Origin of the sequence: Streptomyces mobaraensis NBRC 13819 = DSM 40847 (assembly GCF_017916255.1) — a bacterium.
In the GTDB taxonomy this organism is placed as follows: Bacteria; Actinomycetota; Actinomycetes; order Streptomycetales; family Streptomycetaceae; genus Streptomyces; species Streptomyces mobaraensis.
Genome location: NZ_CP072827.1, coordinates 1,310,399 through 1,367,309 on the forward strand (window position 1 = coordinate 1,310,399; position 56,911 = coordinate 1,367,309).

At 73.2% G+C, this 56,911-nt stretch carries 47 protein-coding genes, 8 tRNA genes and 1 pseudogene (2 of these 56 cut by a window edge); 17 read left to right on the plus strand and 39 right to left on the minus strand.

The window, feature by feature from the left end:
* Window positions 1–15, plus strand: the 3' portion of a protein-coding gene (locus J7W19_RS05025) for a DUF2470 domain-containing protein (RefSeq protein WP_004942366.1). The gene continues 687 nt to the left of window position 1, outside the view; only the last 15 of its 702 coding nucleotides appear in the window; its start codon lies beyond the left edge, outside the window; the stop codon is at window positions 13–15.
* Between the two features lie 200 nt (window positions 16–215).
* Here the strand turns inward: J7W19_RS05025 and J7W19_RS05030 are convergent, their stop codons facing one another.
* The 4 genes from J7W19_RS05030 to J7W19_RS05045 form a co-directional block, all read right to left on the minus strand.
* Window positions 216–1,565 (minus strand): replication-associated recombination protein A, encoded by a 1,350-nt coding sequence (locus J7W19_RS05030; protein WP_004942364.1) that lies wholly within the window; start codon window positions 1,563–1,565, stop codon window positions 216–218.
* 113 nt (window positions 1,566–1,678) lie between these two features.
* Complete coding sequence (locus J7W19_RS05035; RefSeq protein WP_004942362.1) at window positions 1,679–2,338, minus strand: vitamin K epoxide reductase family protein; 660 nt, start codon at window positions 2,336–2,338, stop codon at window positions 1,679–1,681.
* Window positions 2,339–2,396: 58 nt separating this feature from the next.
* Window positions 2,397–3,659 (minus strand): histidine--tRNA ligase, encoded by a 1,263-nt coding sequence (gene hisS / locus J7W19_RS05040; RefSeq protein ID WP_004942360.1) that lies wholly within the window; start codon window positions 3,657–3,659, stop codon window positions 2,397–2,399.
* A gap of 10 nt (window positions 3,660–3,669) precedes the next feature.
* Window positions 3,670–4,389 carry an MBL fold metallo-hydrolase gene (locus J7W19_RS05045; protein WP_004942359.1) on the minus strand — a complete coding sequence of 240 codons (720 nt, stop codon included), beginning with the start codon at window positions 4,387–4,389 and terminating at the stop codon, window positions 3,670–3,672.
* Between the two features lie 191 nt (window positions 4,390–4,580).
* On the opposite strand from J7W19_RS05045, the gene J7W19_RS05050 reads away from it, so the two are divergent.
* Entirely contained in the window at window positions 4,581–5,456 is an 876-nt protein-coding gene (locus J7W19_RS05050; RefSeq protein ID WP_004942357.1) for a peptidylprolyl isomerase, read from the plus strand.
* A 242-nt stretch (window positions 5,457–5,698) separates the two neighbouring features.
* The gene (locus J7W19_RS05055; RefSeq protein ID WP_004942354.1) at window positions 5,699–6,928 is read left to right on the plus strand and encodes a DUF349 domain-containing protein; all 1,230 of its coding nucleotides are present in this window, start codon (window positions 5,699–5,701) and stop codon (window positions 6,926–6,928) included.
* Between the two features lie 63 nt (window positions 6,929–6,991).
* Here the strand turns inward: J7W19_RS05055 and J7W19_RS05060 are convergent, their stop codons facing one another.
* The 12 genes from J7W19_RS05060 to J7W19_RS05115 form a co-directional block, all read right to left on the minus strand.
* On the minus strand, window positions 6,992–9,526 hold the full coding sequence (locus J7W19_RS05060) for a RelA/SpoT family protein (protein ID WP_004942351.1): 2,535 nt from the start codon (window positions 9,524–9,526) through the stop codon (window positions 6,992–6,994).
* A 166-nt stretch (window positions 9,527–9,692) separates the two neighbouring features.
* Window positions 9,693–10,259, minus strand: coding sequence for an adenine phosphoribosyltransferase (locus J7W19_RS05065; protein WP_004942348.1), 567 nt, complete (start codon window positions 10,257–10,259; stop codon window positions 9,693–9,695).
* The gene (gene secF, locus J7W19_RS05070) at window positions 10,256–11,377 is read right to left on the minus strand and encodes a protein translocase subunit SecF (protein WP_004942346.1); all 1,122 of its coding nucleotides are present in this window, start codon (window positions 11,375–11,377) and stop codon (window positions 10,256–10,258) included. Before secF ends, J7W19_RS05065 begins: the two co-directional genes overlap by 4 nt.
* A gap of 1 nt (window position 11,378) precedes the next feature.
* A complete protein-coding gene (gene secD / locus J7W19_RS05075; RefSeq protein ID WP_004942345.1) occupies window positions 11,379–13,181 on the minus strand; it encodes a protein translocase subunit SecD in 1,803 nt (600 codons plus the stop codon).
* A 147-nt stretch (window positions 13,182–13,328) separates the two neighbouring features.
* Window positions 13,329–13,874, minus strand: coding sequence for a preprotein translocase subunit YajC (gene yajC, locus J7W19_RS05080; protein WP_004942343.1), 546 nt, complete (start codon window positions 13,872–13,874; stop codon window positions 13,329–13,331).
* A gap of 164 nt (window positions 13,875–14,038) precedes the next feature.
* A complete protein-coding gene (ruvB, locus tag J7W19_RS05085) occupies window positions 14,039–15,118 on the minus strand; it encodes a Holliday junction branch migration DNA helicase RuvB (RefSeq protein WP_004942341.1) in 1,080 nt (359 codons plus the stop codon).
* A 121-nt stretch (window positions 15,119–15,239) separates the two neighbouring features.
* Window positions 15,240–15,851 (minus strand): Holliday junction branch migration protein RuvA, encoded by a 612-nt coding sequence (ruvA, locus tag J7W19_RS05090; protein WP_004942339.1) that lies wholly within the window; start codon window positions 15,849–15,851, stop codon window positions 15,240–15,242.
* Window positions 15,848–16,399, minus strand: coding sequence for a crossover junction endodeoxyribonuclease RuvC (gene ruvC / locus J7W19_RS05095; RefSeq protein WP_004942337.1), 552 nt, complete (start codon window positions 16,397–16,399; stop codon window positions 15,848–15,850). The genes ruvA and ruvC overlap by 4 nt, the downstream gene beginning before the upstream one ends.
* Before the next feature lie 244 nt (window positions 16,400–16,643).
* Complete coding sequence (locus J7W19_RS05100; RefSeq protein WP_004942336.1) at window positions 16,644–17,396, minus strand: YebC/PmpR family DNA-binding transcriptional regulator; 753 nt, start codon at window positions 17,394–17,396, stop codon at window positions 16,644–16,646.
* 59 nt (window positions 17,397–17,455) lie between these two features.
* Window positions 17,456–18,049 (minus strand): pyridoxal 5'-phosphate synthase glutaminase subunit PdxT, encoded by a 594-nt coding sequence (pdxT, locus tag J7W19_RS05105; RefSeq protein WP_004942333.1) that lies wholly within the window; start codon window positions 18,047–18,049, stop codon window positions 17,456–17,458.
* 80 nt (window positions 18,050–18,129) lie between these two features.
* A complete protein-coding gene (gene pdxS / locus J7W19_RS05110; protein ID WP_004942331.1) occupies window positions 18,130–19,038 on the minus strand; it encodes a pyridoxal 5'-phosphate synthase lyase subunit PdxS in 909 nt (302 codons plus the stop codon).
* A 153-nt stretch (window positions 19,039–19,191) separates the two neighbouring features.
* Window positions 19,192–19,746, minus strand: coding sequence for a LemA family protein (locus J7W19_RS05115; RefSeq protein WP_004942330.1), 555 nt, complete (start codon window positions 19,744–19,746; stop codon window positions 19,192–19,194).
* Window positions 19,747–19,978: 232 nt separating this feature from the next.
* Between J7W19_RS05115 and J7W19_RS05120 the strand changes: the two genes are divergently transcribed.
* Window positions 19,979–20,677 carry a VC0807 family protein gene (locus J7W19_RS05120; protein WP_004942327.1) on the plus strand — a complete coding sequence of 233 codons (699 nt, stop codon included), beginning with the start codon at window positions 19,979–19,981 and terminating at the stop codon, window positions 20,675–20,677.
* A 355-nt stretch (window positions 20,678–21,032) separates the two neighbouring features.
* Here the strand turns inward: J7W19_RS05120 and J7W19_RS05125 are convergent, their stop codons facing one another.
* The 3 genes and pseudogenes from J7W19_RS05125 to pgsA all read right to left on the minus strand — a co-directional run bounded on the left by J7W19_RS05125 (window position 21,033) and on the right by pgsA (window position 24,339).
* Window positions 21,033–22,367, minus strand: coding sequence for a glycosyltransferase family 4 protein (locus tag J7W19_RS05125; protein ID WP_004942325.1), 1,335 nt, complete (start codon window positions 22,365–22,367; stop codon window positions 21,033–21,035).
* A gap of 347 nt (window positions 22,368–22,714) precedes the next feature.
* Window positions 22,715–23,677: pseudogene (locus J7W19_RS05130) on the minus strand (phosphatidylinositol mannoside acyltransferase); the annotation flags it as partial.
* On the minus strand, window positions 23,674–24,339 hold the full coding sequence (gene pgsA / locus J7W19_RS05135; RefSeq protein WP_004942321.1) for a phosphatidylinositol phosphate synthase: 666 nt from the start codon (window positions 24,337–24,339) through the stop codon (window positions 23,674–23,676). The pseudogene J7W19_RS05130 and the gene pgsA, both read right to left, overlap by 4 nt.
* 348 nt (window positions 24,340–24,687) lie before the next feature.
* Here pgsA and J7W19_RS05140 point away from each other — a divergent pair, with 348 nt between their 5' ends.
* Window positions 24,688–26,901, plus strand: coding sequence for an elongation factor G-like protein EF-G2 (locus tag J7W19_RS05140; RefSeq protein WP_004942320.1), 2,214 nt, complete (start codon window positions 24,688–24,690; stop codon window positions 26,899–26,901).
* Between the two features lie 183 nt (window positions 26,902–27,084).
* Window positions 27,085–28,734, plus strand: coding sequence for a hypothetical protein (locus J7W19_RS05145; RefSeq protein WP_004942317.1), 1,650 nt, complete (start codon window positions 27,085–27,087; stop codon window positions 28,732–28,734).
* Window positions 28,735–28,750: 16 nt separating this feature from the next.
* Here J7W19_RS05145 and J7W19_RS05150 read toward each other — a convergent pair whose 3' ends face one another.
* The 6 genes from J7W19_RS05150 to J7W19_RS05175 all read right to left on the minus strand — a co-directional run bounded on the left by J7W19_RS05150 (window position 28,751) and on the right by J7W19_RS05175 (window position 35,369).
* The gene (locus tag J7W19_RS05150; RefSeq protein ID WP_193582035.1) at window positions 28,751–30,007 is read right to left on the minus strand and encodes a YncE family protein; all 1,257 of its coding nucleotides are present in this window, start codon (window positions 30,005–30,007) and stop codon (window positions 28,751–28,753) included.
* Window positions 30,007–30,804: a polysaccharide deacetylase family protein gene (locus J7W19_RS05155; protein ID WP_004942314.1), complete on the minus strand. Its 798-nt coding sequence runs from the start codon at window positions 30,802–30,804 to the stop codon at window positions 30,007–30,009. Before J7W19_RS05155 ends, J7W19_RS05150 begins: the two co-directional genes overlap by 1 nt.
* 96 nt (window positions 30,805–30,900) lie before the next feature.
* Window positions 30,901–31,461, minus strand: a complete 561-nt coding sequence (locus tag J7W19_RS05160; protein WP_004942312.1) for an HIT family protein — start codon at window positions 31,459–31,461, stop codon at window positions 30,901–30,903.
* A gap of 68 nt (window positions 31,462–31,529) precedes the next feature.
* Complete coding sequence (thrS, locus tag J7W19_RS05165) at window positions 31,530–33,509, minus strand: threonine--tRNA ligase (protein ID WP_004942310.1); 1,980 nt, start codon at window positions 33,507–33,509, stop codon at window positions 31,530–31,532.
* A gap of 82 nt (window positions 33,510–33,591) precedes the next feature.
* Window positions 33,592–34,767 (minus strand): hypothetical protein, encoded by a 1,176-nt coding sequence (locus J7W19_RS05170; protein ID WP_004942307.1) that lies wholly within the window; start codon window positions 34,765–34,767, stop codon window positions 33,592–33,594.
* Window positions 34,767–35,369, minus strand: coding sequence for a DUF4365 domain-containing protein (locus tag J7W19_RS05175; protein WP_004942305.1), 603 nt, complete (start codon window positions 35,367–35,369; stop codon window positions 34,767–34,769). The genes J7W19_RS05170 and J7W19_RS05175 overlap by 1 nt, the downstream gene beginning before the upstream one ends.
* Window positions 35,370–35,535: 166 nt before the next feature.
* On the opposite strand from J7W19_RS05175, the gene J7W19_RS05180 reads away from it, so the two are divergent.
* Window positions 35,536–36,261 carry an exonuclease domain-containing protein gene (locus tag J7W19_RS05180; protein ID WP_004942303.1) on the plus strand — a complete coding sequence of 242 codons (726 nt, stop codon included), beginning with the start codon at window positions 35,536–35,538 and terminating at the stop codon, window positions 36,259–36,261.
* 42 nt (window positions 36,262–36,303) lie between these two features.
* Here J7W19_RS05180 and J7W19_RS05185 read toward each other — a convergent pair.
* Window positions 36,304–36,375, minus strand: a tRNA-Val gene (locus tag J7W19_RS05185).
* Between the two features lie 346 nt (window positions 36,376–36,721).
* Window positions 36,722–36,793: transfer RNA gene (locus J7W19_RS05190), tRNA-Val, on the minus strand.
* 289 nt (window positions 36,794–37,082) lie between these two features.
* On the opposite strand from J7W19_RS05190, the gene J7W19_RS05195 reads away from it, so the two are divergent.
* Complete coding sequence (locus J7W19_RS05195; protein WP_004942301.1) at window positions 37,083–37,496, plus strand: SsgA family sporulation/cell division regulator; 414 nt, start codon at window positions 37,083–37,085, stop codon at window positions 37,494–37,496.
* Between the two features lie 234 nt (window positions 37,497–37,730).
* On the plus strand, window positions 37,731–38,300 hold the full coding sequence (locus J7W19_RS05200) for a CGNR zinc finger domain-containing protein (protein WP_004942299.1): 570 nt from the start codon (window positions 37,731–37,733) through the stop codon (window positions 38,298–38,300).
* 16 nt (window positions 38,301–38,316) lie between these two features.
* On the opposite strand, the gene J7W19_RS05205 is transcribed toward J7W19_RS05200, so the two are convergent.
* Window positions 38,317–38,514: a hypothetical protein gene (locus J7W19_RS05205; protein WP_004942298.1), complete on the minus strand. Its 198-nt coding sequence runs from the start codon at window positions 38,512–38,514 to the stop codon at window positions 38,317–38,319.
* A gap of 59 nt (window positions 38,515–38,573) precedes the next feature.
* Window positions 38,574–39,002, minus strand: coding sequence for a hypothetical protein (locus tag J7W19_RS05210; protein ID WP_004942295.1), 429 nt, complete (start codon window positions 39,000–39,002; stop codon window positions 38,574–38,576).
* A 180-nt stretch (window positions 39,003–39,182) separates the two neighbouring features.
* Between J7W19_RS05210 and J7W19_RS05215 the strand changes: the two genes are divergently transcribed.
* Window positions 39,183–39,701: a DsbA family protein gene (locus tag J7W19_RS05215; protein WP_004942293.1), complete on the plus strand. Its 519-nt coding sequence runs from the start codon at window positions 39,183–39,185 to the stop codon at window positions 39,699–39,701.
* Window positions 39,702–39,732: 31 nt separating this feature from the next.
* Here J7W19_RS05215 and J7W19_RS05220 read toward each other — a convergent pair whose 3' ends face one another.
* The 3 genes from J7W19_RS05220 to J7W19_RS05230 form a co-directional block, all read right to left on the minus strand.
* Complete coding sequence (locus tag J7W19_RS05220; RefSeq protein WP_004942290.1) at window positions 39,733–40,551, minus strand: GNAT family N-acetyltransferase; 819 nt, start codon at window positions 40,549–40,551, stop codon at window positions 39,733–39,735.
* A 61-nt stretch (window positions 40,552–40,612) separates the two neighbouring features.
* Window positions 40,613–41,434, minus strand: a complete 822-nt coding sequence (locus J7W19_RS05225) for an aminotransferase class IV (RefSeq protein WP_004942288.1) — start codon at window positions 41,432–41,434, stop codon at window positions 40,613–40,615.
* Window positions 41,431–42,513 carry a chorismate-binding protein gene (locus J7W19_RS05230; protein WP_040888959.1) on the minus strand — a complete coding sequence of 361 codons (1,083 nt, stop codon included), beginning with the start codon at window positions 42,511–42,513 and terminating at the stop codon, window positions 41,431–41,433. Before J7W19_RS05230 ends, J7W19_RS05225 begins: the two co-directional genes overlap by 4 nt.
* A 172-nt stretch (window positions 42,514–42,685) precedes the next feature.
* On the opposite strand from J7W19_RS05230, the gene J7W19_RS05235 reads away from it, so the two are divergent.
* The 6 genes from J7W19_RS05235 to J7W19_RS05260 all read left to right on the plus strand — a co-directional run bounded on the left by J7W19_RS05235 (window position 42,686) and on the right by J7W19_RS05260 (window position 43,220).
* Window positions 42,686–42,758 (plus strand) — tRNA-Gly (locus J7W19_RS05235).
* Between the two features lie 33 nt (window positions 42,759–42,791).
* Window positions 42,792–42,865: transfer RNA gene (locus J7W19_RS05240), tRNA-Cys, on the plus strand.
* Between the two features lies 1 nt (window position 42,866).
* Window positions 42,867–42,941 (plus strand) — tRNA-Val (locus tag J7W19_RS05245).
* 20 nt (window positions 42,942–42,961) lie between these two features.
* Window positions 42,962–43,033, plus strand: a tRNA-Val gene (locus J7W19_RS05250).
* A gap of 17 nt (window positions 43,034–43,050) precedes the next feature.
* Window positions 43,051–43,125: transfer RNA gene (locus J7W19_RS05255), tRNA-Val, on the plus strand.
* 20 nt (window positions 43,126–43,145) lie between these two features.
* Window positions 43,146–43,220, plus strand: a tRNA-Val gene (locus J7W19_RS05260).
* A 192-nt stretch (window positions 43,221–43,412) separates the two neighbouring features.
* Here J7W19_RS05260 and J7W19_RS05265 read toward each other — a convergent pair.
* Window positions 43,413–43,631, minus strand: a complete 219-nt coding sequence (locus tag J7W19_RS05265) for a hypothetical protein (RefSeq protein WP_004942284.1) — start codon at window positions 43,629–43,631, stop codon at window positions 43,413–43,415.
* Window positions 43,632–44,268: 637 nt separating this feature from the next.
* Here J7W19_RS05265 and J7W19_RS05270 point away from each other — a divergent pair.
* Window positions 44,269–45,552: a protein kinase domain-containing protein gene (locus J7W19_RS05270; RefSeq protein ID WP_004942282.1), complete on the plus strand. Its 1,284-nt coding sequence runs from the start codon at window positions 44,269–44,271 to the stop codon at window positions 45,550–45,552.
* A gap of 124 nt (window positions 45,553–45,676) precedes the next feature.
* Here the strand turns inward: J7W19_RS05270 and J7W19_RS33390 are convergent, their stop codons facing one another.
* The 6 genes from J7W19_RS33390 to cbiE all read right to left on the minus strand — a co-directional run.
* Entirely contained in the window at window positions 45,677–47,338 is a 1,662-nt protein-coding gene (locus J7W19_RS33390) for a nuclear transport factor 2 family protein (protein ID WP_210455279.1), read from the minus strand.
* Between the two features lie 19 nt (window positions 47,339–47,357).
* A complete protein-coding gene (locus J7W19_RS05280; protein WP_004942276.1) occupies window positions 47,358–48,380 on the minus strand; it encodes a terpene synthase family protein in 1,023 nt (340 codons plus the stop codon).
* Window positions 48,381–48,566: 186 nt separating this feature from the next.
* Entirely contained in the window at window positions 48,567–49,391 is an 825-nt protein-coding gene (locus J7W19_RS05285; RefSeq protein ID WP_004942275.1) for a TrmH family RNA methyltransferase, read from the minus strand.
* Window positions 49,392–49,512: 121 nt separating this feature from the next.
* Entirely contained in the window at window positions 49,513–50,772 is a 1,260-nt protein-coding gene (cobA, locus tag J7W19_RS05290; protein WP_004942273.1) for a uroporphyrinogen-III C-methyltransferase, read from the minus strand.
* A 189-nt stretch (window positions 50,773–50,961) separates the two neighbouring features.
* The gene (gene cobT / locus J7W19_RS32745; protein WP_411848826.1) at window positions 50,962–53,277 is read right to left on the minus strand and encodes a nicotinate-nucleotide--dimethylbenzimidazole phosphoribosyltransferase; all 2,316 of its coding nucleotides are present in this window, start codon (window positions 53,275–53,277) and stop codon (window positions 50,962–50,964) included.
* A 3,593-nt stretch (window positions 53,278–56,870) separates the two neighbouring features.
* On the minus strand, window positions 56,871–56,911 hold the 3' portion of the coding sequence (gene cbiE / locus J7W19_RS05300; RefSeq protein ID WP_004942269.1) for a precorrin-6y C5,15-methyltransferase (decarboxylating) subunit CbiE. Its footprint extends 1,207 nt past the window's final position; 41 of the gene's 1,248 nt are visible here — the last part of the coding sequence; the start codon falls outside the window, past its right edge; it ends in the stop codon at window positions 56,871–56,873.

Below are 56,911 nucleotides of genomic sequence, written 5' to 3' on the forward strand. Positions count from 1 at the left end.
GCGGCGGGGGAATGAGGGGGGATGCCCCTGTCCCGCCCCTTCCCGTTTCTTGCGGGGGCGAGCCCCCGCACCCCCGAAGCGCGCTGCGCGCGCTGTCCTCAAACGCCGGACGGGCTATAGCCAGCCCGTCCGGCGCTTGAGGACGAGCGGCGGAGCCGCGACAAGCGGGGTCTGGGGCGCAGCCCCAGGAAACGGAGAAAGGGCGGGACCGGGGCTCACTCCCCCCGCAAACGCTCCCGCACCCGCTCCACCACCTCCGCGTACCGCGCCTCCCCTCCATGCCGAGTCGGCGAGTAATACCGCCGACCATGCACCGCGTCAGGCGCGTACTGCTGAGCCGCGATACCACCCGGCAGATCGTGGGGATACTGATACCCCTCCCCATGCCCCAGCTTCGCCGCCCCCTTGTAATGCCCGTCCCGCAGATGCGCGGGCACCGGCCCGGCGAGCCCCGCCCGCACATCGGCCAGCGCCGCGTCGATGGCGAGATAAGCCGCGTTCGACTTGGGCGCCAGGGCGAGCGCGATGGCCACCTGCGAGAGAGTGATCCGCGCCTCGGGGAAGCCGATCATGGCGACGGCCTGCGCCCCGGCGACCGCCGTCTGCAGCGCGGAAGGATCCGCGAGCCCGATGTCCTCGCTGGCGGAGATCATCAGCCGCCGCGCGATGAACCGCGGGTCCTCCCCCGCCTCGATCATTCGCGCGAGGTAGTGCAGCGTGGCGTCCACGTCCGACCCCCGGATGGACTTGATCAGCGCACTCGCGACGTCGTAATGCTGATCGCCGTCGCGGTCGTACTTCACCGCAGCCCGGTCGACCGTCTCCTCCAACGTCGACAGGGTGATCTCGCTCTCGCCCTTGTCGAGCGCAGCCCCCGCCGCCGCCTCCAGGGCGGTCAGCGCCCGCCGCGCGTCGCCGCCGGCGATCCGCAGCAGGTGCTCTTCCGCGTCGTCCGGGAGCGTCACCGCGCCGCCGAGCCCGCGCTCGTCCGCTACAGCGCGGTGCAGCAGCCCGCGCAGGTCGTCGTCGGTGAGCGCCTGGAGGGTGAGCAGCAGGGAGCGGGAGAGCAGCGGGGAGATGATCGAGAAGTAGGGGTTCTCGGTGGTGGCGGCGATGAGGGTGACCCAGCGGTTCTCCACGGCGGGCAGCAGGGAGTCCTGCTGGGCCTTGCTGAAGCGGTGGATCTCGTCGAGGAAGAGGACGGTCTCTTTGCCGTAGCCGCCGGAGGCCCGGCGGGCGCCGTCGATGACGGCCCGGACCTCCTTGACGCCGGCGGTGATCGCGGACAGCTCGACGAAGCGCTTGTTGGTGGCCTGGCTGACGACGTACGCGAGGGTCGTCTTGCCGATGCCGGGCGGCCCCCAGAGGATCACCGACGAGGGCCCGGCCGGACCGCCGCTCGCCTCGCCGACCAGCCGGCGCAGCGGCGATCCCGGCTTCAGCAGATGGCCCTGTCCGACGACCTCGTCGAGGGTGCGGGGGCGCATGCGGACGGCCAGGGGACTGCTCGACGGGTCTTTCTCCCGGCGGTCCTCTTCTGCGGCGGTGAACAGGTCGGGTTCCACGCCCAAAACCCTATGCCACCCCTCCCCCAGCTACCGCTGGGAGGTACCCCCAGACAACGCCGCCGGACGGTCGTCGTCCGGCGGCGTTACGGCAGGTCAGCAGAGAGGCGGGCTCAGGACTGGCCCGTCCAGAACGACCACCAGTTCGTCAGGATCGCCAGCCCGATGAGGCCGATCCACAGCACCGGCACCACCCAGTGGAACTCCAGCACCGCGCTCCGCACCGCGTTCGGCAGCGGGATGAAGCGGTGGCGGATGTTCTGCACGGTGACGTAGCAGAACATCACGATGGTGGCGACCCAGGCGAGGCAGCACCAGAGGCAGAGCGAACCGATGACGTACAGCGACTGGTACTGCAGCCAGGTGCAGAAGCCGACGCCGAAGAGGGTGCCGGCCTGCATGCCCATCCAGTACCAGCGCGGGAAGCGGGCGCCGGACAGCACGGCCAGGCCGATCGCGATGATCGCGCCGTAGCAGACCAGGCCGAGCATCGGGTTGGGGAACCCGAAGACGTGGGCCTGGTCGCTCTCCATGATGTTGCCGCAGGAGACGATCGGGTTGAGGCTGCACCCGGGGGTGAAGGTCTTCCCGACCGCCTTGGCCTCGAGGATCTTGTTCTTGTCGAGGGTGATGACCCAGGCGGCCAGCAGCCCCATGGCACCGGTGATGACGAGCAGCAGCCCGAAGGCACGGCTGCCGCCCACCGCACCGGTGGCGGGCCCGTCCCGCTCCGCGCCGTCGGTGTCGGAGCGGTCCAGAGCCGAGGTCGTCATAGCGCCATAGATCCCATCAGTCGTCCGATGCGCCCATTCTGCACCAGGCGGCGGCCGATCAGCCCTGCCTGTCCCGGAGTTCACTCACGACGGTGCCGATCGGGACAGCGGTCTGCTCGCCGCTGCCCAGGTCCTTGAGCTGGACGACGCCCTCGGCCAGGTCCCGTTCGCCCGCCACCAGGGCGTACCGGGCGCCGGAGCGGTCGGCCGATTTCATGGCGTTCTTGAGGCCCTTCCCGCCGAACGCGAAGTCGGCGGCGATGCCGGCCCGGCGCAGTTCGGTGACGACGCCGAAGAGGACCCGGCGGGCCTCGTCGCCCAGCGGCACCGCGTAGACCTCGGTGGCGGCGGGGAGTTCGAGCTCGATGCCCTCGGCCTCCAGCGCCAGCACCGTGCGGTCCACGCCCAGCGCCCAGCCGACGGACGGCAGGGCCGGGCCGCCGATCATCTCGGACAGGCCGTCGTACCGGCCGCCGCCGCCGACCGCGGACTGCGCGCCGAGGCCGTCGTGGACGAACTCGAAGGTGGTACGCGTGTAGTAGTCCAGGCCGCGCACCAGCTTCTCGTCGTCCTCGAACGCGACGCCCGCCGCGGTCAGCAGCGCGCGCACCTGCTCGTGGTACTCCTTGCACGCCTCGCAGAGGTGGTCGCGGAGCATGGGGGCGCCGACGAGCTGCTTCTGGACGGCCTCGCGCTTGTCGTCGAGGACCCGCAGCGGGTTGATCTCGATCCGGCGGCGGGTGTCGTCGTCCAGGTCGAGACCGCGCAGGAAGTCCTGGAGCGCGGCCCGGTAGGCGGGACGGCACTCCTTGTCGCCCAGCGAGTTGAGCAGCAGGCGGAAGTTCTTCAGGCCGAGGGACTTGTACGCGTCGACGGCCAGGATGATCAACTCGGCGTCGAGCGCCGGGTCCTCGGCTCCGATGGCCTCGGCGCCGACCTGCGAGAAGTGGCGGTAACGGCCCTTCTGCGGGCGCTCGTAGCGGTAGTACGAGCCGGAGTACCAGAGCTTGACCGGAAGGTTGCCGCCCTTGTGGAGGTTGCCCTCCAGCGCGGCGCGCAGTACGGAGGCGGTGCCCTCGGGGCGCAGCGCGAGCTGGTCGCCGCCGCGCGTGGTGAGGGTGTACATCTCCTTGGTCACGATGTCGGTGGACTCGCCGACGCCGCGCGCGAACAGCTCGACGTTCTCGAAGCCGGGGGTCTCCACATAGCCGTAGCCGGCCCGCCGCACCGGGGCGGCGATGGCCTCGCGGACGGCGAGGTAGACCGCCGAGTCCGGCGGGGTCAGGTCGTAGGTGCCCTTGGGGGCCTTGAAAGTGCTCACGAAAGCTTCGTCACATTCCTCGTCGCGGAGCCGGGGTGCCGGTTCCGGGGCCGTGCTGCGCCTGGGCCACTTCCCGCAGGTACGGGTTGGTGGCGCGCTCGCGGCCGATGCTGGTCTGGGGGCCGTGGCCGGAGAGGACCACGGTCGAGTCGTCGAGGGGCAGGCACACGCGGGCCAGGGACTCGAGTATCTCGGCGTGGTCACCGCCGGGCAGGTCGGTGCGTCCGATGGAGCCGGCGAACAGCAGGTCGCCCGAGAAGAACACCGACGGGATGTCGTTGCTCTCGGGCAGCCGGAAGGTCACCGACCCCTTGGTATGGCCGGGCGCGTGCGCGACGGTGAACTCCAGACCGGCGAGGTCCAGGGTGCTGCCGTCGGCGAGCTCCTTGACGTCGTCCGGTTCCCCCACGGTCAGCTCGCCGAGGAGCTGCGCGCCGATGGAGCGGCCGAGGGCCTTCTCCGGGTCGCTCATCATGTAGCGGTCGGCGGGGTGGATCCAGGCGGGGACGTCGTGGGCGCCGCACACCGGGACGACCGAGGCGACGTGGTCGATGTGGCCGTGGGTGAGGACGACCGCGACGGGCTTGAGCCGATGCTTCCTGAGTGCGTCCTCGACTCCCTGGGCGGCCTGGTGGCCCGGGTCGATGATCACGCACTCCTCACCGGCGGCGGGGGCGACCAGATAACAATTGGTCCCCCAGGCCCCGGCGGGGAACCCGGCAATCAGCACATTCGTCCTTAAATGTCGGCCTGCGTTGGCGTGGCAGGGATCCGGCAGGCGTGCCCGGCCGGTGCGCCGGTCACGTTTATGCCGGTTCAGAGCCTACCGGCGGCACCTCCGCCGCCGCGAACCCGTATACGGTACGGGCACGCTCGCAACAGGCGTTCCGACGGATCGATACGGCACGAGGAGACGACCCGGTGGTCACTAACGAGCAGCGGCGGCGGCAGCTCGCACGGGAGAAGTTCGAGCGGCAGCAGCAGCGCCGCGAGGCGCAGCGGCGCAAGGCCCGCAACCGGAACGCGTTGATCGCGGCCGGTCTCGCCGTGCTGATCGCCGCGGGCGGCACGGCGGCGGCCACGGGCGCGCTGGGCGGCGACGACAAGAAGGACGACAAGGCGTCGGCGGACGCGACCCCGAGCGAGCTCCCCACCCCCACAGCGCCTTCACGGGGCCCCGACCCGTGCGCCAAGCCGGCCGCCGGCAGCCCGGCGAAGAAGACGTGGAAGTCGGAACCGGAGATGACGGTCGACACGTCCGCCTCCTACACCATGGCCCTCAAGACCACCTGCGGGAACATCGACCTGAAGCTGGACGCGGCCAAGGCCCCCCACACCGTCAACTCGCTGAATTTCCTGGCGGGTCAGGGGTACTTCGACCACACCAAGTGCCACCGCCTCACCGGTGAGGCCGCGGGCATCTACGTCCTCCAGTGCGGCGACCCGCAGGGCACCGGCGCGGGCGGTCCCGGCTACACGCTCGCCGAGGAGAACCTCAAGAGCGACCTGCTCCAGGAGCCGAAGGACGAGCAGCTCAAGCAGGCGAAGATGAAGATCTACCCGGCCGGGACGATCGCCATGGCCAAGACGCAGCAGCCGCATTCGACGGGCAGCCAGTTCTTCCTCGTCTACAAGGACAGCCCGCTGCAGCCGGACTACACCCCGGTCGGCACGATCGGCGCCGAGGGCCGCAAGACCCTCGACAAGATCGCAGGCGCCGGGATCCAGGGCGGGGCCCCGGACGGACCCCCCAACGCCACCGTCGTGGTGGACAAGGCGACGGTGGTGAAGAGCTGATTCCGCACCCGTGGCCGAACGGCGAAATTCCGGTCGCGGGATACGGACAGCCGGGCCACCGGTCGCCTATGTTGGCGTTGTGTAGGGTGCCTGCTCCGGCGGCTGCGAGGCACCCGAGACAGCACCGATCGGCAGTGAAATGATCAAGCCGCCGGACCGGGCGGGGCGCGGCCCCACCGGGGACAACTGTGGACGATGCGCGCGGGCCGCGAACGGCCCCCGCATCATGTGGAGGAGGCGCTGTGAGCAGCGACCCGTGGGGCCGCGTCGACGAGACGGGGACGGTGTACGTGCGTACCGCCGACGGCGAGAAGGTCGTCGGTTCGTGGCAGGCGGGGAGTCCGGAGGAGGCCCTCGCTTACTTCGAGCGCAAGTACGAGGGCCTGGTCGTCGAGATCGGCCTCCTCGAGCGCCGGGTCAACACCACCGACCTGTCGGCGAAGGACGCGATGACCGCGATCGACCACCTGCGCTCGCAGGTGGACGAGCACCACGCGGTCGGCGATCTGGACGCGCTGCGCGGGCGGTTGGACAAGCTCGTCGAGACGGTCGAGAAGCGCCGCGAGGAGCGCAAGGCGGCCAAGGCCAAGCAGACGGACGAGGCCAGGACGGCCAAGGAGGCGCTGGTCGCCGAGGCCGAGGAGCTGGCCGCGAGCGAGCAGTGGCGCTCCGCCGGCGAGCGGCTGCGGGCCCTGGTGGACACCTGGAAGGGCCTGCCGCGGCTGGACCGCAAGACCGACGACGAGCTGTGGCACCGCTTCTCGCACGCCCGCTCGGCGTTCTCCAAGCGCCGCAAGGCCCACTTCGCCTCGCTGGACGCCCAGCGCGAGGAGGCCCGCAAGGTCAAGGAGAAGCTGGTCGCCGAGGCCGAGGCACTGTCCGGCTCGACGGACTGGGGCGCCACCGCGGCCCGCTACCGCGAGCTGATGGCCGACTGGAAGGCCGCCGGCCGCGCGCAGCGTGAGGCCGAGGACGAGCTGTGGGCCCGGTTCCGGGGCGCGCAGGACGTCTTCTTCCAGGCGCGCGGCGAGGTGTTCGCGGAGCGCGACGCCGAGCAGCAGGCCAACCTGGGGCTCAAGGAGGAGCTGGTCGTCGAGGCGGAGAAGCTGCTGCCGGTGACCGACCTCAAGGCGGCCCGGGCGGCGTTCCGTTCGATCAACGAGCGCTGGGAGGCCATCGGCCATGTGCCGCGGGACGCCCGGCCGAAGATCGAGGGCCGGATGCACGCGGTGGAGCGCGCCATCCAGGAGGCCGAGGAGGCCGAGTGGCGGCGGACCAACCCGGAGGCGCGGGCGCGCGCGGCCGGGCTGACCGGGCAGCTCCAGGACGCGGTCGACAAGCTCCAGGCGCAGATCGACAAGGCGCGCGCGGCGGGCAACGAGGCGAAGGCCGAGAAGCTCGGCAAGGAGCTGGAGGGCCGCAAGGCGCTGCTGGACCAGGCGTTGAAGGGCCTGCAGGAGTTCGGCGGCTGAGCACCCCCGCTTCGTAACGGAAGATGGCTCCGACGATCGTCGGAGCCATCTTCCGTTGTACGGCTACGGCCTGCGCGCCGACGTCACGCGGTACACGTCGTAGACGCCCTCCACGCCGCGCACCGCCTTCAGCACGTGCCCGAGGTGCTTGGGGTCGCCCATCTCGAAGGTGAACCGCGAGGTGGCCACCCGGTCCCGGGACGTCTGCACGGCCGCCGAGAGGATGTTGACGTGCTGGTCCGACAGGACCCGGGTGACGTCCGACAGCAGCCGGGACCGGTCCAGCGCCTCCACCTGGATGGCGACGAGGAAGACGGACGACTGGGTGGGCGCCCACTCGACGTCGATGATCCGCTCCGGCTGCTGCGACAGCGAGTCGACGTTGACGCAGTCCGCGCGGTGGACCGAGATGCCGTTGCCGCGGGTGACGAAGCCGATGATCGGGTCGCCGGGCACGGGCGTACAGCAGCGGGCGAGCTTGACCCACACGTCGTCCACGCCCTTGACGACCACGCCCGGGTCGGCGGACGAACGCCGCTTGGAGCGGCCGCGGATGGGCGCCGACTCCTCGATGTCCTCCGTCGCCGCGTCCTCGCCGCCGAGCGCCTGGACGAGCTTCTGCACCACGCCCTGGGCGGCCACATGGCCCTCGCCGATGGCCGCGTAGAGCGAGGAGATGTCCGGGTAGCGCATCTCGTGCGCGAGGGTGACCAGTGAATCGCCGGTCAGGATGCGCTGGATGGGCAGGTTCTGCTTGCGCATCGCGCGGGCGATGGCGTCCTTGCCCTGCTCGATCGCCTCGTCCCGGCGCTCCTTGGAGAACCAGGCGCGGATCTTGTTGCGCGCGCGGGGGGACTTGACGAAGCCCAGCCAGTCGCGGGAGGGGCCGGCGCCGGGCGCCTTGGAGGTGAAGACCTCGACCAGATCGCCGTTGTCCAGGGTCGATTCGAGCGGCACCAGCCGCCCGTTGACCCGGGCCCCTATGGTGCGGTGGCCGACCTCGGTGTGCACGGCGTAGGCGAAGTCGACCGGCGTGGCCCCGGCGGGCAGCGCTATGACGTCGCCCTTGGGCGTGAAGACGAAGACCTCGTTGCGCGACAGGTCGAAGCGCAGCGACTCCAGGAACTCGCCCGGATCCTCCGTCTCCTTCTGCCAGTCGAGCAACTGCCGGAGCCAGGCCATGTCGTTGACGGTGTCCTGGTTCTTGCCGGCGTTCTTCGGCACGTCCGTACGGATCTTGGAGGCACCGGCGACGGCCTCCTGCTTGTACTTCCAGTGCGCGGCGATGCCGTACTCGGCGCGGCGGTGCATGTCGAACGTCCGGATCTGGAGCTCGACCGGCTTGCCGCTGGGCCCTATGACCGTCGTGTGCAGCGACTGGTACATGTTGAACTTGGGCATCGCGATGTAGTCCTTGAACCGCCCGGGCACCGGGTTCCACCGGGCGTGGACGGTGCCGAGCGCCGCATAGCAGTCGCGGACGGTGTCGACGAGGACGCGGATGCCCACCAGGTCGTAGATCTCGGCGAAGTCCCGGCCCCGCACGATCATCTTCTGGTAGACGCTGTAGTAGTGCTTCGGGCGGCCGGTGACGGTGGCCTTGATGCGGGCGGCGCGCAGGTCGGCCTGGACCTCGTCGGTGACGATCGCCAGGTACTCGTCCCGCTTGGGGGCGCGCTCGGCGACGAGCCGGACGATCTCGTCGTACATCTTGGGGTAGAGGATCGCGAAGGCGAGGTCCTCCAGCTCCCACTTGATGGTGTTCATGCCCAGCCGGTGCGCCAGCGGGGCGTAGATCTCCAGCGTCTCGCGGGCCTTCTTCTCCTGCTTCTCCCGCTTGAGGTAGCGCATGGTGCGCATGTTGTGCAGCCGGTCGGCGAGCTTGATCACCAGGACCCGGGGGTCCTTGGCCATGGCGACGACCATCTTGCGGACGGTCTCGGCCTGGGCGGCCTCGCCGAACTGCACCCGGTCCAGCTTGGTGACGCCGTCGACGAGCAGGGCGACCTGGTCGCCGAAGTCGCGGCGGAGGTCGTCGAGGCCGTACTCGGTGTCCTCGACGGTGTCGTGCAGCAGCCCGGCCATCAGGGTCGCCGGGTCCATGCCCAGCTCGGCCAGGATGGTCGTCACGGCGAGCGGGTGGGTGATGTACGGGTCGCCGCTCTTGCGCTTCTGACCGCGGTGCCAGCGCTCGGCGACCTGGTAGGCGCGCTCGATCTGGCGCAGCGTGGAGGCGTCCGCCTTGGGGTCGTTCCCGCGGACGATGCGGAGCAGCGGCTCCAGCACCGGGTTGTACGGGCTCTGCCGCTGTACGCCCAGCCGGGCGAGGCGGGCGCGGACCCGGCTGGAGGAGGCGGAGCGGGCGCTCGGCGGCGGTGTGGGGCGCGGGCCGGCGCTCTCCTTGACCAGGTCGCCTCCCGGGGCGGCCTGCGGCCGGCCCCGCTTTCCGGGCTCGGGCGCACCCGCGCCCTGCGGGCGGCCCGTGGGCTCGGGCGTGCCCGCGGCAGCCGCGGCGTCCGGTGCGGGCTGGTCGGGCTGTGCCGCTGGGGATGCCCCCGGACGGAGTCTGGGGGAGAGCGGCTGGGCCTTGTCTGGCAAGAGCACTCCTCATGCGGGGTCCGGCCCCCGAGCAGGTCCGGACTGCCATGGTATCGATCCGGACCGTGGAGCCGCCTCCCGCCCGGCGAGGGCGAGGACGCACAGGACGGGCCCCGGGGTTCTCCCCGGGGCCCGATACCTTGTGCGCGTTGCGGCTCAGGGCGGCTCAGACGCGGATCAGCGCGTCCACCGGCGCCTCGCCGAGCACCTTCTCCAGCCGCTCGCGACCGGGGAGGAAGCCCAGCTCCATCAGGACGGCGACGCCCACGGGCTCCGCGCCGGCCCGGCGGATCAGCTGGAGCGACGCCTCGGCGGTGCCACCCGTGGCCAGCACGTCGTCGATGACCAGGACCCGGTCGCCGGGGGCGAACGCCTCGGCATGTATCTCGATCTCCGCCGTGCCGTACTCCAGCTCGTACGCCTGCGACAGGGTCGCGCCGGGCAGCTTGCCGACCTTGCGGACGGGCACGAAGCCGATGCCCGCGCGGACGGCCACGGGGGCCGCCAGGATGAAGCCGCGGGCCTCCAGGCCGACGACCTTGTCGGCCCGGTAGCGGGCGCACAGCTCGGCGAACGCCTCGGTGAGGGCGGTGAACGCCTCGGGGTCGGCGAGCAGCGGGGTGATGTCCTTGAACACCACGCCCGGCTTCGGGTAGTCCGGCACGTCGTGGATGCGGGCGAGCAGCAGCTCGCGCAGGCTTTCCTCGGCGCCTTCGGCGCTCCAGGCGGTCATCGGCGCTTCCCTCCGCGTCCGCCGCGGTTGCGGCTCACCGGCTGCCGGCGCTGCCCGACCACACCGGCCGGGGAGGCGTCCTGCGGCTCGTCGTCGTCCTCGACACCCTGGGAGCCGGCCTCGTCCTGCGCCGAGTCCGCCCTGGCGGCCTGCGCGGCGCGCTTGGCGTGCACGCGCCGGGTGAGGGCCTTCATCTGCGGGTCGCGTTCCTTGAGGTCGGCGACCAGCGGGGTGGCGATGAAGATCGAGGAGTAGGCGCCGGCCGCGAGGCCGACGAACAGGGCGAGCGAGATGTCGTTCAGCATGCCCGCGCCCAGGAAGCCGCCGCCGATGAACAGCAGACCGGCGACCGGCAGCAGGGCGACGACCGTGGTGTTGATGGAGCGCACCAGGGTGCCGTTGAGGCTGCGGTTGGCGATCTCGCTGTACGTCCAGCGGGTCTGCTTGGTGATGTCCTTCGCGCTCTCCTTCAGGCCGTCGAAGACCACGACGGTGTCGTAGAGCGAGTAACCGAGGATGGTCAGCAGACCGATGACCGTACCCGGGGTGACCTCGAAGCCCACGAGGGCGTAGATGCCCACGGTGATGGTCAGGTCGTGGATCAGGGCGACGAGGGCGGCCAGCGCCATGCGCCACTCGAAGGCGATGGCGAGGTAGATCACCACGAGGAGCATGAAGACGGCGAGGCCGGTCCACGCCTTGTTGGCGATCTCCTCACCCCAGCTGGGGCCGACGATATCGGTGTTGATCTTGTCGGTGGGGACACCGAGCTTCTTGGCCAGGGCCGCCTGAGTCGCACGCGACTGCTTCTCGTCCAGCTCGCTGACCTGGACCCGCAGCTTGCCGTCACCGGTCTTCTGGACGATCGCCGTGTGACCCGAGGCGGTCTCCACCGTCTCCTTGGCGGCCTGCACCGACACCGACGTCTTGCCGGTGGTGTTGAAGATCGCGCCGCCGGAGAACTCGATGCCCATGTTCAGGCCGCGCACCGCCAGGCCGACGATGGCCGTGATGGTGATGAGGATCGAGATGCCGTACCAGATCTTCCGCTTGGCGACGAAGTCGTAGCCGACCTCGCCTCGGTAGAGCCGGGCGCCGAGGGTGCCGAGTCGTGACATCTCACGCCTCCTTCGGGTCGACAGGGGCGGAGGGACGACGGCGGGAGGCCCGCAGCGGCGGCTTGGCGCCGAGCCGCTTGGGGTCGAGACCGGACCAGGGGTGACCGCTCGCGAAGAACTTGCGGCGGGCGAGGAGCGTCATCAGCGGCTTGGTGAAGAAGAAGACCACGACGACGTCGAGCAGCGTGGTCAGACCGAGGGTGAACGCGAAGCCCTGGACCTTGCCGACGGTGACGATGAAGAGCACCGCGGCGGCGAGGAAGGACACGAAGTCGGAGACCAGGATCGTCCGGCGGGCGCGCGGCCAGCCGCGCTCCACGGCGGGGCGCAGGCTGCGGCCCTCGCGGATCTCGTCCCGGACCCGCTCGAAGTAGACGATGAACGAGTCGGCGGTGATGCCGATGGCCACGATGGCACCACAGACGGCCGGGAGGTTCAGGGCGAACCCGATGGCCTTGCCCAGCAACACCATGATCGTGTACGTCAGCACCGCGGAGACCGCGAGGCTGGCGAGCGCGACGAGCGCGAGGCCGCGGTAGTAGACCACCAGGTAGATCACGACGAGCGCGAGGCCGATGGCACCCGCGATCAGACCGGCGCGCAGCTGCTCGCCGCCGAGCGCGGCGGAGACGGTGGTCTCCGTGACGATGTCGAACGACAGCGGCAGGGCGCCGTACGACAGGATGTTGGCGAGGTCGTCAGCGCTGGACTGGTCGAAGTTGCCGCTGATCTCGGCGCTGCCGCCGGGGATCGGGCCATTGACCCGGGGGGCGGAGACGGCCTGGCCGTCCAGGACGATCGCGAACCGGTTCTGCGGCTCGGGCTTGGCGGCGAGCTTGCCGGTGACGTCGGCGAACTTCTTGGCGCCGCTGCCGTTGAACTTCAGCTGCACCTGCCAGCCGCTGGCCCGCTGGGTGTCGAGGGCGGCCTTGGCGTCGGTGACGTCCCGGCCCTCGACCGCGACGGGACCGAGGAGCAGCTTCTCCTGGCCGTCCTTGTCGCAGACCACGACGTCGTCCCCGGGCTTGGCCTGGTCGCTGGCCTTCTTCGCCGCCTGGGAGCGGGCTTCCTTGGTGGAGCAGTCCAGGGCCGCGAACTGCTTCTGCAGGTCGTTGGAGGGGCCGCCCGAGGGCTTGGGGGACGGCGTGGGCGGCTTGGGCGCCTGCGGGGCCTTCAGGGCCTCCGTGACGGCCCGGCCCTGGCCGTGGGAGCCGGACGGGGTGGCCGAGGAGCCGGGGGCGGACGCGGTGGGCGTGCCCGAAGGCTTGCCCTTCTTGTCCTTCTCGGCGTCCTTCGCCTTGTCCGTGTCCTTGGGGGCCTTGCTCTTGTCGCCCTTGTCCTTGTCCTTGCCGGCGCCGGCCGACGCGCTCGGCGTGGGCTCGGGCAGCTTGCCGGCGGGCGCGGCGACGAGCACCGGGCGGAAGGCGAGCTGGGCGGTGGTGCCGACCTGCTCACGGGCCTGCTTCGCGTTCGTCCCCTTGGGGATGTTCACGATGATGTGCTTCTTGCCCTGCGTCTGGACCTCGGACTCGGTCACGCCGAGACCGTTGACACGCCGCTCGATGATGCCCGCGGCCGTGTTCATGTTGGTCGTGGTGATCGCGTTGGGCTGACCCGGCTGGTTCTTCGCCTCGAGCGTGAAGCTCGTGCCGCCCGCCAGGTCGATGCCCAGGCGGGGGGTGGTCTGCCCGGAGGCGAACATTCCCCCGACGAGCGCCACCATGGCGATCAGGATGAAGGCCAGGACTCTGCCCGGCCTGCCCTGGCCGCCCGGGGACCTGCGGCCCTTCTTCGGTGCTGCCACCTTGTCGTTTCTCCCTGTCCAACCGCCCGGCGTCGGGTGTTCGCCGGGCGGCCACGAAGTTTGTGGGGACCTGCCCCCCGCCGGAGCCTAGACCGTCAGCGAACCGCGACGCACCGAGCGGTGGGTGCGTCGCGGTTCCAGGTGGGGCTACTTCGCGTCGGAGCCGCCGTCCCGCTTGCCGTCCTTCGGCTCGGCCTTGGGCTCCGCCTTGGCGGCGTCCGCGGGCTTCTCCGCCGTCACGGCCTCGTCCTCGGCGGAGGCGTCGGCCTTCGCGGGGGCGTCGCCGGAGGTGTCCTTGCCGAGGTCGATCTTCTTCTCGCCGGCCTTCTCGGCCGCCCCGTCCTTGTCGGCCCCCTCGGTCAGCGAGGAGAGGTCGTCCGGGACGACCGGGGCGTCGTCGTCGGAGCCCTCGATGCCGTGGATGATGCGGTTGTACTCGTCGTCCGGCAGGACGGCGCCGATGGCGTTCTTCGCGTAGATCGCGTGCACGCCCGGGGCGACCTCCAGGAGGACCGAGTCCTCGCTGACCTCCTTGACGGTGGCGTACATGCCGCCGATCGTCCGCACACCGGTGCCCGGCTGCATCTGGTCGCGCATCTGCGCAGCCTGGCGCTGCTTGTTCTTGGCCGACCGGGTCATCAGGAACATGGCCCCGATGAGCACGATGAACGGCAGGAGAGTCACGATATTCACGGGACGGGATTTCCTTCACACGACCGCTTGGGGATGCGGCCTGGTCTACGGGGGTGGTATGCCGCGCCATACGGACGGCATCGGCGGAGTCTAAGCGAGTCCGCACCAATGGAACAACGCCCAGCATGGCACCCGGGTTCCTGGCCGGACCAGCCCCCGCGCCGTCACTCCGCGAACAGGGAACGCTGCCCGGGCCCGCCCTGTCCGATCCCGCCCGCACCCCCGGCGACCTGCGGCGGCACCATCCCCAGGTGCTCCCAGGCGGCGGGCGTGGCGATCCGGCCCCGGGGGGTGCGGGCCAGCAGCCCCTCCCGGACGAGGAAGGGCTCGGCGACCTCCTCGACGGTCTCCCGCTCCTCGCCGACGGCCACGGCCAGCGTGGACAGGCCGACCGGACCGCCGCCGAACAGCTTGAGGAGCGCGGTGAGCACGGCCCGGTCCAGCCGGTCCAGGCCGCGGGCGTCCACCTCGTACACCTCCAGGGCCTGCGCCGCGGTCTCCCGGGTGATCCGGCCGTCGGCCTTCACCTGGGCGTAGTCGCGGACCCGGCGCAGCAGCCGGTTGGCGATCCGGGGCGTGCCGCGGGAACGCCCGGCGATCTCGGCCGCCCCGTCGTCGTCCACGGCCACGTCGAGCAGGCCGGCGGACCGCCGGACGACGCGCTCCAGCTCGGCGGGCGCGTAGAACTCCATGTGCCCGGTGAAGCCGAAGCGGTCGCGCAGCGGGGGCGGCAGCAGACCGGCGCGGGTGGTGGCGCCGACCAGGGTGAAGGGCGGCAGCTCCAGGGGGATGGCGGTGGCGCCGGGGCCCTTGCCGACGATGACGTCGACGCGGAAGTCCTCCATCGCCATGTACAGCATCTCCTCGGCGGGCCGGGACATCCGGTGGATCTCGTCGAGGAAGAGGACCTCGCCCTCGGTGAGCGAGGAGAGGATCGCCGCGAGGTCGCCCGCGTGCTGGATGGCGGGGCCGGAGGTGATGCGGATGGGGGCGCCCATCTCGGCGGCGATGATCATCGAGAGGGTGGTCTTGCCGAGCCCGGGGGCGCCGGAGAGCAGGATGTGGTCAGCCGTGGCGCCACGCTGCCGGGCCGCCTTGAGCACCAGGTCGAGCTGTTCGCGCACCCGCTCCTGGCCGACGAACTCGCTCAGGTCCTTGGGCCGCAGGGCGGCTTCGACGGCCTGGTCGTCATGGTCGGCGACGGCCCCGACGAGCCGTTCGCCCGGGGGAGGTACGAAGTCCACGGTGACACCTGCTTTCAGCCCGTCCGGCGTTTGAGGACACCGCGCGGAGCGTGGTTCGGGGGTGTGGGGGCCAAGCCCCCGCAAGAAACGGGTAAGGGCGGGGCGGGGAGAAACCCCTGCCTCACCGGGCCCGGTTCAGCGTCTGCAGAGCAGCCCGCAACAACTGCCCGACCTGCGGAGCACCCCCCGCGGCCGCCGCCTGCGGCGCGACGGCCTCGACGGCTTCCTCCGCGTCACGCGGCGCATACCCGAGCCCCACGAGCGCGGCGTGCAGCTGCTCGCGCCAGCCGGCGGGCGCCGAGGAGACGGCGGCGGCGGGCGCGGAACCCACCGGCTCCCCCAGCCGGTCCTTGAGCTCCAGCAGCAGCTTCTGCGCCCCCTTCTTGCCGATGCCGGGCACGGCGGTGAGCGCCTTCTCGTCACCGGCGGCGAACGCCCGCCGCAGCGCGTCCGGAGAGTGCACGGCCAGCATCGCCTGGGCGAGCCGCGGCCCGACCCCGCTCGCGGTCTGCAGCAGCTCGAACGTCTGCCGCTCGTCGTCGTCGGCGAAGCCGTAGAGGGTCAGGGAGTCCTCGCGGACGACGAGGGAGGTGGCCAGCCGCGCCGACTCCCCCACGCGGAGCGTGGCGAGCGTGGTGGGCGTGCACTGGACGGCCATGCCGACGCCGCCGACCTCGACGACGGCGGTGTCCGGGGCGAGGGCGGCGACGGGGCCGGAGACGAAGGCGATCATCGGGTGCCCTTCGGGAGGCGTACGGGAGCGGTGGTGCGGCGGTGGGCGGCGACCGCCTGCTGGAGGCGGCCGGTGGCCGGGGCCCGCCAGATGTGGCAGATGGCCAGCGCGAGGGCGTCGGCGGCGTCGGCCGGCTTGGGGGGCGCGTCGAGCCGCAGCAGCCGGGTGACCATGGAGCCCACCTGGGCCTTGTCGGCCCGGCCCGAGCCGGTGACGGCCGCCTTGACCTCGCTGGGGGTGTGCAGCGCGACGGGCAGCCCGCGGCGGGCGGCGCACAGCATGGCGACGGCGCTGGCCTGGGCGGTGCCCATGACCGTGCGGACGTTGTGCTGGCTGAAGACGCGCTCGACGGCGACGTACTCGGGCCGGTGCTCGTCCAGCCACTCCTCTATGCCGCGCTCCACGAGGACCAGCCGCTCGGCGGTGTCCGCCTCGGCGGGCGTCCGGACGACACCGACGCCCAGCATGCGCAGCGGTCGTCCCGCCGTCCCCTCGACGACGCCGACGCCGCACCGCGTCAGCCCCGGGTCCACCCCCAGCACGCGCACCGCGCCCCTCCTTCGGTCAACTGTTCCGGCAGGCTACCGGGCGGCACTGACAACGCCCCGGACCGACAGCGCGACGGGCCGACGGGAGGTGTCCCGTCGGCCCGTCGGCGGCCGCTCAACTGCCGTGAGCCGGGCGCCCGCTGGAGATCACGCGTCTGCCGGAGACCAGGCGTTCCGCCGGAGACCGGATACCGCCGCAGATCAGGAGATCAGGCGTGCGCTGGGATCAGGCGTGCGCTGGGGATCAGGCGTCGACCTTCGCCATGACGTCGTCGGAGACGTCGAAGTTGGCGAAGACGTTCTGGACGTCGTCGCTGTCCTCCAGGGCGTCGATCAGCTTGAAGATCTTGCGCGCGCCCTCCTCGTCCAGCTGCACCTGCATGGTGGGGACGAAGTTGGCCTCGGCGGAGTCGTAGTCGATGCCCGCCTCCTGGAGCGCGGTGCGGACCGCGACCAGGTCGGTGGCCTCGCTGAGGACCTCGAAGTTCTCGCCGAGGTCGTTGACCTCTTCGGCACCGGCGTCCAGGACCGCGCCGAGGACGTCGTCCTCGGTCAGCTCGCCCTTGGGGACGATCACGACGCCCTTGCGGTTGAAGAGGTAGGAGACCGAGCCCGGGTCGGCCATCGAGCCGCCGTTGCGGGTCATGGCGACGCGGACGTCACCGGCGGCGCGGTTGCGGTTGTCGGTGAGGCACTCGATGAGGACGGCCACGCCGTTGGGGCCGTAGCCCTCGTACATGATCGTCTCGTAGTCGGCGCCACCGGCCTCCAGACCGGCACCACGCTTGATCGCGGAGTCGATGTTCTTGTTCGGAACCGACTGCTTCTTGGCCTTCTGAACGGCGTCGTAAAGGGTCGGGTTACCGTCCAGGTCGGCACCGCCCATACGGGCCGCGACCTCGATGTTCTTGATCAGCTTCGCGAAGAGCTTGCCACGCTTGGCGTCGATCACGGCCTTCTTGTGCTTCGTCGTAGCCCATTTAGAGTGGCCGGACATCAGCCTGTCTCCTTCGCGTTACCCATCCTTGAACGAACGACAGAGATCCTACCGGGATCTCAGCCCCGCGCGGCGCGGACCATGTCCACGAACAGCCCGTGCACCCGGTGGTCGCCGGTCAGCTCCGGGTGGAAGGACGTGGCCAGCACGTTCGCCTGGCGCACGGCGACGGTGTGGCCCTCGTGCACGGCCAGGACCTCGACGTCGGCCCCGGTGGACTCGACCCAGGGGGCGCGGATGAAGACGCCCTCGACCGGGCCGCCCTCGACGCCGGACATCGCGACGGACGCCTCGAACGACTCGTTCTGGCGGCCGAAGGCGTTGCGGCGCACGATCATGTCGATGCCGCCGAGGGTCTCCTGGTCCTCACGGCCGTCCAGGATCTTGTCGGCGAGCATGATCATGCCGGCGCAGGTGCCGTAGACCGGCATCCCGGAGCGCACCCGCTCGCGGAGCGGTTCCAGCATGCCGAAGACCACGGCCAGCTTGGACATGGTGGTGGACTCGCCGCCGGGTATCACCAGGCCGTCGACCTCGGCGAGCTCCTCGGGGCGGCGGACCGGACGGGCCGTCGCGTCGGCGGCCGCCAGGGCCACGAGGTGCTCGCGGACGTCGCCCTGGAGGGCGAGGACACCGATGGTGGGGGTGGACACGATCGTCCTGCCTCTCGGTCGTACGGGCCGGTGGGCGGCCCGCGCCTGTGCCGCGGGCCGCCCACCGGGGACTGCGGGGACTACCAGCCGCGGTTGGCGTACCGCTCGGCCTCGGGGAGGGTGTCGCAGTTGATGCCGACCATGGCCTCGCCCAGGTTGCGGGAGGCGTCCGCGATGACCTTCGGGTCGTCGTAGAAGGTGGTGGCCTTCACGATGGCCGCGGCGCGCTTGGCCGGGTCGCCGGACTTGAAGATGCCGGAGCCGACGAAGACGCCCTCGGCGCCGAGCTGGCGCATCAGCGCGGCGTCGGCCGGGGTGGCGACGCCACCGGCGGAGAACAGCACGACCGGCAGCTTGCCGAGCTCGGCGACCTCCTTGACCAGCTCGTAGGGGGCGCGCAGCTCCTTGGCGGCGGCGAAGAGCTCGTTGTTGTCCAGGGCGCGCAGCTTGCCGATCTCGTTCTTGATCTGGCGCAGGTGGCGGACGGCCTCGACGACGTTGCCGGTGCCGGCCTCGCCCTTGGAACGGATCATGGCCGCGCCCTCGGCGATGCGGCGCAGGGCCTCGCCCAGGTTGGTGGCACCGCAGACGAACGGGGTGGTGAAGGCCCACTTGTCGCTGTGGTTGACCTCGTCGGCCGGGGTCAGGACCTCGGACTCGTCGATGTAGTCGACACCGAGCGACTGGAGCACCTGGGCCTCGACGAAGTGGCCGATGCGCGACTTGGCCATCACGGGGATGGAGACGGCGCCGATGATCTCTTCGATCATGTTCGGGTCGGACATCCGGGCCACGCCGCCGTCCTTGCGGATGTCGGCCGGGACCCGCTCCAGGGCCATGACCGCCACCGCGCCCGCGTCTTCGGCGATCTTCGCCTGCTCGGCGTTGACGACGTCCATGATCACGCCGCCCTTGAGCTGCTCGGCCATGCCGCGCTTCACGCGCGCGGTGCCGGTCTCGGGGTTGGGGGACGTGCTGGTGGTGGACACGATGCGACCTCACTATCCGGGGCGTTGATCCTGCAGCGTCATCAAAGCCGTCCGGGCGGTGGGGCGAAAGGGCCAATTTCGGGTGGGTGGCTTGTGCGGGGTGGAAGGTGGCCTGTTCGGCGGGGACGGGGGCGGGGCGCGCGCCGGTGACCGTCAGCCGCCCGGCCGGTCGACGAGGGCCGCGGGCGGCTCGTCGTCCATCTCGAAGGCCAGCGGGAACGGGGCGTGGCCGGCCAGCCTGAACCAGCGCACCACCCGGTGCCGGCGCACGGCCCGGGCGGCGCGGACCGCGTCGTTGTGAAAACGGCGGGCCATCGGCACCCGGCGGACCGCCTGGTCGAGCTCCACCAGCGACTCCTCCCCGCCCGGCGCCTCGCGGACGGCCGCCGTCTGCGCGGTCTCGGCGAAGACCGCGCGCAGCGCCTGGCTCAGCTCGCTCTCGGCGACCTCCCGCTGCTCCTCCTCCGCCTGCCGGGCCGCGTGCGCGGCCTGGTAGAGGACGATCGACGCGGCCGGGTCGAGGACCCCGGCGGTGGCGAGCTCCTGGGCGACCGAGGCGCGCCGCAGCAGTTGGGCGTCCAGGGCGGCGCGCGCCGCGTCGATGCGGCTGTGCAGCCGGTCCAAGCGGCCGGCGGTCCAGCTGAGGTAGACGCCGACGAGGACCAGGGCGGCCACCGTCCACACGAAGATCCAGAGAGAATCCGTCACGCCGGGTCACAGTACCCGCCCGGACGGCGGCCGACGGCCACCTCCCCGGGCCTCCCGGGCGGTCCCTCCACCCGTGGGTGGACGACGGGTGGAGACGGGCCCTGGAGGAATCGACCCGTGCTCCGATCCGTCTCCACCCGGCCCGCGCCTAGCGTCGTGAGTGGCAGAACTCCCGTCCACCGGGCGGGGTTTCACCGCTCTCGGGAAACCGTCGAGGCAAGGGGGTCGTCCCATGCGACCGCACGTTCCGCGCGCCAGGCGCGCTCTGCTCACCACACCGCTCGTCGTCATCGTCCTCCCGCTGGTGCTGTACTACGTGCTCCGCGCCCAGGGAGCCCCCGCGTGGCAGGCGTTGCTGCTCAGCAGCCTTCCGCCGGTCGCGCACTCCGTGACCGCCGCCCTCCGGGACCACCGGGTCGGGTACGTGGACCTGCTGGTGATCGGCCTGCTGCTGATATCCGCGGGGACCTCGCTGGTCAGCGGGGATCCCCGGGTGCTGCTGCTGAAGGACGCGGCGCTCCCGGCGGCCCTCGGGCTGGGCATGGGGGCGACGCTGTGGGCCGCCCGGCCGTTCGCCTTCCAGTTCGGCCACCAGTTCCGCTCCGGCGCGGCGGCGGAGCAGGCGGAGGGGTACTGGCGGGAGTCCCCCGCCTTCCGGCAGGCCCTGCGGTCGCTCACGCTGCTGTGGGCCGGCGCGGAACTGCTCGACGCGCTGCTGAGCACGACGGAGGCGCTGTTCCTGCCCGTCGACGCGGTACCGCTGCTCGGCCGCGTCCAGTCGCTGGCCGTCGTGGGCGCGGTGGCGGTCCTCAGCATCCGCCGCAGCCGGCGGTTCCGCGACCGGCACGGGATACCGCTGTTCGGCTTCCGGGAGCCGGCGGGGGCCGGGGAGGAGGCGGACATACGGCACCGGGCCCCGGATCCGGTGTGAACCGGGAACCGGCGGACGCTCGGGGCGCGACGTCGGAGGCCGGGTTCGAGGAGTCGGAGGGCCCGAATCGGAAGGCCGGAATCCGGAAGCGGGAATCGGGATCGGGGCCGGCACGGGGGTCCGGCTCCGGTCCTCGGACCCGCCCGAGGTGCTCGCCCCGGCGCCCTGGGCCTGGGAGGAAGCGGGACAGGCCCCGAGCCCGGGCCGACTCCCGCAGCCGCCTCCGGGGTGTTCCCCTCGAGGCCCAGGGCTGGTCGCCGCGGACCCGGACCAGGAAGGAACCGGACCAGGGCGACCGGGGACGCGCCTGGACGGGGTCGGGCCCCTGTACCCCAGTACACGACCCGGCCCCGGGTCAGTCCCGGGCGAGGCCCAATCGGGCGCGCAGGCCGGTGCGTTCGTCCGTGGCCACGGAGGCCGCTCCGGCGGTGACCGTCTCGTAGACGGCGAGGATGTCGGCGCCGACGGTCGACCAGTCGAAGCGCCGGACGTGCCGGCTGCCCCGCTCGCTCAGCTCCGCCCGGCGGGCGGGGTCGGCGAGGAGGCGGACGGCCGCCGCGGCCAGCGCGTCGGCGTCCTCGTTGGCGAACAGCTCCCCGGCGGCGCCCCGGTCGAGGACCTGGGCGAAGGCGTCCAGGTCGCTGGCGAGGACGGGAGCGCCGGCCGACATCGCCTCGACGAGGATGATGCCGAAGGACTCGCCGCCGGTGTTGGGTGCCACGTACAGGTCGACGCTGCGGAGCAGCCGGGCCTTGTCCTCGTCACTGATCATGCCGAGGAACTCGACGGCGTCCCGCGCCTCGGGGGGCAGGGCGGCGACGGCCTCCTCCTCGTCGCCGCGCCCGGCCACCAGCAGCCGCGTGCCGGGGCGCTCGGCGAGGATCTTCGGCAGGGCGCGCATCAGGACGGGCAGGCCCTTGCGGGGCTCGTCGATCCGGCCGATGAAGCCGATCGTCGCCGGGCGGCCGGAACCGGTCATACCGGGCCGGGCGCCGGCCGGCTGCGAGGCACCGGGCTCCGGAGAAGCGGGCTCGGGGGAAACGGGCTCGGCGTCGGCGGGCACCTCCGCGTCGGGAGCCGGGGACGCGTCACCGGCACCCGCGCCCGTCCCGGTGACGGTGCCGGTACCCATGCCCGTCCACTCCGGGCGCGGCTCGGCGCGGGCGAAGAAGCCGACGTCGACGCCGTTGGGGATGACGACCGCGTCCCCGCCCAGGTGCTCGACCAGGGTCCTGCGGGCGTACTCGCTCACGGCGATGCGCGCGCTGATCTTCTCCAGGGCGGGCTGGAGGATCGGATAGGCGGCGATCATCGCCCGGGAACGGGGGTTGGAGGTGTGGAAGGTGGCGACGATGGGCCCCTGGGCGGCCCAGCAGGCCAGCAGTCCCAGCGAGGGGGAGGTGGGTTCGTGGATGTGGATGACGTCGAAGTCACCGTCGTGGAGCCAGCGGCGCACCCGGGCGGCGGAGAGGAAGCCGAAGTTGAGGCGGGCCACCGAGCCGTTGTAGGGGACGGGTACGGCTCGGCCGGCGGAGACCACGAACGGCGGCAGCGGCGTCCCGTCGTCGGCCGGAGCCAGGACGGAGACCTCGTGCCCCCGGCGGATGAGGTGCTCGGCGAGGTCGCGGATGTGGAACTGGACGCCACCGGGCACGTCCCACGAGTAGGGGCAGACGATCCCGATCCTCACGGCGCCTCCGTCCCGGGGCCGACGTCGGAACGGGAGCCGGGGCCGGAGTCCGTCCCGGGGCCGGAGTCCGCTCCGGGGCCGGAGTCCGCTCCGGGGCCGGAGTCCGCTCCGGGGCCGGAGTCCGCTCCGGGGCCGGTGGACGGACCACCGCCAGAGCGCGGGCCACCGTCGGAGCGCGGGCCACCGTCAGAGGACGAGCCACCGTCGGAGCGCGGATCGCCGTCAGAGAGCGAGCCGGCGTCGGAGCGCGTGCCGGCGTCCACGCCCGCCCCGGCGTCAGCCCCCACCCCGCCGTCAGCACGCGAACCGGCCTCCGTAGGCGAGCCGACCTCCGGGCCCGCGCCGCCGTCGGTGCCCGCCGCACCGCCGGGGCGCGGATCGCCTCCGGCGCGCGGGTCACCGCCGGGCCGCAGGTCGCCCCCCGTCGGGGCCAAGTCGGCCAGCCAGAGGCGCTGGAGCATGTGCCAGTCCTGCGGGTGCTCGGCGATGCCGGAGGCGAACGCGTCGGCCAGGGCCTGGGTCATGACGGCGGCCTTCTCCGGCCGGGTGCCGGTCTCCGGGACCTCGACGGGCGGGTGTACCCGCCCCTGGAGCACCGGGGAGCGGTCGTACCAGAGGGTGACCGGCAGCAGGACGGCACCGGTCTGGACGGCCAGCCGGGCCGGGCCGCCGGGCATCTTGGCGGCCTCGCCGAAGAAGGAGACCTCTATGCCGTGGGCGGACAGGTCCCGGTCGGCGACCAGGCAGACCAGCCCGCCGGCCCGCAGCCGGCGGGAGAGGACGCCGAAGGCGGTGCCCCCGGCGTGCGGGAGGACCTCCATGCCCAGGCCCTCGCGGTAGGCCACAAAGCGGTCGTACAGCGACTCCGGCTTCAGCCGCTCGGCGACGGTGGTGAAGGGGACGCCCAGCCGGGTGGTGACCCAGGCGCCGGCCAGGTCGTAGTTGCCCATGTGGGGCAGGGCCAGGATCACCCCGCGCCCGTCGGCCAGCGCCTTCTCCAGGTGGTGCAGGCCCTCGGGCGCGAAGCCGGCGCGGATCCGCTCGCGGCTCCAGGCCGGCAGCCGGAAGGATTCCATCCAGTAGCGCATGTAGGAGCGCATGCCCTCCCGGGACAGCCGGGCGAGGCGGGCGGGCGAGGCGTCGGGGACGACCCGGGCGAGGTTGGCCTCCAGCCGGAGCACCCCCTTGCCCCGCCGCCGCCAGGCGGCATCGGCGATGCCGCGGCCCAGCCGCGTCGCCACCGGTTCCGGGAGCCGCTTGACGGCCCCCCACCCCAGCCCGTACAGGGCGTCCGTCAGCTGGTCCTTCACCCGGTCTCTCCCCCTCCCACCGGCAGCGCGGCGTCCGCCTCGGCCGCCTCGCGGCGGACGGTCACCACGCGCTGGATCAGTGTCACGAGACTGCCCGCGGCCACGATCCACAACGCGATCGGCAGCAGCACCTGGATGCCCGGGACGCCGAACTTGTGCAGCCCCGAGAGCCCGCACGCCACCAGCGAGATGACCAGCCGCTCCGCACGTTCGACCAGACCGTTGACCTTCACCGGGAGGCCGATGCTCTCCCCGCGCGCCTTGGTGTACGACACCACCTGGCCGCTGGCGAGGCAGAAGATCGACACCGCGCACAGCAGGATGTCGTGCCCCTCGTAGCTCGCGTACCACAGGGCGAGGCCGCCGAAGATGGCCGCGTCGGCCACCCGGTCCAGCGTGGAGTCGAGGAACGCCCCCCACCGGCTGGAGCGGCCGAGCTGCCGCGCCATGTTCCCGTCGACCAGGTCGGAGAAGACGAACAGGGTGATGGTGACCGTGCCCCAGAAGAACTCGCCCATGGGGTAGAAGACCAGCGCGCCCGCCACCACACCACCGGTACCGATGAGGGTCACCGCGTCGGGACTGACGCCGAGGCGGATGAGCAGGGCGGCGAACGGCGTGAGAACACGCGTGAAGAACGCACGCGCGTACTTGTTCAGCATGGCCTTCCCGGAGGGTCGTGTGCGGGCCGCGTGGCCGAAGGGCCACCGGCTGGCCCATCGTAGCCAGGCCGCGGGTGCCCGCCGCGCCCGCGTCGGACACCTCGGCCATGGCACGGATCACTCCGCCGCCGCCCACACCCCGCCCCGGCCGCTCCCGGCCCCCGCCGCCGCCCCCGCCGCCCACCGCGACCGGGGCGCGCCACCCGAATGGCCGCGCTCTCCCGGGGAGCGCCGGCGGCCGCGCGCGCCGGGGCGGGCGGTCGCGCCACCGTGTGCGACGTATGGACGCAGCGTGACCACGGTGGAAAGCTCGAAGGATCGCAAGGTGTCAACCGGAAGGCGAGGCACATGGGCGAGAAGACGAACCACACCGGTCACCCCGGGGCCGCCGGCAGAGCAGCGGCGGCCGACCGGCCCGGCGATCTGCGCAACGTGGTGCTGGTCGGCCACAGCGGTTCCGGCAAGACGACCCTCGTGGAGGCATTGGCCCTGGCCACCGGCGCGGTCACCCGCGCGGGCCGGGTCGAGGACGGCGCCGCCCTCTCCGACTACGACGAGATCGAGCACCGCCAGCAGCGCTCGGTGCAGCTGTCGGTGGTCCCGGTGGAGTGGTCGGGCATCAGGATCAACCTGCTGGACACCCCCGGCTACGCCGACTTCGTCGGGGAGCTGCGGGCCGGGCTGCGGGCAGCCGACGCCGCGCTCTTCGTGGTGTCGGCGGCGGAGGGCGGCGAGGGCGTCTCCGGCGCCACCCGCGCCCTGTGGGAGGAGTGCGCGGCCGTGGGCATGCCGCGCGCGATCGTGGTGACGCATCTGGAGGCGGCGCGGGCGGACTTCGACGCCATGACGGAGACCTGCCGCGCCGCCTTCGGCGGCGACTCCCCCGAGAGCGTGCTGCCGCTCTACCTCCCGGTGCACGGCCCCGAGGGCCCCGACGGGCACCGGCCCGTCACCGGCCTGACCGGCCTGCTGTCCCGCCGCGTCTTCGACTACGCGGCCGGGGAGCGCACCGAGGCCGAGCCCGGCCCGGACCTGCTGCCGGTGCTCGAGGAGGCCCGCAACCGGCTCATCGAGGGGATCATCGCGGAGAGCGAGGACGAGACCCTCATGGACCGCTATCTCGGCGGCGAGGACATCGACGTCAAGACCCTGATCGAGGATCTGGAACGGGCGGTGGCGCGCGGCTCCTTCCACCCCGTGCTGCCCGCCGCTCCCGCCGTGGACGGCGCCCGCCAGGGGCTGGGCACGGTGGAGCTGCTGGAGCTGGTCACCGGCGGCTTCCCCACCCCGGCCGAGCGGGAGATCCCGGCGGTCACCGGGCTCGACGGCACCCCGCTGCCCGCGCTGACCTGCGACCCGGCCGGTCCGCTCGCGGCCGAGGTGATCAGGACCGCCTCCGACCCCTATGTCGGCCGGATCTCGCTCGTCCGCGTCTTCTCGGGCACCCTGCGCCCCGACGAGAGCGTGCACGTCTCCGGCCACGGCCTCGCCGACCGGGGGCACGAGGACCACGAGGCGGACGAACGCGTCGGCGCCCTCTCGTCCCCGTTCGGCAAGCAGCAGCGCCCGCTCCCCCAGGCCGTCGCCGGCGACATCGCCTGCGTCGCCAAGCTGGCCCGGGCCGAGACCGGTGACACCCTCTCCTCCCCCGCCCGGCCGCTGCGCATGGAACCCTGGCTGATGCCCGACCCGCTGCTCCCGGTGGCCATCCAGGCGCACAGCAAGGCGGACGAGGACAAGCTGTCCCAGGGCCTGTCCCGGCTGGTCGCCGAGGACCCCACGATGCGGCTGGAGCACAACCGGCACACCCACCAGGTCGTCCTCTGGTGCCTCGGCGAGGCGCACCGGGACGTGGCCCTGGAGCGGCTGCGTTCCCGGTACGGCGTCCAGGTCGACGTGGTGCCGCACCGGGTGGAGCTGCGGGAGACGTTCGGCGGGAAGGCGGCCGGGCGCGGCCGGCACGTCAAGCAGTCGGGCGGGCACGGCCAGTTCGCGATCTGCGAGATCGAGGTGGAGCCGCTGCCGGGCGGTTCCGGCATCGAGTTCGTGGACAAGGTGGTCGGCGGCGCGGTGCCGCGCCAGTTCATCCCCTCCGTGGAGAAGGGGGTGCGGGCGCAGGCGGCGAAGGGCGTCGTGGCCGGCTGCCCGCTGGTGGACGTCCGGGTCACCCTCCTCGACGGCAAGGCGCACTCGGTGGACTCGTCCGACGCGGCGTTCCAGACCGCCGGCGCCCTCGCCCTCCGCGAGGCCGCCGCCACGGCCCGGGTGCATCTGCTGGAGCCGGTCGCCGAGGTACGGGTGCTGGTCGCCGACGAGTTCGTGGGCCCGGTCATGAGCGACCTGTCCGGGCGGCGCGGCCGGGTGGTGGGCACCGAGCAGTCGCCGGGCGGCCGGACGCTGATCCGCGCGGAGGTGCCCGAGCTGGAGATCGGCCGGTACGCGGTGGACCTGCGTTCGCTGTCGCACGGGACGGGGCGGTTCAGCCGCTCGTACGCCCGGCACGAGCCGATGCCGCCGCAGATCGCCGACCGCGTACGCGAACAACAGCAGAACGGCGCATAGTTCACAAGCCGCCCACTCCAACTCGTTCCGGAGCGGGCGGCTTTCCCATGTGCTGCGACAGGTGACGGTCCGCACCGTTACGCTGGGCACGCGGCCCTCCGGCGTCCACCGCACCCGCGACGGGCGCGGACGGACAACCGGTCCGGGCCGTCGCAGCAGCGGCGTGCGCCTTGGGGGGCATCAGTGACAGACGGGTTCGACTTCAGCCCGGGCGCCCAAGTCCCCATCTCGGGCGGGGCGGGGCAGACCGCGGCGACGCAGGCGCTCGCCTCCGCCGCCTACCGCGACGGCCCGATGGAGGAGCTCCTCAAGGCCAACTCCGACTGGGCCACGTCCTCCGTCAAGCCGCCCCGCATCTCCCTCTTCGAGCCCAACCTCGGCGAGGCGTTCGCCCGCGCCGTGCAGCAGCGGATGCTCGGCGGCGGCCGGAAGCCCCTCATCCAGTCCTTCGGCATGGAACCGCAGGTCATCGTCGAACACTGCCTCGCGGCCAGCCGCATCCGCAGACAGCGCGACGCCCGGCTGACCGTCCTCATGGTGGTCTTCGGCGTGCTCTTCCTGCCCGGCGTCCTCATCTGGCTCGGCGTCTTCCAGCTCCGCCGCACCCTCGCCGGCGCGCAGAACAAGCGCGCCGGTGTCCTCGGCACCGCGCTCCTGCTGGTCCTCGCCGTCCTCGGCGCCGTCCTCATGGTCAAGCTGCCTTTCGACGGCTTCCTCGGCGTCTACCTCCGCGCCATGATGGTAGCCCCCATCATCGGCTGGGCCTGGGCCAAGACCATCTGCGAACGCACCGCCAAGGACCTCCGCGGCCGCTGGACCGGCCTGCTGGACGGCGGCGGCATCGGCGCCAAGATCCCCGAGGCCGTCCCGAAGAACCCCGGCGAGAGCGCCGCCGAACAGCTCCGACAGAACCTGGAGCGCCTCTCCGCCGAGCAGAAGAGCAACGTCGTCTTCTACGCCGGACCCAAGGGCATACTCGGCATGGGTACCCGCTGGGGCAGCTGGCAGCTCGCCGAGGAACTGACCCCCGCCGACCCCGACAAGGAGATCAGCCCCTTCCGCAGCTGGGACATCATGCGCGCCGTCCACGACCAGCTGCGCCTGCTCGAACGCACCCCCATCAACACCGGCGGCCTCACCCCGCCCTTCGTCGAGCACTGGGTGGTCTGCCCCATCGGCGAGGGCGCCGGCGCCGTCTCCCGGCCCGCCGACGCGGACGCCTCCTTCCAGATAAGGGGCGCCGCGCTCCAGAAGATCTGCAACGAGCAGCACTTCGGCAGCGGCGACCGCCACTACCTCGGCGTCCAGTTCGTCCTCTGGGACGGCCAGTTGGTCATCACCCTGCTCATCAACGTGACGGTCCTGCACAAGACGCTGCGCATCGAGGTCACCGGTCACGCCCTCGGCCCGATCCACCCCGTCTTCAACGGGAAGCCGAAGAACCGCACCAAGACCTTCCGCAAGGGCGTCAAGTTCTGGGAGACCTGGGAGCGCCGGCTCCCCGTCGTCGAAGCCCGCGAGGTGGTGCGGCTGGCCGCCCGCGCCCCCCTCACCTGGTACCCGCCGCTGCTGGAGTACTGGGGCGGCAAGCTCGTCCTCCCCGAGCCCTTCGGCCTGCGGCACGCCTGGGCCGACAAGCCCTGGCGCCACCGCTTCATGGCCGACGACGCCCTGCGGGCCGCCACCCCCGTGCTCCGCGTGGTGCACGAGACCGCCGTGCGCTTCCTCGCCGAACACGGGGTGAACACCGAGCGCTTCAGCAGCCGCGCGGGCAACCTCAGCGGCGCCGTCCAGGACCTGTCACCCCGTCAGGCCGACGTCTACAACGCGTAGTCCGACGCGGCGGGGCTCACCGGAAGATCCCGGTGTGCCCCAGCGAGTACCGCCCGGGCTGCGGGTAGACGGCGAGCCCGTGCGGCCCCGCGCCCACCGGGATGCGCGCAATCTGGTGCCCGTCCGTGGTGTCGATCGCGTACACCTCGCTGTTGTAACGCCCGGACAGCCAGAGCACCTTGCCGTCCGCCGACACCCCGCCCATGTCCGGGCTGCCGCCGTCGGGCAGCTCCCACTTGTGCACCAGCTTGCGGCTCTTCAGGTCGAGCACCGAGATCGAGCCCTCGCCCCGGTTCGAGATGTACATCGACTTCGAGTCCCGGCTGACGTAGAGGCCGTGCGCCCCCTTCCCGGTGGGCATCAGCCACGGCTCGGTGAACTTGTCCCCGTCCAGCACCCACAGCCCGTCGGCCATCATGTCGGCGATGTACCAGGTCCGCCCGTCGGAGGCGATCTTCACGTCCTGCGGCATCGCCCCGTCGAACGGCAGCTTCTGCTGCCCGATGACCTTCATCTTCTCCGTGTCGACCTTCAGCAGCTCACCCGAGAACTCACAGGAGACGATGAAGTACCGCCCGTCCGGCGAGAAGTCCGCGTGGTTGACACCCAGGCAGCTCACCGGGACCGTCTTCTTCCGCTTCATGGTGTGCGCGTCCCGGAACACCAGCTCCCGGTCCATCGACGCCATCACCACCGCGTACTTGCCGTCCGGCGTGAAGTAGAGGTTGTACGGATCGTGCACCGGCACGGTCTTGCCCGCCCGGCCCGTCGCCGGGTCGATCGGCGTCAGCGTGTGCCCCCGGTCGTTGTTGACCCACAGCGTCTTCAGGTCCCACGACGGCACCACGTGCTGCGGCTGCGACCCCACCGGAATCGTCTCGATCACCTTGTACGTCTTGGGGTCGATGACGCTGACCGTGTCCGACTCCGTGTTCGGCACGTACACCCGGGACGGGAAGTCCTTCACCACCGGGGACAGCGCGTTCGGCCGGTCCGCCGCATACACGTCGTGCGGGTCCAGCAGCGGCGGCATCCCCGGCAGCCCCTGCGGCACCCCCCGCGCCGCGCCCTGCCGCTGCTGCTCGTGGTGCGGACGGCGCCCGGCGGCCTCGTCGCTGCTGCCGCCGCCGCAGCCGGCCGCCGCCAGCAGCACCCCGCCGGCGGCGAACACCGCGATCCTGCGGAGCCCGCGCGGCAGCCGGCGCGGACGGGGACGGTCGCCGGGGCGGAGAAGAGGACGGAGACGGGGACGGACGTGCGAGAACTGGATCATCAGGTCAGCAGCTCCGAAGTCGTCACCGCACGCAGACCGCGGCGGTGCAGGCCGTCGAGGATCGCGGGCAGCGCGGCCACCGTGCCGGCGTGCCCGAAGTGCAGACTCACCACCGACCCCGGACGCACCCCGTCCAGCACGGCGCGCCCGACGGCCGCCGCGCCCGGATCGGTGAAGTCGAGGGAGTCGACGTCGTACGACAGAACGTGCGGGTACCCCGCCTTGCGCGCCAGCGCCACCACCTGCTCCGTGGCGAGCCGCGCCTTCGACGGCCGGAACCAGCGCCCGACCCCGCCGGTCAGCCGGCGCAGCCGCTCCGCGCACTCGGTGATCTCGGCGTACGCGGCCGTGGCGCTCATCGAGCAGATGTCCAGGTGGCGCATGGTGTGGTTGCCGAGTTCGTGGCCGCCGTCCAGCACCCGGCGGGCCAGCTGCGGCTGGGCGTCCAGCCAGTCCCCCACCGCCAGCACGGTCACCCGCGCCCCGGCCCGTTCCGCCTCGGCCAGACAGCCGGTCGCCGTCCCGGCGTCACCCCGGCCGTGGAACGTGAGGGCGACGGCCTGGCGGTCACGCGGCCCGTTCTCGATCTGCGCGGGCAGCCCGGGCGGCAGCGGGGGCAGGGCGGGCGGACGGGCGACGGGCCCCGGCGGCCCGGACGGCGCGGCCCGTTCGGACGCCCGCGCCCCGGCGGCGGGCCGCCGCTCCTCGTCACAGCCGACGAGCGGTGCCCCCGCCAGTCCGGCGAGGACACCGCTCGCGGCTGCGCGCAGCAGGGTACGGCGGTGCGGGAAGGTCACCGCACCATTAGAGCTTTTTTGCCCGGTTTTGTGGTGATTTTCGGCTCATGGGTTCGGCGCGTGTCCCCGGCCCCGCCCCGGCCGACGCCCCGAGCGCTACGCCTCCGGCCAGGCGTCGGCCAGCATCTTCCGCGTGTCCGCGAGGAGTTGGGGCAGCACCTTGGTGTGGCCGATGACCGGCAGGAAATTGGTGTCCCCGCCCCAACGGGGGACGACGTGCTGGTGCAGGTGCGCGGCGATCCCCGCCCCCGCGACGCCTCCCTGGTTCATCCCGATGTTGAACCCGTGCGCCCCGGACGCCTCGCGCAGCGCCCGCATCGCCCGCTTGGTGAAGTCGGCCAGCTCGACCGTCTCCGCCGCGTCGAGCTCCGTATAGTCGGCGACGTGCCGGAACGGGACGACCATCAGGTGCCCGCCGTTGTACGGGTAGAGGTTGAGCACCGCGTAGACGCGCTCGCCCCGGGCGATGATCAGCCCGTCCTCGTCCGACTTCTCCGGAATGGAGCAGAACGGGCAGCCGTCGCCGGCACCGGGCCCGGTGGGCTTGTTCTCCCCCTGGATGTAGGCCATCCGGTGGGGCGTCCACAGGCGCTGGAAGGCGTCCGGGGACCCGACTCCGATCTGCTGCTCCGGCTCACTCGTCATGGTGAGCAGCATATTCCTTGGCGGGGAAGCGGCGAGGGGCGGCCCTGTGGGGGCCGCCCCTCGTCACACGACGGCGCGCGTCACACCTGGACGCGGCGCTCCACGACGTCGACGAGCTTCGCGATCGCCTCGTCGCGGGCGATCCCGTTCTCCTGCGAACCGTCCCGGTACCGGAACGACACCGTGCCCGCGTTCATGTCGTCGTCACCGACGATGATCATGAACGGCACCTTGGCCTTCTGGTGATTGCGGATCTTCTTCTGCATGCGGTCCGAGGACGAGTCCACCTCGACCCGCAGGCCCATCTTCCGGGCCTCGGCCGCGAACTCCTCCAGGTACCCGACGTGCGCGTCGCCGATCGGGATGCCGACCGCCTGCACCGGGGCCAGCCACGCCGGGAACGCGCCCGCGTAGTGCTCCAGCAGGACGCCGAAGAACCTCTCGATGCTTCCGAAGAGCGCCCGGTGGATCATGACCGGCTGCTGGCGCGAGCCGTCCGCCGCCGTGTACTCCAGGCCGAACCGCCGAGGCTGGTTGAAGTCGACCTGGAGCGTCGACATCTGCCACGACCGGCCGATCGCGTCGCGCGCCTGCACCGAGATCTTGGGGCCGTAGAACGCGGCGCCACCCGGGTCGGGCACCAGCGGCAGGCCCTGCTTCTCGGCCGCCAGGCGCAGCGCCTCGGTAGCCTCCTCCCACTCCTCGTCCGTGCCGATGAACTTGTCCGACTCGGGGTCGCGGGTCGAGAGCTCCAGCTCGAAGTCGGTCAGGCCGTAGTCACGGAGCAGGTCGAGCACGAAGGTGAGGAGTGTGTCGAGCTCGTCCGGCATCTGCTCCTTGGTGCAGTAGATGTGCGAGTCGTCCTGGGTGAAGCCGCGGGAGCGGGTCAGACCGTGGACGACGCCGGACTTCTCGTAGCGGTAGACGGTGCCGAACTCGAACAGCCGCAGGGGCAGCTCACGGTACGAGCGCCCGCGCGACTTGAAGATCAAGTTGTGCATCGGGCAGTTCATGGCCTTCAGCCGGTAGTTCTGCCCATCGAACTCGATGGGCGGGAACATGCCCTCCGCGTAGTGCGGCAGGTGGCCCGAGGTCTCGAAGAGGTGTTCCTTCGTGATGTGCGGGGTGTTGACGAACTCGTAGCCGGAGGCCTCGTGCACCTTGCGCGAGTAGGTCTCCATCTCCTTGCGGATGACCCCGCCCTTGGGGTGGAACACCGCGAGGCCGGGGCCCAGCTCGTCGGGGAAGGAGAACAGGTCCAGCTCGGCGCCGAGCTTGCGGTGGTCGCGGCGCTCGGCCTCGGCCAGGAACTCGATGTGCGCCTTCAGCTCGTCCTTCGTCGGCCACGCGGTGCCGTAGATGCGCTGGAGCATGGGGTTCCGCTCGCTGCCGCGCCAGTACGCGGCGGCGTTGCGCATCAGCTTGAACGCCGGGATGACGCGGGTCGTCGGCAGGTGGGGACCGCGGCAGAGGTCCTTCCAGCACAGCTCGCCGGTCTTCGCGTCAAGGTTGTCGTAGATGGTGAGCTCGCCGGCGCCCACCTCGACGTTGGCGCCGTCCTCCTGGGAGGCGGAGCCCTTGAGGCCGATCAGCTCCAGCTTGTACGGCTCGCCGGCCAGCTCCTCACGGGCGGCCTCGTCGGTGACGACGCGGCGGGAGAAGCGCTGGCCCCGCTTCTGGATCTCCTGCATCTTCTTCTCGATGAGCTTGAGATCGTCGGGGGTGAAGGGCTTCTCGACGTCGAAGTCGTAGTAGAAACCGTCCTTGACCGGCGGGCCGATGCCCAGCTTGGCCTCGGGGAAGAGCTCCTGCACGGCCTGGGCCATGACGTGCGCGGTCGAATGGCGGAGGATGTCGAGGCCGTCCGGGGACGAGATCTCGACCGGCTCCACCTCGTCGCCGTCCGCGACCTCGTACGCCAGGTCCTTCAGCTGACCCGCCACCCGCGCCGCGACGATGGTGCGCTCGCCGGCGAAGAGGTCGGCCGCGGTGGTGCCCGTCGTCACCACGCGCTCTTCCCGCTCGGAATCGCGTTGGATGATCACACGGACGTCTGACACCGGACTCTCCTGACTCTGGGACACGGCAGCGGACGCTGCGCGTCTGAATCGTACCGAGCCCGGCGCCCGGGCCGCTAAACGGTCAGACGCCGTCGCCGTCCCGGTCTCCGAAGCCGTCCGGGTCCGTGTGCAGGGCCTTCAGCAGCCGCTCCCGTTCGGCGTCGTCCACGGGCAGGGGCAGCACTCCCCCGGCGTCCGCGAGCCGGCGGAAGCCGCCGCCGCTCTCCAGGCGCCCGTCGAGGCGTACCGGCCGGCCGGCGAGGTGGGCGTGGCCGGCGGCGCGGTAGTCCGTCTCGCCGAGTTCGGCGCGGACTTCCCCGACGTCCGCCCCGGCGAGCACCCGGAGCCGCACGCTGCCGCCTCCGCCCGGGGATTCGCGCCACAGGTGCGCCACGGTGCCGGTGAGGCGGACGGGGACGGCGGGTTCGTCGCACAGGTAGCGGGCGCTCGCGGCGCGCAGGGCCGGCAGGTCCCCGGGGGAGAACTCCACCGGCTCGGGGTGGGCGGCGTGGCCGGGCGGCGGCCCGGCGGCGGGCGCCCAGGCGAGGTGGACGCGGATCCCCTCCGCACCGGCGACGAGACCGACGAGGGCCTCGGTCAGCTCCCGGCAGACTCCGGCCCGCACGGCGGCGGTGAACGCGTCGGTACGTCCGGTGGCGCGCTGGTAGTCGGTGGCGTCGCGGGCGGCGTACAGCGCGGTGAGGAGGACGGCCACGGCCGGGCGGCCGTACGTCGCCCCGGGGCCCAGCGGGGCGAGGACGGTCAGTTCGCGCGCGGAGCCGCCGGGGCCGAGCAGCAGTCCGCCGAGGGCGGCCTCGGCCGTGCCGCGGTGGCGGGCGCCGTGGTGGCCGGCGGTCGCGCGGGCGGCGAGTGCGCCGGCGGTCAGCAGGGCGCGGACGCCGGCGCGCAGCCGGTCCTGGGCGGCCCAGTCGGCGTCGGGTGCGGGGGTCCGGCGTACGCAGCGGATCTCGTCGCCGGGCGTGGTGAGGGCGAGGAGGATGTGGCGGGCGGTGGGGTCGGTGCTGCGTTCCAGGGCGGTGCGGGCCTCGGCGAGGAGGTCGGCGGTGTCGGGGAGGGCGGGGTCCTCGGGGACGAGGAGGCTGGGGCCGCCGGTGCCGTTCGGCGGGGGCGGGGTCCAGCGGCCGTAGCGTCCGGCGGTTCCGCCGCGGCGCCGCCAGCCGTGGCGGGCCAGCAGGGCGCCCAGAACGGCGGGGTCGGCGGGCTCGGCGGGGCGTGGTGCGTCGGCCGGCGGTCGCATCAGGGTCTCCCTCCCGCCCCGACGCGCGTCATGATCTCGCAGAGGGCGTGGTCGTCGAAGACGTGTGCGGTGGGGATCCGCACGGTGGTTCTGTGCCGGCCGGTGACCGGATGGCCGGCGAGGTTGGCCCAGTAGCAGCAGTGCCGGACGGCGAGCCGGTCCGGGCCGGCGTGGACCCAGTCGTCCCTGGCGCGGGGGACGAGCATGACGACGAGGATGCGGTGGACGGCCACGGGGGTGCGGGCGAGCTTGGCGAGGTGCTCGTTGTCGAGCGTGAAGGGGAAGGTGGCGCCGGGCGGCCGGGGCGGCACCTGGTAGGTGGCCTTGAGCTGCACCTTGATGGTGACCTCGTCATCGGTGGTGTGCCCGGGGGCGGTGTGGCTGACGTGCCAGTCGATGCCGTGGTCGGGGAAGGGCTGGGCGAGGCTGCAGCCGGCCGCCGCGGCCACGGCGTGCAGGTGGCCGATCTGGAGCGTCTCCATGCAGGCGGTGGTGGCGAGGGTGCCGCGGCGGGGCGGGGTGGGCCCGTGCGGGGGGCGCCGTCCGTCGGCGCGGGGTGGCCCGCCGGCCGGGACGGCCGGTTCGGGCCGGGTGAGGGCCATGTCCGAAACACCTTCCGGGAGCACGTCCGCCGGTGTCTACACCGCTGTTGTCTCCACCCGAACTCCTTCGCAAACAAGGGCGGTTCGGGCCGCACGGAGACCGGGTATCACTCGACGGAGGGAGGGGATTCACGCCAAATTCCGGTCAAGCGCGAGGAGTTGTGACATGCCGAGCTGGTTCGAGGGGCCGCTCGCCGCCTTCGACACGGAGACCACCGGGGTGGACGTCGAGCACGACCGCATCGTGTCCGCGGCCCTGGTGGTGCAGTCACGGGCGGGGGCCTCGCCGGCGGTCACCCGTTGGCTGGTCAATCCGGGCGTCCCGGTGCCGGAGGGCGCCACGGCGATACACGGGCTGACGGACGTGCACCTCCAGCGGTTCGGGCGGTGGCCCGCGCCGGTGATGGAGGAGGTGGCCCGGGCCCTGGCCGAGCAGGCGGCGGCGGGCGTGCCCCTGGTGGTGATGAACGCGCCGTTCGATCTGACGCTGCTGGACCGGGAGTTGCGGCGGCACCGCGCCGCGTCGCTCGCGGCGTACCTGGGGACGGCGCCGCTCTGCGTCCTCGACCCCTGGGTGCTGGACAAGCACCTGGACCGCTACCGCAAGGGCCGCCGGACACTGTCGGACCTGTGCGCGGAGTACGCGGTGGAGCTGACGGGCGCTCATGACGCGGCGGCGGACGCGACGGCCGCGATGGCGGTGGCGCGGGCGATAGGGCAGCGGTTCGCGGTGCGGCTGGAGCGGCTGAGCGTGGCCGAGCTGCACGCGCGGCAGGCGGTGTGGCACGCGGCGCAGGCGCGCGGGCTCCAGGCGTGGTTCGCGCGGAACGGCTCGGACGAGCAGTGCGATCCGGCGTGGCCGGTGCGGGCGGAGTTGCCGTCGGCAGCGTGACGAAGGCCGGTCCTTCTGGCGAAGGACCGGCCTCATGGTGTGTGGGCGATACTGGGATCGAACCAGTGACCTCTTCGGTGTGAACGAAGCGCTCTCCCGCTGAGCTAATCGCCCGGGAGTTTCTCGGGGTTGCCCCCGGGAACGCACTGAACAATACAGGTCGGAGCGGCCCTCCATCAAATTCCGGCCGGGGGGCCGGAGGGGGCGCCCCGATCCCGCCCTTTCTCCGTTTCTTGCGGGGGCCTGCCCCCGCGCCCCCGAAACCGCGCTCCGCGCGGTTGTCCTCAAGCGCCGGACGGGCTGAATATTCAGCCCGTCCGGCGCTTGAGGACGAGCGGCGAAGCCGCAACGAGGGGGGTCTGGGGGCGCAGCCCCCGGGAAACGGTGAAGGGGCGGGACCGGGGCACGACAAAACACCCGTGGTCCACGAGGGCTTGCCTCGCGGACCACGGGTGGGATGTGGGCGATACTGGGATCGAACCAGTGACCTCTTCGGTGTGAACGAAGCGCTCTCCCGCTGAGCTAATCGCCCGGGCGCACCGCAAACATTACCGCATGTCAGGCGGTGCCCAGAACCGCCGCCGGGACGCCCGGGACGCGATCCGTCGCGGCCCGTCACCCTGGGTGATGACGAGGGCGGGGCGCACCCTTGACGGAACTCACCGGAACGGCCGTACGCGGAGCGCGGCGGGTCGGCCGTACGAGGTATCCGAAGAGCCCCAAAACGGTCAGAGGGGTTTACAACGGCACCGTAGGTGGCATGTCGATTTCGCCGACGTGCGAATCCCCGAGCGCACACTGAGCGAAAGGCCCTGGCGCTTATGAACACCACGGTCAGCTGTGAGCTGCACCTGCGCCTCGTTGTGTCGAGCGAATCGTCACTGCCTGTACCCGCAGGTCTGCGGTACGACACTTCCGATCCGTATGCCGTACACGCCACCTTCCACACCGGAGCCGAGGAAACGGTCGAGTGGGTCTTCGCCCGGGACCTGCTCGCCGAGGGCCTGCACCGGCCCACCGGCACCGGCGACGTCCGCGTCTGGCCGTCCCGCAGCCACGGTCAGGGCGTCGTGTGCATCGCGCTCAGCTCTCCGGAGGGCGAGGCCCTGCTGGAAGCGCCGGCGCGAGCCCTGGAGTCGTTCCTGAAGCGGACCGACGCCGCCGTCCCGCCCGGTACCGAGCACCGGCACTTCGACCTGGACACCGAGCTCTCCCACATCCTGGCGGAGAGCTGAGGGGGTCCACACCAGGAGGTCCGGTCCCTGCGCGCCGCCCACTCGGGGAGGCGGCGCGCGTCCCGTCCCGCTGACACGTCCCTCGCGCAGCAGGCCGCACGGCCGCGCCGCCGCCACGGAAACCACCGTGGCCGACGGCGCGGCCGTGTGGCGTTTCCCCCTGAGCCAGTAAGGTCGGTGCCCACCGTCGAACAAGTTGCCGCCCCACCGGCCGGGCCAGGGAGCGAACCAACCGTGCTGATCAACCACGACACCGGGTGCGCGCTCGACGCCGTCGTCGACCTCCTCAACAGCTCCCCCGCCGGGGCGCCGTCCGCCGTCGGGGACGACGGACTGCCCGACGTGGCCGCGCTGCGGGCCTTCGTGGAGCGGCACGACATCAGCGGGGTGGGAGAGCTGGACGAGGGCGATCTGCGGGCCGTGCGGGAACTCAGGGAGCGTTTCGCACAGGTTTTCGACACCGAGGGCACGGCGGAGGCCGCCGAGCTGCTCAACGCCCTGGTCGCCGAGGCGGGCACCACGCCCCGGCTCACCGATCACGACGGCTACGACTGGCACGTGCACTACTTCGCGCCGGGGGCCTCGCTCGCCGAGCATCTGGCGGCCGACGGCGGGATGGCGCTGGCGTTCCTCCTGGTGGCGGGCGAGCGGGAGCGGCTGCGGCGCTGTGGGGCGCCGGGCTGCGGGCGGGCCTTCGTGGACCTCTCGCGGAACCGGTCCCGTCGCTACTGCGACGGCCGGACCTGCGGGAATCGGCTGCATGTGGCCGCGTACCGGGCCCGGCGGCGCGGCGCGGCCGACTGAGCGGGCTGTCCACCGCTCACCACCGGTAGAGGTCGTGGACCGCGGTCACCAGGATCAGCGTCGCCACGAAGGCGAGGAACAGCATCAGGGGCGGCTGGGAGAGGGCGAAGAGGCAGCCTCGCGGTTCCTTGGCGAGGTCGCTCAGGTCGAGGTCGTTCAGGTCGGACAGGTCTGCGGTCAGTTCCGCGGTCATCTCGGCCGGTTCGTCGTTCATCTCCGGCAGATCATGGCGCAGCGCGTTCCGTCAACGGGCCGATCGTGTGGAGGTGTTCGTCAGATCCCGTGCTTTTTGAGGATTGCCTCGATGTCGTCGAACTCCCCTCCGGTACCCTTCCGCCCCTTCGTCTTGGAGCGCCCCTCCGGGCGGCCGGCGGGCGCGCCTATCGCGGGGGCACCGGGCGTCAGGGTGTCCGGGCGGCCGGCCGGGGGCAGGTCGTGGCCTCCGGAGCCGCGCCGCTCGGCGGCCCGGCTCACCAGGAAGAGCAGGGCGGAGAGGGCGAGGACGCCGAAACCGGCCCAGACGGTCGGCTTGAAGACCAGGTCGGTGACCCAGTCGATGATCCCGGTCATGACGAGGCCGATGGGGATCAGGGCGAAGGCCGCGATGCGGGTCGCGGCGAGGAAGCGCTTGCGGTAGGCCGTCAGCAGGGCGATGCCCAGGCCGCCCGCGGACACCGCGGCGCAAACGGTCGAGGTCAGCATCCGGTCCTCCTGCCGATGGTGGGCTTCTGTGTCCATCCTGCACCGGGCGGCGGCCCGGAGGCCACGACGGGGGCCGGGGATCAGGGAGAACTCCGGGTCGTCCCCTGGGGGCTGCCCCCGTCAATCCTCCTCAGGGCCGGCTCGGGGCAGGGCATTCCCCCGGGCTGGGAGACTGGGGGCATGAGCGAGACCAACAGTCCTTCCGCCCCGTCGCCCGCCGTTCTCGACGTCTGGTGCGACCTCCAGTGCACCGACTGCCACGCCGCCCTGGAGGACCTGCGGGCGCTGCGGGCCCGCTACGGCGACCGGCTGGACATCCGGCTGCGGCACTTCCCGCTGGAGAAGCACCGGCACGCCTACGCGGCCGCGCAGGCCGCCGAGGAGGCCGCCGAGCAGGGCCGGGGCTGGGAGTTCGCGGAGGCCGTGCTGGCGCGCGCCGGGGAGCTGGGCGAGCGCGGCGAGGCCGTGCTGATCGAGGTGGCGGCCGGCCTGGGAGTGGACGCCGAGGAGGTGGACACCGCGCTGATCGACGGCCGGCACCTGCTGATCGTCGACGCCGACCAGGCCGAGGGCAAGGCGATCGGGGTGACGGGCACCCCGACGTACGTCATCGACGGTGAGCGGCTGGACGGCGGGAAGAGCCAGGAGGGGCTGCGGGAGCGGATCGAGGAGATCGCGGACCGCTTGCTGGCCGGCTAGCCGACGCGGGCTGTGAGGCGCGCTCCGCGCCTCACAGCGTCTTGTGGAAGTACAGGTTCGTGGTCGCGTAGCCCAGGGACTCGTAGAGCCGCAGGGCCGAGGTGTTGCCGGCGAAGACGTTGAGGCCGATGCGGTCGTGCCCCAGGGCGAGGGCCTCGCGTTCGGCGACGAGCATCAGGGTGCGGCCGTGTCCCTTGCCGCGGTGTTCCGGTGCCACCTTGACGTCGAAGACGTAGCCCATGCCGTCGTTGGCGCTCAGCCAGAGGGTCCCGACGTCGACGCCCTCGTGGGCGAGGACGCGCAGGGCGACGCCGGGGGTGGCGGTGCCGCGCGGCAGCAGGGCCGCGTGGTCGGCGTCGCACTTGGCCTCCGCCTCGGCCCGGGGCACGCCGCGTTCGGTCAGCGACTCGACGTAGCCCGCCTTCTCCTCGGCGAGCCAGGCCGGGAACCGGTCGTCGTCCATGGGGCGGGCCTCGCTCCCTGCGGGCAGGGCGGGCGGCGCGGTGAGGGGTTTGGCCATGTTCCGGCTGCGCTCGGTGTAGCCGAGGGCGGTCACCAGGCCGAGGGTGGCCGTGTCCCCGGCGGGGACCTCGACGCCCACCCAGTGGCAGCCCCAGCCGCGCAGCACCTCTTCGGCCGCGAGGGCGGCGACCGTTCCGCGGCCCCGGCGGCGTTCGCCCTCCCGGACGAAGAGCCGCTCTATGGAGCCGGCCCGCGGGCCGAAGCGGGGCTGGGTGGCCAGCTCGGCGTCGCCGACGGGCCTGCCGTTGACGCAGATCTCGTAGCCGCGGCGGCGGTGGCCGTCGGCGGCGCGCTGTTCGGGGGCCTTGGGGCGCAGGGTGGTGGTCATGCCGGTGTTCTACCCATGCGCCGGGGCGGATGTCGCCGGGTTTTCCCCGGCCGTGCCCGGGTCAGGGGTCGATGTCCGCGGCCGAGCGCTCGGCGAAGGTCCGCATGACGTCGGTGGTCACCGGGCCCGGGGCGCCCGGGAGTCGGCGGCCGTCGAGGGTGTGGAGCGCCTGGACGTCGCGCAGGCTGGAGGTCAGGAAGATCTCGTCGGCGCGGTCGAGGACGTCCATGGCCAGGTCGGTCTCGTGGGCGCCGGTCCATTCGAGGACGAGGGCGCGGGTGATGCCGGGGAGGCAGCCGGAGGCGAGGGGCGGGGTGTGGAGTTCGCCGTCGAGGACGACGAAGACGTTGGAGGCGGTGCCCTCGCAGAGCGCGCCGGAGGTGTTGGCGAGGAGGGCCTCGGTGGCGCCCTGTTCCTTGGCACGGGCGAGGGCGACGACGTTCTCGGCGTACGAGGTGGACTTGAGGCCGGTGAGCGCGCCGCGTTCGTTGCGGGTCCAGGGGACGGTGACGGCGGCGGTGGCCGTGGGGCGGGGCTCGATGGGCGCGGCGGCGACGAGGAGGGTGGTGTCGGCGGCCGCGCGGTCGGAGCCGAGCGGGGAGAGGCCGCCGGTGAGGGTGACGCGGAGGCGGCCGAGGGCGAGGGGGTGGGCGTCGAGGACGGCCGCGCAGGCGCGCCGGGCCTCGTCGGGGTCGGGTGCGGGGAGGCCCAGGCCGCGGGCGGAGGCGGCGAGCCGGGCGAGGTGGCGGGTGAGGGCGAAGGGACGGCCGTCGACGACCTTGAGGGTCTCGAAGACGCCGTCGCCGACCGTGAGGCCGTGGTCGAACACCGAGACGCGGGCGGCGTCCTCGTCGACGAGCTTCCCGTTGAGCCAGACGGTCACCGTTGCCTCCCGGCGGTCGGACTGTGCGTGCTCGGAGTGTTCGTGCTCGGGCTGTGGGTGCCCGACGCTATCGCGAGCAGCCGGGCCGCCTTGAGTTCGGTCTCGGCCCATTCGCCCTCGGGGTCGGAGCCCCAGGTGATGCCCGCGCCGGTGCCGAAGCGGAGAGCGGGGCCGCCGGGGGCGGTGCGGTCGATCCAGAACGTGCGGATGCCGACGGCCAGCTCGCCGGTGCCCCGGTCGGCGTCGACCCAGCCGATGCCGCCGCAGTAGGGGCCGCGCGGGCCCTGTTCCAGGCGTTCGATGATCTCCAGGGCGCTGGCCTTGGGCGCGCCGGTGACGGAGCCGGGCGGGAAGGTGGCGGCGAGCAGGTCCGTCCAGCCGGCGTCCGCGGCGAGTTCGCCGCGGACGGTGGAGACGAGGTGGACGAGGCCGGGGTGCTGTTCGACGGCGCAGAGCGCGGGGACGGTCACGGATCCGGTGGCGCAGACGCGGCCCAGGTCGTTGCGGACCAGGTCGACGATCATCACGTTCTCGGCGTGGTCCTTGTCGAGCAGGTCGGCGGCGGTGCGGCCGGTGCCCTTGATCGGTCCGGACTCCAGGACCCGGCCGGTGCGGCGCAGATAGAGCTCGGGCGAGGCGGTGACCACCTCGGTGCCGTGCGCGGGGAGGCGGACGGTGCCGGCGTACGGGGCCGGATTGCCGGCCGCGAGGTGGGCGGCGAGGGCGTCGACGTCGGCGTCGTCCGGGTCGGGCAGCGGCGCGCTGAGGACGCGGCAGAGGTTGGCCTGGTAGACCTCGCCCGCGGCTATGTGCTCGCGGATCCGCCGGACGCCCGCGGTGTAGGCGTCCCGGTCCAGGGAGCTGGTCCACGCCTCGGGCGCGGGGCCGCGCCAGCGCCCGGGGGCGGGGAGGGGCGCGGGGCGCACGTCGCCGAAGCGGGCGCACCGCACGCTCCCCTCGAAGCCCGCGACCACGGCCCACCAGCCCCGGGAGTCGAGGGCCTCGGGGTCGCTGGTGACGTCGCGCAGATCGGTGGCGAGGAGGCCGCCGAAGCGGGCCATCGGAGGGAGGTCATGCACGTCATCGAGTCTATGGGCCGGTCCCCGGCGCTGAGCCGGGTGAAGGAAGAGGGCAGCACGCTGCGGAAACGGAATTTGAGCTGGCGCGGGAATCCGCTAGAGTTCAACACGTCGCCGGGACGCGGAAGCGAAACGGCGGGGCAGCTTCCGGATCATGGTCCGGAGGATGTGTGCGGACATAGCTCAGTTGGTAGAGCACCACCTTGCCAAGGTGGATGTCGCGAGTTCGAGTCTCGTTGTCCGCTCGAGTGGGGGATCTTCCCGACCCCCGCACTCCTGGTGGAGTGGCCGAGAGGCGAGGCAACGGCCTGCAAAGCCGTCTACACGGGTTCAAATCCCGTCTCCACCTCCAAGGACGATTAGCTCAGCGGGAGAGCGCTTCCCTGACACGGAAGAGGTCACTGGTTCAATCCCAGTATCGTCCACCAAGGTCCTCGCGGACCTTCCCGCGCGATTAGCTCAGCGGGAGAGCGCTTCCCTGACACGGAAGAGGTCACTGGTTCAATCCCAGTATCGCGCACGCGGCACAACCCTCCCGGACGATTAGCTCAGCGGGAGAGCGCTTCCCTGACACGGAAGAGGTCACTGGTTCAATCCCAGTATCGTCCACCAAGGTCTTCACGGACCTTCCCGCGCGATTAGCTCAGCGGGAGAGCGCTTCCCTGACACGGAAGAGGTCACTGGTTCAATCCCAGTATCGCGCACCATGATCGGCCGGAGGCCGGGGCTTCGAGCTCCGGCCTCCGGCCGTTTTCGCACGTCACAGTGGTGTCGAACAGAGGACGGGCCGGGCACCTCCCCAGGTGCCCGGCCCGTCATGCCGTCCGCCGCACCCCCGTCCCCACGGGGTTATGGCCGACCCGTCCCCGACCCGGACCGCTCTTCCGGGAGCCGGGCGCTCAGCGCCCCAGCATGCCGGCCACGGACGACGCTTGAGTGACGACGGCATCCCAGCCGCCGAAGGCGACGGCCAGGACAGCCGCGCAGGGCAGCACCATGGCCAGTGCGACCAGAGGGTGCCGGTTGTCGGCGGGGCGGCCGCCGGGGAGGTCGGGGAGGCTCCGGTGGACGTCCGCCCGCCCTGACGCGCGGACCGCGCGTCGTACCGCCTGGGCCACGGCGCCCCTCCCTCCCGGTCCCGTCGGACCCGCCCCCGCCCGGCGCGGTCCCGCTGTGCGCGGGTCGCCGGGCGTGCCGAATAGTGACAGCGGCGGGCGTTCCGACCTCGGGGGACGAGTGTTGCGCCCGCCGCTCGAGTTCCACACTAGGCCGCCGGGAGGGGGCCGGGCGTCATGCCCTCGTACCCCTTGCACCGCCTTCGCGAGGAGGAGGGAAGGGCCGGGTCGGTACTCCCCTGGGTGGAGAACACAGGAGCGGTTCGTCGGGGTCGCCCCGGGGTGGTCGTCCGGGTTCTCCCCCGGGGGGATCACGGCGTAGTGATCTGCCACACATGCCGCTCCCCTCGGCCGCGGCGTCCGGAGCGGCCCGGACCGACGGTGTGTCAGGTGTTCGAGCGACGGGCGGCCCAGGGGCTTCCGTCGGCCGGGCGCGGGCCGTCGGCCCGTCAAACCCCGGGTGGTTTCGGGGGCTTGACGGTCGGCGGCCGGCGGACGGGCGCGGGGCGGGCGCCGGGGAGCTGGCGGGCGCGGGTGCCCGACGGAAGCGGGCATCCGATCGCCGACGCATGCGCGGCCTCTCAGCACGGCCGCCCGTCAATCCGTAAGCTGTGGCTCGTCAGACGGACCGGCAGCGGGGATGAAGATGACGATGATGCGGCTCCGGCGCGAGGACCCGCGTGTCGTCGGCTCGTTCCGGCTTCACCGCCGGCTGGGCGCGGGCGGCATGGGCGTGGTGTACCTCGGCTCGGACAAGCGCGGCCAGCGGGTGGCCTTGAAGGTGATCCGGCCGGATCTCGCCGAGGACCAGGAGTTCCGCTCGCGCTTCGCGCGCGAGGTGTCCGCCGCGCGGCGCATCCGCGGCGGCTGTACGGCGCGGCTGGTGGCCGCCGATCTGGACGCCGAGCGGCCGTGGTTCGCGACGCAGTACGTGCCCGGGCCCTCGCTGCACGACAAGGTGACCGAGGAAGGCCCCCTGTCGGCGGCTCAGACGGCGTCCATCGGGGCCGCGTTGGCCGAGGGGCTGCTCGCGGTGCACGACGCCGGGGTGGTCCACCGGGACCTGAAACCGTCGAACATCCTGCTCTCCCCCAAGGGCCCGCGGATCATCGACTTCGGCATCGCCTGGGCGACCGGGGCGAGCACCCTGACGCACGTCGGCACGGCGGTCGGCTCGCCGGGCTTCCTGGCGCCGGAGCAGGTCCGGGGCGCGACGGTGACACCGGCGACGGACGTCTTCGCGCTGGGCGCCACCCTGGCGTACGCCTCGACCGCGGACTCCCCCTTCGGGCAGGGCAGTTCGGAGGTCATGCTGTACCGGGTGGTGCACGAGGAGCCACAGCTGATGGGGGTGCCGGACGCGCTGGCGCCGCTGATCCTCGCCTGCCTGGCGAAGGACCCGGAGGAGCGGCCGAGCACGCTCCAGCTGTCGTTGCGGCTGAAGGAGATCGCCGCGCGCGAGGCGCACGGGCTGCCGGACGGCCGTCGGGTGCCGTCGCGCCGCGAACCCGAGCGGCCCTCGGACCGGCGGGTCGCGGACCACGCGCACCAGTCCACGGAGCCCCGCCCGGCCGCCGCCGCGCAGGGCGGCTCCTCCCCCGCCCGCCCGCCGGCCACCCGGCCGCTGCGGCAGCCCCGCCCCGACCGGCCGGCCGCCCGGCCCGCGGGCCGGCCGCGCGACGGCGCCCGCCCGGGAGCCCGCCCCGGGGCGGGTCGCAGGACCGGCCGGGACCCCCGGCTGCTGCGGCAGCGGCTGATCGTCTTCGTGGTCGTGACGCTGCTGGTGGCGCTGGGCATCGCGGCGGCGCAGGGGTGCGACGGGCCGAAGAAGTCCTCCGGGTCGGGAGCGCGGGAGCGGGCGTGTGCGGTCGCGGTGGCGGCGGATTCCTGCGGTGCGGTTGGTTCGGGGCGCGGGTGGGGCTGAGCGCCCGCTTGGGCGCCCCCGTCTGAGTGCCCTGCCTGAGTGCCCCCGTCCGAGTGCCCTGCCGTCGTCGGCCCGGGCCGTCCGCCGTTGACGGGCAGGGGTCCTTCTCGCGGCCGTGCCGCCGTCACCCCCGGGGCTCCGGAGATCGCCGGGGGACGATCGCGTACCCCTGGCCGGTGAGGCCGAGCAGGTCGTAGTAGTCGGCGCAACGGGTGATCGACCCGTCCGCGGCGAGCGTGAGCACGGTCGCCACGCGGACGCGGAACGGCGGTCCGGGCGCGCCAGCAGCGGGAGTTCCGGTCCAGAGGAGCGTCGCGCAGGCCCTCCCGTCGTCGGTGGCGAAGCCGTCCTCGACCTCGGCCCTGAGGTCCGGGATGGCGACGCGTGTGTCCCGGTGCCATGTCGTGATCGCGGCGCGTCCCCGGTGGGTGCGCCCGGCGGCGACGTCGGTGTAGGCGGCGTCCGGCGCGAACAGCGCCCCGAAAGCGGCGGAGTCGGATACGGACCAGGCCCGGGCCAGGCGGGCGGCGGCCGTACTCGCCTCCCCCGGTGGGGCGCCCGTGCGCCCGGAAGGTGTGGGAGCGGCGGGCCAGGCCCGAGTCGGGCGGGCGGCGGCGGTACGGGCGTTCGTCGTGCTCGCCTCCTCCGGTGAGGCGCCGGGGCGTCCGGCGGGAGCAGGAGCGGCGGGCCAGGCCCGGGCCGAGCGGGCGGCGGCCGTACTCGCCTCCCCCGGTGGGGCGCCCGTGCGCCCGGAGGGTGTGGGAGCGGCGGGCTCCTCAGGGCGCCGCTTCGGTGGCGTGGGGAACGTGGCGTGTTCGGCGAGGGCGGTGCCGTCGGTGGTCGTGGTGGGGCCGTGGGGCGTGGTGAGGGTGAGTGTGGCCGGGGCCGTGAAGCGGTGGTACGGGCGGGGGCCGGGCTCGCGGGGCGGTCCGAGGGTCGTCGGGGTGCCCAGGAGGGCGACGGCCCGGTCCCGCCAGCGGATTACCGCGTGGTCGGGGCGGGGGGGGGTGAAGGTGACCCCCGCCGCCGTGGCGGCGAGGCGTTCGGTGTCCCGGGTGAGGACGAGCAGCGGGGTGCGGCCGCCGCCGTGGCCGGGCCTGGCGCGCAGTTCGGCGCAGGCGAGGGTGAACGGGCCGGCGTGCAGCCGGGCCCAGTGCCATTCGCGGAGCACGGCGCCGAAGTCCAGGGTGCCCCAGTTCTTGTCGTGGTAGCCGGTCCCGCGCACCCGCCAGGTCCGGCCGGGTACCGCGAGCCGGCCCTCCACCTCGTCCCGGGGCACCGCCACCAGCCAGCCGAGGTAGCGGCCCGGGTCGTCGGCCTGGGTGACGGTTCCGGTGCCGACGCGGGAGGGCGGGGCGGTCGAGGTGAGCGTGAGGTCCGCGGCGGCCGACGGCGTTCCGGCGCGTATCCGGTACCGGGCGAGGTCGCCGTGCGCGCGGTACGGGCCGAGGGTGACGTCGCAGTGGTCACGCGCGGCGCGGAAGGAGGCCGGGTCGTGGCGGGTGCGGCCGGCGTGGACGTGCCCGTCGGGGGTGCGGACGGTCAGCGACAGCCGGGGCGCCAGCGGACCGGCGGCGGCGTCGAGGGCCTTGGTCTCGAAGACGACGACGGCCCGGCTGCCGTCGTCGCACTCGGCGTCGAAGTACCACCATTCGAAGGTGCCCGGCCGCGGGGTCTCGCGGAGGCCGTCCTCCCAGGGTTCCGGATCGCGGGTCAGGCCCGCGCGGCGCAGGTCCGCGTCGCTCTCCCGGACGGTCAGGCCGCCGGTGGAGTGCTGGGGTGCCATGGTGGGCCCTCCGCCGGCTTCAGGGTGTGGTGGGCAGCAGCAGGTTCTCCGGGTAGCCCGGGCGGTCCGGGGGGGGGACGACGGTCTCGGGGAAGTGGCGGCGGGTGTCGGCGCCCCACGCCATGTATCCGGAGACGAGGAACTCCAGGTCGCGGGCGTACCGTTCGACGGCGGCGCGCCGTCGGGCGTCCAGGCCCAGGGTGCGGGCGAGGGCGGGGACGCCGCGCCGGAGGGCGTCGAAGCGGCGCAGCCGGTCGTTGACGAGCGCGTAGGCGGTGTCGATCGCGGCGGCGCGCGGGCGGTGGCCGTCCCGCTCCAGGACGAGGACGAGGTTGACGACGTCGCCGCGCGGCTCCTCGCGGTCGAGGGTGTAGACGTCGTTGGCGAGGCAGGGCAGCTCCTCGGTGAGCCGCCGCAGTTCGATCAGCGGCAGGCTGTGGAAGGCGACGGCCGGGACCTCGTAGCCGTCGATCCGTTCGACGAGGTCGCAGACCACGCTCATGGCGCTGACGCCGAGCCGCAGCCGCAGGAACGTGGGGAAGTCGGGGACCGTGCCGGCCAGGCGGGCGGCCGATTCCTGGGCGTAGGAGGCGAAGTAGTACTCCCAGTCGTGGGCGGCGCGGGCCCGCCAGGCCGGCGGCATGCCGTCGGCGGCGCGCCGCCAGATGTCCGCGAAGGCGCGGGCGGCGGCGGAGGGCCGGGGGCCGGTGGTGCCGTGGTGGACGACGGCGATCAGCTCTTCGCAGGCGCGGGCGGTGGCGGCCGGGTCGAGGCCGAGCGGGCTGTCGAACTGGTCGTCGAAGGGGTACCAGAAGCCCATGTGGTCCGTGACGAGCCGCAGGCCGGGGGCGGTGGCGTACGGGTACATGCAGGCGGAGACCCGGGCCAGGTCCCAGGAGTCGTACAGGGCGGTGGCCTCGGGGCCGTCGGCCATCCGGTGGGCCCTGGCCCAGGCGCGGTTGCCTTCCCGCGCTTCCTCCTCGTGCGGGCTGACGGCGAAGCGGAAGCCGGCGGGGAAGCGGATCCTGGCGTCGACGGGCATGAGCCCTCCCGTGGTCGGTGCTGCCGTACGGCCTCTCCGGACGGCACTCTCCGTGCGGGACTCTCCGTGCGGGACTCTCCGTATGGGACCGAGCGGTGTCGCGACGCTCCGCTTCGGGCTGTACCCGGGGGAGGCCGGTGCGGAAACGATTCGCCGCGCCGGCCTCCGGCCGGGGTGCCGGCCGTCCTACGCCGGCGTCCCCGCCGTCACGGCGTAGAAGGCGACGGCCGCCGCCGCACCGACGTTGAGCGAGTCGACGCCGTGCGCCATCGGGATGCGCACCCACTCGTCGGCCGCTCGCAGGGCCTTGGCGGACAGGCCGCTGCCCTCGGCGCCGAGCATGAGGGCGACCCGTTCCAGGCAGTGCGGGGCCGCGGCGTCCATGGCGGTGGCCTGCGCGTCGGGGGTGAGGGCCAGCACCCGGAAGCCCGCCGCCCGGACCGTCTCCAGGTCGCGCGGCCAGTTCTCCAGCCGGGCCCAGGGGACGGAGAAGACCGCGCCCATGGACACCTTGACGGACCGTCGGTACAGCGGGTCCGCGCAGTCCGGGGAGAGCAGGACGGCGTCCATGCCCAGGGCGGCGGCGCTGCGGAAGATGGCGCCGATGTTGGTGTGGTCGTTGACCGCCTCCATGACGGCGACCCGGCGGGCCGTGGCCAGCAGGCCGGCGGCGTCGGGCAGCGGCTTGCGCCGCATGGAGGCGAGGGCGCCGCGGTGCACGTGGTAGCCGGTCACCCGCTCCGCGAGCTCCGGCTCCACGACGTAGACGGGTGCGGGGACGTCCTCCATGACGTCGCGCATGGCGTCCACCCACTTGGCGGAGAGCAGCATGGAACGCATGCCGTAACCCGCGTCCACCGCCCGGCGGATGACCTTCTCCCCCTCCGCGATGAACAGGCCCTCGGCGGGCTCGCGCCGGCGGCGCAGCTCGACGTCGGTCAGGCCGGTGTAGTCGTGGAGCCGGGGGTCGTCGGGGTCGTCGATGGTGATGACCTGGGGGGACTGCGTCATGGGGCTCACGTGTCTCGTGGTGCGTACGGGGGTCCGGGGGCTTGTGCTCGGTCGGCAGTCGCGTCCTCAGCCGGAAGTCGCGCCGGCGGGGAGTCGGCGGTCGCGCCGGCGGTCGCGTCCTCTAGTCGGCCGTCGCGCCGGCGGGGGCGTCGTCCGTCTCCCGGCCGATCGCCACGACCTCGCCGATGACGATCACGGCCGGCGGGCGTATGCCCTCGGCCCGCACCCGCTCCCCCACCGTGCCGAGGACGGCGTCGACGCGCCGCTGGGCGGCGGTCGTGCCCTCCTGGATCACCGCGACCGGGGTGTCGGCGGACCGGCCGTGCCGGATGAGCGTCTCGGCGATGGCACCGCACTGCTCGACGCCCATCAGCACCACGAGGGTGCCGCCGAGGCGGGCGAGCGACGGCCAGTCGACGAGGGACCGCGGGTCGTCGGGGGCGACGTGCCCGCTGATCACGGTGAACTCGTGCGCGACGCCGCGGTGGGTGACCGGGATGCCGACCGTGCCCGGGACGCTGATCGAGCTGGAGATGCCGGGGACGACCGTGCAGGGGATGCCGTGTTCGGCGAGGGCCTGCGCCTCCTCCTTGCCCCGGCCGAAGACGAACGGGTCGCCGCCCTTGAGGCGGACGACGGCCTTCCCCGCCTTCGCGTGCTCGATCAGGGCGGCGTTGATGGCCTCCTGGGCCATCGAGCGACCGTACGGGATCTTCGCGGCGTCGATGACCTCGACGTGCGGCGGGAGTTCGTCGAGGAGGTCGCGCGGGCCGAGCCGGTCGGCGACGACGACGTCGGCCTCGGCGAGGAGGCGCCGGCCGCGCACGGTGATCAGGTCCGGGTCGCCCGGACCGCCGCCGACGAGGGCCACCCGTCCACCGCCCGGGCGGGTACGGCGGTGGGGGGCGGCGATCGAACCGTCGCGCAGCCCCTCGACGATGGCGTCCCGCAGGGCCGCCGTGCGGCGCGGGTCCTGGCCGGTGAGCACGGCCACGGTGACGCCCGCGCTGCGGCCGGTGGCCGGCGTCCAGGCGGTGGCCGCCTCGGCGTCGTCGCTGCGGACGGCCCAGACGCGGCGGGCCTCCGCCTCGGCGGACGCGGCCCGGTTGGCCTCGGGGTCGTCGGTGGTGATCAGCGCGTACCAGGCGCCGTCCAGGTCGCCCTCGCGGTAGCGGCGGCGCTCCCAGCGCAGTTCGCCGGCCTCCGCCATGGCCTCCACGGACGCGGTCGCGGACGGCGATACGAGCAGGACGTCGGCTCCGGCCGCGATGAGGGCGGGGAGCCGGCGCTGGGCGACCTGGCCGCCGCCGAGGACGACGACGCGGCGGCCGTGCAGGCGGAGACCGACGGGGTAGGCGGCGGGTGCTGGGTGCTCGGCCATGGGGGTTGCGGGTCTCCTCGCTGGTCAGGGGCGCTGGGCATACCCTACGTGGGCTTTGTCGGCGGGCGGTTTCGCCCGAACGCCGGACGGGCTGGAACAGCCCGTCCGGCGTTCGAGGGCAAGCGGCGAAGCCGCTTTCAGGGGGTCCGGGGCACCGGTGAAGGGGCGGGGCCGGGGCCCGCAGGGCCGCTACCCCTTCTCCGCCACCCCCGCGCTGTCGAACGTCGCCACCTCGTGCATGGCCCGCGCGGCACTCTGCACGACCGGCAGCGCCAGCAGCGCACCCGTGCCCTCGCCGAGCCGCAGGTCGAGGTCCACCAGCGGGCGCAGGCCCAGCTTGGTGAGGGCCGCGACATGGCCGGGCTCGGCACTGCGGTGACCGGCGATGCAGGCGGCCAGGGCCTCGGGCGCGATGGCCCGGGCCACCAGGGCTGCCGCACCGGCGCTCACGCCGTCGAGGATCACCGGCGTGCGCAGCGAGGCGGCACCGAGGATCAGGCCGACGAGCGCGGCGTGTTCGAGCCCGCCGACGGCGGCGAGGACGCCGATCGGGTCGGCCGGGTCCGGGCGGTGCAGCTCCAGTGCCCGCCGGACGACGTCGATCTTGCGGGCGTGCATCTCGTCGTTGATGCCGGTGCCGCGCCCGGTGACCTCGCCCGGGTCGGAGCCGGTGAAGACGGAGATCAGGGCGGCCGACACGGTGGTGTTGGCGATGCCCATCTCGCCGGTGAGAAGCGCCTTGTTGCCCGCGGTGACGAGGTCGCGGGCGGTCTCGATGCCCACCTCGACGGCGCGCAGCGCCTCCTCGCGGGTCATCGCCGGACCGGCGGTGAAGTCGTCCGTGCCGGGCCGGATCTTGCGCGGCAGCAGGCCGGGGCGGGCCGGCAGGTCGCCGGCGACACCGACGTCCACCACGCAGACCTCCGCGCCGACCTGGTTGGCGAACGCGTTGCACACCGCCCCTCCGCCCAGGAAGTTGGTCACCATCTGCGAGGTGACCTCCTGCGGCCAGGCGGTGACGCCCTGGGCGTGCACGCCGTGGTCACCGGCGAAGACGGCGACGGCGGCCGGTTCCGGGATCGGCGGCGGGCACTTGCGCGACAGGCCGCAGAGCTGCGCCGAGATGATCTCCAGCATGCCGAGCGCGCCCGACGGCTTGGTCATCCGCTTCTGCCGCTCCCACGCCTCGCCGAGCGCCTTGGCGTCCAGCGGGCGGATGCCGCGCAGCGTCTCGGCGAGGAGGTCGTGCGGGTCCTCGCCGGGCAGGGCGCGGCGGCCGTACGTCTCCTCGTGCACCACCCAGGACAGCGGGCGCCGCTTGGACCAGCCGGCCTGCATCAGCTCGGGCTCGCCGGGGAACTCGTCGACGTACCCGACGCACAGGTACGCGACGACCTCCAGGTGCTCGGGCAGGCCGAGTTCGCGGACCATCTCCCGCTCGTCGAAGAAGCTGACCCAGCCGACGCCGAGCCCTTCCGCGCGGGCGGCGAGCCACAGGTTCTCGACGGCGAGGGCCGACGAGTAGGGGGCCATCTGCGGCTGGGTGTGCCGACCGAGGGTGTGCCGGCCGCCCCGGGTGGGGTCGGCGGTCACCACGATGTTGACCGGGGTGTCGAGGATGGCCTCGATCTTCATTTCCTTGAACTGCTTGGCCCGGCCCTTGGGCAGCGACGCGGCGTACGCGTCGCGCTGGCGGGTGGCCAGGTCGTGCATGGTCCGGCGGGTCTCGGCGGACCGGATGACGACGAAGTCCCAGGGCTGGGAGTGCCCGACGCTCGGCGCGGTGTGCGCGGCCTCCAGGACGCGCAGCAGGACGTCGTGCGGGATGGGGTCCGGGCGGAAGCCGTTGCGGATGTCGCGGCGCTCGCGCATCACCCGGTGGACGGCCTCCCGCTCGGCGGCGGCGAAGCCGTCGGCCGGGGGGCCGAGGGGGAGGCGGGGCTCCTCGGCCGGATCCGCGCTGTCGGCCTGCGGCTCCTCGCCCTGCGGCTCGTCGTCGCGGACGAGGGCGAGGTGCACCGGCGCGGGCGCCTCCTCCGGGGCGGGGGCGGGGGCCTGCGCCGCGACGGGCTCGGCGGGCTGCGCCGGTACGGGGGCGGGCTCGCCGTTCGGGTCGGCGGCGGGGGCCTCGGGGGCGGGCGCCTGGTCGGCGGGCGCCGCGGGGGCGGGCGCCTCCGTGGGTGCCTCGGCGGATGCCTCGGCGGGTGCTGCCGGGGTGGCGGGGTTGACGGCCGGGTCGGGGGCGCCGGGCGCCTCTTCGGTCACGGTGGGCACGGCGGCCGTCGCGGGGACCTCCGGCTGTGCGGGAGTCTCGGCGGGCGCGGAAGTCTGAGCAGGCACAACGATCTCGGCAGCCACGGGGTTCTGGAGGGGCGGGACGCCCTGGGCGGACATGGCGTTCTCGGCGGGAACGGTCGTCCCGGCGGTGGCGGGAGCCTCCGCGGGGACGGTTGCCTCCGCAGCGGCGGCTGCCTCTGCGGGGGCGGTCGCCGCTGCGGGGCGCACGGTTTCTGCGGGGTCAACGGCGCCTGCGGGGGCGGGGGTCTCCGCTTGGGCAGGAGCGTCGGCCTGGACGGGAGCGCCGGGCGCGGCGGAGGCGGCGGCGTCAGTTGAAGGGTCAGCCGACGCGGACGCGTCGGTCGGGAGGGGTGCGTCCGCGTGAGCGGACGCACCGGCCGGGGCGGAAGCGGCGGCCGAGGCGGGTGCGTCGGCCGGGGCAGGAGCGTCCGCCGGAGCGGAGGCGTCCGCCTGGGAAGCTGGGCCGTCCGGGGCGGGTGTGTCGGCCGGGACAGATGCGTCCGCTGGGGCGGAAGTGTCCGCCTGAGCAGAGGAATCGGCTTGCTCGGAACCGTCCGCCGGGGCGGGGGTGCCGGTCGAGGCAGGAGCAACGGCCGAGGCAGGGGCATCCGCCGGGACGGAGGCATCCGACTGGGAAGCCGGGCCGGCCGGGGCAGATGCGCCGACCGAGACCGAAGCATCCGCTGAGGCGGAAGTGTCCGCCTCAGCAGACGAACCAGCCTGCTCGGCACCGGCCGCCGAAACCGGGGCGCCGGTCGAGGCAAGGACATCCCCCGAGGTGGGGGCAACCGCCTGGGAAGCCGGATCGGCCGGGGCAGATGCGCCGACCGAGACCGAAGCATCCACTGAGGCGGGAGTATCCGCCTGAGCAGACGAACCAGCCTGCTCGGAACCGACCTCCGGGGCGGGGGTGCCGGTCGAGCCAGGAGCAACAGCCGAGGCAGGGGCATCCGCCGGAGCGGAGGCGTCTGCCTGAGGGGACAAACCGTCCTGCGCGGGTGCACCCACCGGGACAGAGGCGTCCGCCTGGGAGGCCGAACCGGTCGGAACGGAAGCGCTCTCTGGGTCAGGGGTGCCGGCCGAGGCAGAGGCGTCCACAGGGACGGATCCGTCCCCCGGAACAGACCCACCAGCCGAGGCAGGAGCCTCGACCGACGCGGACGCGTCCACCGCGGCAGACGCGTCCACCGAGGAAGGCGAACCGACCTGAACGGAAGCATCCCCCGGAACAGATCCACCGGCCGACGCAGAAGCATCGACCGACGCGGACGCATCCGCCGCAGCGGACGCATCCGCCTGAGGGGGCGAACCGGCCGGGGCAGAAGCGTCTGCTGGAACAGGTGCACCAGCCGCAGCAGGACCGTCAGCCGAAGCGGCCGCATCCGCCGGGGAGGGCGCCCCGGCCTGGGCGGAGTCGTTGCCCGGGACGGGTGCGTCGGCCGAGACAGGGACATCAACGGACTCGCCCGCTGCGGAGGGCGAACCGCCCTGAGCCGAAACGTCGCCCGGAACGGGTGCACCGGCCGCGGCCGGAACGTCAACGGACCCGACCCCTACGGAGGACGAACCACCCTGAGCCGAAAGGTCCCCCGGAACGGGTGCACCGGCCGAAGCAGACGGCGAACCACCCTGAGCCGAAACATCGCCCGGAGCAGGCGCACCGGTCGGGGCCGCAGCGTCGGCCGAGGCGGAAGCGTCCGCCGGAGCGGAGGTGTCCGTCGGGCCGGGTGCGCCCTCCGGGGCGGACGCATCGGTCGCCGCGGGGACGGCGGCGTCCGTCGGGGCGGCGGCGCCGACTTGAGAGAGGGAGCCGGTCTGGACGGGGACGGCAACCGAGGCCGCGCCATCCGCCGGGGCGGGGACGCCTCCGTCGGCGGACGCCCCGGCCTGTGCGGAAGCATCGGCAGGAGCAGAGGGGGCGGCCGGAGCGGAAGCATCGGCCGGAGCGGGTGCGTCGGCCGAGGCAGGAACGGAAGGGGCGGCCGGGGCGGACGCGTCCGTCTGGGAGGGCGGGGTCGCCTGCGCGGGTGCGTCGGCCGGGGCGGGTACGGCCTGCGGCACGGAAGCGTCCGCCTGGGCCGGCGCGTCGGCCTCGACCGGAGCGCCTGACACGGCGGAAGTGCCGGTCGCGGCGGCCGCGTCGGCCTGCGCGGGGCCGCCCGCCGACCCGGTCGTGTCCTCCTGAGCGGGCGCGTCGGGCGCCACCGACGCGCCGGACTGGGCGGGGGCACCGGCGGCCTGGGCAGGTGCCTCCGTCGGCGCCGAGGCGTCGGCGGCCGGAGAGGAAGCGTCAGGCTGAGCCGACGCGCCCGTCGGTGCGGAGGCGTCAGCCTGTGCTGGTGCGTCAGCCGAGGCGGGAACACCAGGCCGAGCCGGTGCGGGCGCGTCCGCCTGAGGCGACGCGTCGGCCTGAACGGGCGCTCCGGACACGGCGGAAGCGTCAGGCTGCACGAGCGCGTCGGCCTGGACATGAGCCCCCGGCGCGGGCGCGGCGGTTTCGGTCGCGGTGGCCTGCTGCGCCTCCGCGTCGGGCGTGGCGGTCGCGGCGTCGGGCAGGGCATGCGCCGCGTCGGTCACCGTGGGCGTCCCGGCGGTCGCGGTCGCGTCCGTGGCGGTCGACGGGGCCCCGGCGTCCAGCGGAGCCGCCGGGGCCGGGACGGTCGCGTCCGCGAGCGGCGCCGCCTGCGGCATCTCGCCCGGTCCCGTCTCCTCCGACCCCATCTCCTCCGCACCCGGGGTACGAGCCGGCGGAACGGTCTCCTGCGGGAGGGCTACGGCCTCGACGGGCCCCGCCGGCCCGGACTCCGCCGGCGTGCCCTGGGCGGGCACGGTCGCCGCGGGCCCGGCCTGGCCTGACGGGGCGTCAGCGAGCGCCGCGTCCGGAGGCGGTACGGTCCCGCCCGTGTTCTGCGGCGGGACGAAGGCCACGGCCGGCTCGGCCGCCGCGTCCGCCGCCTGCTCCGGCCGCTGTTCCTGGCCGTGGTGCTGCGGCTGGGCGTCCCATATGCCCGGCTGGGCCACCGGCCCCGCGTCGGCCTGCGAAGCGTCGAGGTACTCCGGGCCCGGGACCTGGCCCGCGGCCGGGGAGCCCGGGGGGTGCGGGACCGGGGAGCCGACCGGCTGCTGCGGGGCGGCCGGGCCGCGGTCCGCGAGGGAGCGCACGACGCCGCTGGACGACGGGTCGGGCGGGCCCATGTGGAGCGGGCGACGGGGCGCGGCGGGGGCGGCCGGCGGGGTGCGGACCTCTTCGAAGACGGCGGCGCCGGTGTCCCGGCCGCCCGTCTCGTGGGTGCCGCCCTGGATCGGCTGCTCGCTCCAGGCGCCCTGCGCGCCCGGCATCAGGAGCAGGTCGTCCTCGTCGGCGGCGTCCGGGTCGGCGAGGAACGCGTACGTGGACGGACCCGTGGTGGGGCGTCCGCGGGGCGCCTGCGGGACGGCGGGATGTGCCGGGATTCCGGTGTCGGCAGGAGCCGCGGCGTCCGCGGTGAGCGGGTGCCCGGGCGTCGCGCCTGCGTTCTCCGGCTGTCCCTCATCCGGGAACCGGCCGGTGTCGGTCATGCGTACCCCTCGCCCATCGGTAGTGCTCCTTCCAACCGCTCACGCCCATAGCAAGAACGAGCGTCCAACTCTCGCGGCACGTTGCGTACCGCCCCGGTGCCACCCTGCCCTGAGCACCGCCAAAAAGGAGGGGCGTTCCGGACATTGGTGACTGTGGTCTTTGACACCGAGCCGCCGCACAACGATCCGCCAGCCTACCTTCCGTACGGCGTGTCGGGATCACGGGTGCGGACGGTCCGGGGTCACGGATGCGGACGGCGGCCGCTCAGCAGGAAGGTGACGG

Coding starts and splice junctions, on each gene's coding strand:
- J7W19_RS05180 (WP_004942303.1), top strand. CDS start 35,536: ATGCCGAGCTGGTTCGAGGGGCCGCTCGCCGCCTTCGACACGGAGACC.
- J7W19_RS05150 (WP_193582035.1), bottom strand. CDS start 30,007: ATGATCCAGTTCTCGCACGTCCGTCCCCGTCTCCGTCCTCTTCTCCGC.
- ruvA (WP_004942339.1), bottom strand. CDS start 15,851: ATGATCGCCTTCGTCTCCGGCCCCGTCGCCGCCCTCGCCCCGGACACC.
- J7W19_RS05210 (WP_004942295.1), bottom strand. CDS start 39,002: ATGCTGACCTCGACCGTTTGCGCCGCGGTGTCCGCGGGCGGCCTGGGC.
- J7W19_RS05065 (WP_004942348.1), bottom strand. CDS start 10,259: ATGACCGCCTGGAGCGCCGAAGGCGCCGAGGAAAGCCTGCGCGAGCTG.
- J7W19_RS05160 (WP_004942312.1), bottom strand. CDS start 31,461: ATGCTGCTCACCATGACGAGTGAGCCGGAGCAGCAGATCGGAGTCGGG.
- cobA (WP_004942273.1), bottom strand. CDS start 50,772: ATGGCCGAGCACCCAGCACCCGCCGCCTACCCCGTCGGTCTCCGCCTG.
- J7W19_RS05220 (WP_004942290.1), bottom strand. CDS start 40,551: ATGACCACCACCCTGCGCCCCAAGGCCCCCGAACAGCGCGCCGCCGAC.
- secF (WP_004942346.1), bottom strand. CDS start 11,377: ATGTCACGACTCGGCACCCTCGGCGCCCGGCTCTACCGAGGCGAGGTC.
- J7W19_RS05140 (WP_004942320.1), top strand. CDS start 24,688: ATGGGCGAGAAGACGAACCACACCGGTCACCCCGGGGCCGCCGGCAGA.
- J7W19_RS05195 (WP_004942301.1), top strand. CDS start 37,083: ATGAACACCACGGTCAGCTGTGAGCTGCACCTGCGCCTCGTTGTGTCG.
- J7W19_RS05215 (WP_004942293.1), top strand. CDS start 39,183: ATGAGCGAGACCAACAGTCCTTCCGCCCCGTCGCCCGCCGTTCTCGAC.
- J7W19_RS05205 (WP_004942298.1), bottom strand. CDS start 38,514: ATGAACGACGAACCGGCCGAGATGACCGCGGAACTGACCGCAGACCTG.
- J7W19_RS05100 (WP_004942336.1), bottom strand. CDS start 17,396: ATGTCCGGCCACTCTAAATGGGCTACGACGAAGCACAAGAAGGCCGTG.
- J7W19_RS05175 (WP_004942305.1), bottom strand. CDS start 35,369: ATGGCCCTCACCCGGCCCGAACCGGCCGTCCCGGCCGGCGGGCCACCC.
- J7W19_RS05285 (WP_004942275.1), bottom strand. CDS start 49,391: ATGACGCAGTCCCCCCAGGTCATCACCATCGACGACCCCGACGACCCC.
- J7W19_RS05035 (WP_004942362.1), bottom strand. CDS start 2,338: ATGACGACCTCGGCTCTGGACCGCTCCGACACCGACGGCGCGGAGCGG.
- J7W19_RS05170 (WP_004942307.1), bottom strand. CDS start 34,767: ATGCGACCGCCGGCCGACGCACCACGCCCCGCCGAGCCCGCCGACCCC.
- J7W19_RS33390 (WP_210455279.1), bottom strand. CDS start 47,338: ATGGCACCCCAGCACTCCACCGGCGGCCTGACCGTCCGGGAGAGCGAC.
- J7W19_RS05120 (WP_004942327.1), top strand. CDS start 19,979: ATGCGACCGCACGTTCCGCGCGCCAGGCGCGCTCTGCTCACCACACCG.
- pgsA (WP_004942321.1), bottom strand. CDS start 24,339: ATGCTGAACAAGTACGCGCGTGCGTTCTTCACGCGTGTTCTCACGCCG.
- J7W19_RS05270 (WP_004942282.1), top strand. CDS start 44,269: ATGAAGATGACGATGATGCGGCTCCGGCGCGAGGACCCGCGTGTCGTC.
- J7W19_RS05280 (WP_004942276.1), bottom strand. CDS start 48,380: ATGCCCGTCGACGCCAGGATCCGCTTCCCCGCCGGCTTCCGCTTCGCC.